Raw genomic sequence first — 53,354 nt, 5'->3', positions numbered from 1 at the left:
CGGGGGTGGAAAGTCTTCCTGAAGCCTCGCCGCCGGTCTTTCATGAAGTCTTGCTTCGGGCCTCTGCATGGGTATCAATCAACGTCACTGCAATCAGGTTCATTGCGCGTCATCGCCGGGTCACTCCCAACAGCAACGTCACGAGGAAAACGGGAATGAAAATGGAAAACAGTATCCTGGCGATTCCTGCAGCGCCCGCGGCAATACCACCACAACCGAATAGTCACGGCGAAACTCGTCCTCGTACGAACTGTACTCGTCTTCAGGCGTCGTGCCTGTCAGCGGGTCGCCGCGCGGACCAGTGGCCGTCTCGTGGCTTTGATGGGTGCCGACGTCAGGCGAAAACGATCGGCCAGCACCCGCAATACCGCCCCCCTCTGCGGGATGTGGAGTAGCCCGTTCGCGCGCTTCTGGCCCGGCAACCACCGGACCCGTGTTCACGTTGCGGTTCATGCTGTCCGGCATGCGATCTTCCGTGAGATTCGTGCCGACGTGTGAGCGCGAGTACGGAGCGTTCGCCGCAGTCATGCCGGCTGGGGATTGAGACCTGGCGTCGCTCTCCATGACACGGGACAGCGGGTCGTCGCGGCGCCACCCTGCCGCCAGTTCATCGATATCGACCGCCCCTCTGCGGGTCATCGCCTCCTGCGCAGCCTCGATATTCGCGGCGGAGGTGTCGACACTGACGATCGCACCGCCGCGGCGAATCACCTCCCTGTAGAACTCAGTCTCCAGCGGATATTCACCCTGGCGAAACGTCCGCGCAAAGAGTCGCTCGAGCTGCTCACGTCGCTCGAGTTGACTGGTCACCGGATCATTGTGCATGTTGGCCGCGCCGTGCGCGTAGGCACGGGGGCCATGCTTCACGGGGCGCACGGTTGCAGTCGAATAAACCGATATGTCGCCTGGCATGAAGTTGGCATCGACCAGCGCTCGCTGCGCGCCCGATGCGCCGACATAGCTGTCAAAAACACCTATTACGGTCTGCTCATGATTTCCTCCGCTGTCGTAGCCTTTGCTGGATGCCCAGGTATATCGCGATTGTTTTTGTATGTTCCGCGATGTCAATCACTGGTCAGCCTGGACTCCCGTCACGCCGCAAGGCCTGTACCCGGCATCGGAGGAAGCTGTGCCCAACTGGTACGGCACGTGTGCGCCACCGTTGGAAACATTGACCATCTCGCAGGAAGGAAACGGCAGCCCCTTAATCACCCGTCGACTGTTTCCGCGCAAACCGAGAGGATGCGGTTGCGCCCCTTGTCGAAGGCCGCCATCAGGTTAGATTCGAGCGCCGAATCGGCGCCGAAATGATCTTCCAGCGCCTCCGTGGTGATCGCGCACGCCACAACTGCTTCGCCGTCGACCGTCATCACTTGTAGAAAACACCGGAACTTCATGCTTTTTCTCCCTGATCGACATATCCATCGCAGCGGACCGAGCAACGAGGCGCAGTACTTCACAACCACTTACGCGCGTCTCTTCAATTACGCCTGGCTTACGCAGCCTTGCGCTTCGACAATTGCGCAATAAGTGTTCTATTGAAAGCCGGAATATCGTCAGGCTTGCGGCTGGTAATCAGATTGCCGTCTTGTCTGACGGCTGACTGGAAGCCCTGCGGAACGTCGTCGAGGCCGTCGGCATCGGCGGCCAGCGGATCGACGATGCGCTCAGGTTCGGTATCGCCGCTTCCGACGAGTGTTGAGTCGCCGTCGGCAGCGGCCCGCTCACTTGTCCCGGCGCGATCGGTATCGCTTTCGAGCCTGGTGTTGCCGGTTTTAAACAAGTGGTTACCGTTGCCACCGCCCGCCTTCTCAAACGCGACGCCCGACACGGCGGCGAGCCGCGCGCTGCTGTCCAGATATGCGGCAAGGCTCTACCCCTGGTGCATTTTTCCATGCAGACGAAATAGTTTCAAACGACCAGCATCCGTTACGCGCCGCTTCCGGTGAACTGCCTGAACAAAGCCCCCCTTCCCCGACAGCATTGCTGTAGCGGCTCCGGTAATCGGAGGAACGTCAGTTGCTCAGCTCTCCCTACATCGAGCGAGTAAAGGAGGTTGCTTTTAACTAAATGAGGGCCCCGGCGGACGAGTAAGCCGGATGATCGGGAGCACGACTCGACAAAGAGGTGAAATCATGGCAAGCCGAAAAACCGCCGGAAAATCGAAACGCCCGGTTACGCGCGGCAAGTCAGGACGTCCCCCGCGTCAGCGGCATGCACAGGCGCATGCCGCGCATCGCGCGAAATCTGCCAGCCAGAGCAGCGCGAAGCGTCCACAAAAGTGGTCGCATCACGTAATGGAAACCAGCGACGCGATGGATATCGAACATGACATTTTCAAAAGCGGCAGCGCGGAATCGATCGCGAAATCGCTGAAGCAATCTTCAACGCATAGCCGCCGTCGCAAGGGCACGCCGTTCCAGTCGGCAATGTCGATGTTGAACTTCTATATCAATCGCGCCGGCAGGAATCTGCCGGCGGCGCGCCGCGCGACCTTGCAGCAGGCCAAACGCAAGTTGCGTGAAGCGTTCGGACGTGCGCCTTGAGATGAGGTAACGCGTTCGGGTGCGTGCCCTCAACCAGCCCCGCATGCGTTGTTGGCATGCCAGCCTCAACTGGATGCTCATGCGCGAGACACTGGGGTTTCTCATCGTCGGCGCCGTGCTCGTTTTTATGGGCGTGGCAGCGACGACGCTGCGGCGGTTGCCCGTTAGCGCCGCTATGTTCTACCTTGCGATCGGCTACGCGCTTGGGCCACCCGGCATGGACCTGTTCCTTGCAGCACATTTCGGCGATCCGCTGTTTTTGGCCCGTTGAGTCGGAGTGAGCCAGACCGGTCAACGCGCTCGGCGCACCGTCAGCGCTTGCCACGCCCGCTAGCGCCTGCTTTGCCATCGGAGTTGACGTCCGCGTGAGCGTCGTTCTGGGTTTTCTGCTGATACTCTTCACCGCCGCGGCGGTCGGTGTCCTTCAGTCCGCGCTCGATGTCTTTGTGCGCCTGCTTGCCGACGCGACGGGGACCGTCCTCGTGTTGCGATTCCGGATTCTGATCGGTCTCATGCGGCAACGGTGCCGATGCCTCCTGGAAAGAACGCTTCTTTGCGTGAGGGTCGGCTTGGTTGTCGACATCGGATGATTCCGGTGAGGTCTTCATGGCTTGCTCCTTTTTCATGATGAATGAAACCGGCTGGATCCCGCTCAGTCCGCTTCATCCAGACGTTTTTTCATTGCGGCCGTAATCCGCTGACGCGTCTTTGCGTAGGCCGCCCACGGGTCACGACGCTTAAGATCCTGGAGACGCTCGTGCACGTTTTCGATGCTCCACTGATCGCCGCTCGTCGTGATGGCGACTTCGTCCCACGAGAGCGGCACTGAAACGCCCAGCCCTGGCCGGGCGCGTGCCGAAAATGCGGCTACCGTACTCGAGCCGCGGTTGTTGCGCAAGTAATCGACGAAGATCTTCTGCTTGCGATTCTGCGCGCCCATCTTCGCGCTGAAGTATTTGGGCAGCGTCGTCGCCATGTGCTGCGCGACCGCTTGCGAAAATGCTTTGACTTCGTCCCAGCCGGCGTGCTTCGCGAGCGGCACCACCACGTGCAACCCTTTGCCGCCGCTCGTCTTGCAGAACGAGTTCAGGCCGAGTTCTTCGAGCAGCGAGCGCGTCAGTTGCGCGGCCTCGATCATCCGTTCCCAACCGAGCGATGCCCCGGGGTCGAGATCGAACACCATGCGATCCGGTTTTTCGATGTTCGATACCACCGCATTCCATGTATGAAATTCAACGGTGCCCATTTGCGCGGCGCCGACCAGCGCCTTCTGCGCATCGACGGTGATTAGCGGCGGATGGCCGGGATCGAGGCCGGGATGCTGCGTGACGTTGGGAATCGACAGTTTCTGGCTGTGCTTTTGAAAAAAAAGCTCGCCGCCGATGTCCTCTGGCGCGCGCACCAACGACACCGGCCTGCCCTGCAGATGCGGCAGCATCCAGTCGGCGACCGATTCGTAGTATTGGACGAGATCGATTTTTCGGATGCCGGCGCCCTTATCGATGATGCGATCGGGATGCGATACGCGGACGCTTGCAACTTCGGCTGGCGTTGCGGATCCGGCTGGGGAAGCCTCGACAATCTTTCTGTTCGTGCGTTTCTTCGGCGCAGTCCCGGATGCGGTATCGGTTTGCTCTTGCACGTCGGCTCCTTGATGAGGATCTTCCTTGACGATCTGCCGCGCAGGCCCATTCGTCGCCGGGTGGCGCGGTGTCGACGAGCGTCGCCAGTTGCGGCTTTAACGTGGCGGGCAACGCGGCTTTGACCGCGCCTTCGATCGAGGCGGATGCGTCAATCGTCTGCGTTGTGCTGGCCCCCCTCTTTGCGCTTGTGCGCCCGTGTGCGGACTCGCTCGCTGTCTTTCCTGTCTTCGCGCGTCTTGTGAGTCCGGCGCTCCTGCCGGCCGGCCCACTGCCATTCAATACGCTGCCCGGACGCGCCGTCACGACGTCGTATGCGCTCTCGCTACGGGCTTCGTCGTCACGCTCCCGCGCCACCGTCCCGCGACCTTTCTTACGCGTAGCCACGCCCGAGGGCTCCGGCGTTTCGGTGAAGCGTCGCTTGCGCTTGTAGAGATCGAGCCTGTCCGTCATGGAAATGAACCCGCCGTGGATCCAGCTAGTGCGGTGTTATCGATCAGGTGACCGATCAGGCAGCCGCGTGTCGTTTGTGTGCCGCCGGCGCCGCTGTCGCACTAGCGCTGCCCCGCTTGCCGCCGCTGCGGCTCGTCCCTGCGGAGCGCGCCGCGCTCGGCTTCTTGCGGGCTGGCGCAGTTGGCCCGGTACCGGCATCGGCGGCCTCGTCGTTATCGTCCGCCGCATGATTGCGCGCGGCGGACGATTTGCCCTTGCCGCGGCCGAGGCTGCGCTTGAGCAGATCGGATAGATCAAGAATGTCGGCGGTTCGACGTGATTCGCGCGGCGCCTCGATTTCGGCAATTTCCTCGGTCTTCCCGGCGCGAATTTTTCGCTCGACCAGCGCCATGATGTCGTCGCGGAACGTGTCGTGATACTGCGACGGATCCCACTTGTCGCTCATGTCATTGATCAGCTTTTTCGCCATGTCGAGTTCGCGCGCGGTGACGCCGGCCGCCTTCATACTTTCGGGCGGCAATTTGAATTCGTCAAAGTCGCGGACCTCGTCGGCCCAGCGCAAGGTATTCAACGCCAGCATCGGCCCGACCGGAATCAGCGCCGCGAGATGCTGCTTGCTGTGCAGCACGACGCTCGCCACGCCGATCTTGCCCGATGCTTTCATTGCTTCGCGCAGCAGCGCGTACACCTTTTCGCCCTTGCGATCCGGCGTCAGGAAGTACGGCGTGTCGAGAAAAAGGAACGAGATATCCGGTGCATCGACGAACGCGAGGATATCGACCGTCTGTGTCGACTCGGGATTGGCCGCGCGAATTTCATCGTCAGAGAGGACGACGTATTTGTCCTTTTCATACTCGAAGCCGCGCACAATGTTCTCGCGCGCCACCTCCTTGCCGGTGCGCTTGTTAATCTGCTTGTAGCCGATCGGATCGATTGTGCGCCTGTCCAGCAGATTGAAGCCGACTTTCTCCGACAGCGTCGCCGGATACAACTGCACCGGTACGTGGACGAGGCCGAAGCTGATTGCGCCCTTCCAGATCATATGTGCCATCGTGCGCTCCCCAACGTCCATGACCTTCGGTGACGCAGCAAGCGTGCCACGGTTTCTTTCGCTGTCACGGGTGCCACGGCGTGCTGGCTGTCACGGTTTTTGGTGCTATCGCTGCCACTGCCACACCGGCTGCCACAAGCATCGGCTGTAAGTCTTGCGTGATGTCTGCAAAAGATACTTGACTGCTGCGGAAACTATTTAGTCAGATGCCTGGTAAGGATACCTATGCTATCTTGATCTTCCAGCGCCTCGGCTGCAATCGTGCATTCAACCGGCTCGCCGTCGACGCTCGCCGTAAAGCGCACTATCAGGTTCGCGCCGTCGAAGACCGGCTGGTCGTCGGGAAAAGCGATGTGCATAAGGGAATCCTCAAGGTTGGCCGCAGCAGAATCGCGCTAGTGACGAACCCTTCCCGCCTCGGATACATGCGGCACAGCGTTTCAGTTCGCGTGCATGCGCCTCATTCTTCAGATGACGAGCGCACGGTCGCGCCAGCATCGGCCAGCGCGCGGGCCTATTCAAGCGACTTCTTCGAACGCTGCCATCACTAGCCACAGGTCGTGCTCGCCGTCGCAAATCTCAGCGGCGAGCGCGTAGGAATCGCCGGGTCCGCACATGCGCTCGAGCGCCCGATGCGCGACTTCGCCGTTGTTGAAAACCCGTCCCGACAGAGGATGCACATCCTCTTTTCCCTCGAACATCCGCTGGTTCCAGCGGTACACGAGCGGCTGCGACTTCCAGTCGCGGAAGCATTCTCTGACGTGCGTGAAATCGCCGCCGCAGATATTCATCTGGTAATGGATTCTTGAGCCCATGATTGCATCTCTCATGATACAAGCGCATGCGTTCATTCCCACCCTTGCAAGAACCGGGCCGCATGCATCGATTGCATCGATAGGGTCGGAGCAATCATCAGCGTTGTTTGCCGGTGCCTTGAGTAGTTAGCTGTTTCATCCCCCCCCGAGACGGGTCGGGCGCAGGCCTGAACGCTCGGCTTGATCAGAGGGGAGCGCTGCGGGTCTGGTACCCAACTAAAACAACCGGCTCCGCGCTCGCCAATCGCTGGTTCGGGCACGCGCATTGCGCAATGCCATTGGCAGCAGGGACGCCGTCACCGCGGGTCAATGTCGCGACGATCAGCCGGCACCAGCGACGGTGCGGATGGTACACCAATCATGTGCATTGCCACCCGCCCCGGGTAACGGAGTTCGTATGGGAACCAACCTCACCTCCTCGTCAGCACAGGAGCGCCCGGCCAGCCCGTGGCATGAGAAACTCGGCCCCGGGGTGATTGCCGGCGCAGCCGACGATGACCCGAGCGGCATTGCCACCTACTCGCAGGCCGGCGCAGCATTCGGCTACAACATCCTGTGGACGGTGCTGCTCACGTATCCGCTGATGGTCGCCATCCAGATCATCAGCGCGCGGATCGGGCGGGTCAGCGGCCACGGACTGGCAACAAATATCCGGCGCCACTATCCGGTGCCGCTTCTCTACGGCGCAGTGGTACTTCTGCTTGTCGCCAATACGATCAACATTGCCGCCGACCTGACCGCCATGGGCGCGGCCGTCAATCTGGTCGTAGGCGGCCCCACACGCCTTTACATGATCGGGCTCGCCCTGTTTTCACTCGCCCTGCAGGTTTTCGTCCCCTACAAAAGCTACGTGAAGGTGCTCAAATGGCTCACGCTCCCGCTGTTTGCGTACGTGGGCGTCGTGTTTGCCGTGAAGATTCCGTGGATGACTGTGGCGGCCCGAACCGTGATTCCCCACCCGACATGGAGTGGCGCCTATCTGACAACCATCGTCGCGGTGTTCGGCACAACCATCAGCCCGTACCTGTTTTTCTGGCAGGCCTCCCAGGAGGTAGAGGACCTGGAAGCAGCCGCCGGGCAACACGCGCTGAAGAAGGCGCCCTGGCTGGCCCTGAGGAACCTGAGACGCATTGGATCCGATACCTGGATCGGCATGGGCTTCTCGAACCTGATTGCGTTCTTCATCATACTTACGACGGCCGCGACCCTCCACGCCCACAATGTGACCGATATCCAGACCTCCGCACAGGCCGCGACGGCACTCAAACCGATCGCAGGACAGTTTGCATTCCTGCTCTTCAGCCTCGGCATCATCGGCACGGGATTGCTTGCATTGCCAGTTCTCGCCGGCTCGGCCGCCTATGCGATGGCCGGCGCCTTCCGGTGGAAAAACAGTCTCGAACTGGAACCGCGTCTTGCGAAGCGGTTCTACGGGATCATCGTGCTGGCCACCGTCGTGGGCCTGGCGCTCGGCTTCACGTCAATCGACCCGATCAAGGCGCTGTTCTGGAGTGCCGTCATCAACGGTGTGACGTCGGTCCCGATCATGGTACTCGTTATGAAGGTGGCGGCGCATCCGGGCGTTATGGGGGAATTCACCATCGCGGGTAGCGTCCGGGTTGTGGGCTGGCTTGCGACCGGCGTGATGGGTATTGCGGTGGCTGCAATGTTTGTGCTTCTGGCGATTTAACGATCGACAGTGAAGTGGATCGCGACCATGTGCAACCGGGCCGTCATGCGCCGGTGCTGCCGTGCGGCTGGCATTCGGCGATCATGGGTGAATGCGCGCGCACGTGCGCGATGGCATTCCCCCAACCCGAAGGCACCTCCTCAACAGGTAGTCTGCGTAATCGCGACAGCAGGCGCGTGCTCCATTGCTGATCAATGAAAAATGAAGTACAGGATCACCAGCACGATCAACGGTACGCCAGGAAGCCAGCCAGGTAAGTAAGGCATGATGTGTCCTCCGTTGCGGGTATTTGGTAGTCCCACAGTGGAGAATCAGCACGACGCGTGCCCCGCACGCGTTCCGACGGCGGCAGGAAAGGCCCAGCCGTCCACACGTCGACTAACCGATGCTCGCGCCGGTTGCCCGCTGGTCAGTTTTGCATTGAGCCAAACCCGAAGCATGCCAGCCGCCGGCACTGCACTTCGCAGCGCGCACGGCCGCGCCCGAGGGCTGGCGCACGCCTTGCTGCATCCGGATGCCCCTCACCCATACAAGGAGTCGTCATGGCCAACGCCCCTGAAAAGACACAAGCCCGCGAGTCCGACCCATCGAGGTCGGGGACCCGGCCGGATAGCGACGCATTCGTACTGCTCGAAGCGGATCATCGGGCGGTTGAAAAGCTTTTTACCGCATTTGAAAAAACAGGGGACGACGATCTCGACGCAAAGAACACCCTGGTAAGGCGGGCCTGCGAGGAATTGACCATTCACGCAATGATCGAAGAAGAGCTTCTGTACCCGGCTGCCCACGAAGCACTGACAGGCGACGCGCAGAAGGATGTCGACGAAGCCTATGTGGAGCACTTTCTGGTCAAAACGCTGATAGGAAAGTTCACCACACTCCAGGCTGGCGCCAAGGGTTTCGACGCCACGTTCAAGGTGATGGCCGAGAACGTGAAGCACCACGTCGAGGAAGAGGAGGCAGAACTCTTTCCGGAATTGCGCAAAGCCGGGCTGGATCTTGTCGCGCTGGGCGAGCGGATCACGAAGCGGAAAGCGCAACTGCAGGCGAAACTGGCTGGCGACGCCGGCGATCGAACGTCGTCAAATACCACCGGCAAAGCCGGTGGCATGAAATTGTGAGCGCCTCGAAGGCGCCCATAAAACCGTGAGCCGCCCGTGGCGGCTTACCCCATCGTACCGCTCGTGCTCTTCCTCCTGATTGCGGATGTACGCTCGGACCATGTGCTCATCCAGCCCCACCGTGGATACGAAGTAGCCTCGGGCCCAAAAGTGCTCGCCGGTGAAATTTCATTGCCGCGCTCCGAACTTTCGCGCTATCTGAATCGCACTCTTGCCCTTGATGTAACCGACTACATTCGATACCGCATACTTCGGCGGAATGCTCAAGCACATGTGAACGTGGTCCCCCATCAGATGCCCTTCGACAATTTTCGACTCCTTGTGGGCCGCCAGCTCGTGAAATATTTCTCCAAGCTGGCGCCGCAACGCGCCGAAAATCCGTTTCTTCCTTCGCTTCACGATGAACACCACGTGATACTTGCAGTCCCATCTCGTGTGGCTCAGGCTTTGATACTCTTTCATCGTGAATCTCCTTCTCTTGGCGGAGACAGGAAATTCGCGCTGACCCTCGTAAAGATCAAACCTTGGCGAGTCCCCCGGCAGGGCCAGGGGCTTACCTCACTGAGTTATGTTGGGAAGCACCCCGCGGGACTATGGCCCCTGCGGCACCGTCCTCGATCGCAACAGCACGCTGTTATTCTCCAATCCGCACCTCTATTACCCTCAGTTCGCGGGCGTTCTTCCGTTGCTGGTTGAAGGATTGCTGGTGCCCTTCCACGTCGACGGCCAGGCTGTCGGCACCGTTTGGGTTGTCGCGCACGATGAAACCCGCAAATTCGATAGTGAAAACCAGCGCATGCTGGAAAGCCTGGCAACGTTCGAAACTCGAGCTGATCGTCACGTTGCCACCGACACCACTGTTCGTCGACGCCGACCCGGCACGACTGGCTGAAGTCGTGGGCAACCTCTTGAACAATGCGTGCAAGTTCACGGAAAACGGCGGGCGCATCTGGCTCACGGTCGAGCAGGAGGGCACAGAGGCCGTAGTCCGGGTACGCGACGCCGGCGTCGGAATCGCGGGCGACAAGCTGCCCCACATCTCCGACATGTTCATGCAGGTCGATACGTCTCTGGAGCGCTCGCAGAGCGGCCTGGGTCTCGGCCTGACGCTGGTGAAAAGCCTGGTGGAGCTGCACGGCGGCACGGTACAGGCCTGCAGTGCCGGTATCGGTCAGGGCAGCGAATTCATCGTGCGTCTGCCCGTCACAGTTGCACCTTCGCAGCGGGCAAAGACGGAGACTGCGATTGGCGAGCGGACCATGACCACGCCGCGCGGCGTTCTCGTTGTCGATGACAACCGGGATTCGGTCGAGTCGCTCGCCATGTTGCTCAAGCTGACCGGCAACGAGGTTCACACCGGCGTTTGACGGCGGTAAGCGCTCGAACAAGCCGCGACGCTCAAGCCGGACGTGGTGCTGCTCGATATCGGCTTACCGAAGATCAGTGGCTATGAAGCGGCCCGCCGGATACGCGAAGAGCCGTGGGGCAAGAGCATTGTGCTGGTGGCCCTAACCGGCTGGGGTCACGAGGAAGATCGGCAAAAGTCCCGTCAAGCCGGCTTCAACGCCCACCTGGTCAAACCCGTGGACTACGCCGCCCGTGCGGCGCTACTGGCATCCCCGTAATCTTCAATGCAGATTACGCCGGTAGCGTGATCCAGGCGCGAGAAGGGTTGGCAGCCTGTCCCGGATAAAATATTCGAGTACATCAGATATTTCCTGCCTGGCTCTTTCGCGATACGTGAGAAACGGCATAGCGGAACTTATCCGCCGTATCGTGCTGACAATGCTCGCCGAAGCAACGCGTGCAAGTCAGGCACGACGCGCTGTCAGCTCGCTGGCATCACGTATCGGTCGTCGTCGCCAACTCGGGTACGCCGTTTGCGTATGACTGGCACCATCTTTCTGAAGGAGGTGAATCATGGGCTCAATCAACCCGCAACGTAACACCCGAGGCGGAGCCAGCATCGTCGGTGGTGGTATCGGCGAAGGACCGGGGCCGGACATCATGGCTGCAGCAACGCTCGATGGGAATAAGGTCATGTCAGCTGATGGCGAACACGTGGGGAAGATTTCGGACATCATGCTGGACGTCCGGAGCGGACGCATCGCCTATGCCGTGCTGTCTGAGGGAGGTTTCCTCGGAATGGGTTCTAACCTGCACGCCATCCCGTGGAGTGCGCTGACTCTCGATACGGACAAGAAGTGCTTCTATGTCGACATATCAGCGCAGCGCCTCAAGGACGACCCGGGGTTCGACAAGGACCACTGGCCGTCGATGGCTGACGCGAAGTGGGCGGCAACGACGCACAGCTATTACAACCGGCAGCCATATTGGTCAGTGACCAATGAAGTCGTGGCAAGCGACCCTGCGAACAGACCGCTCGAACATTAAAAAAAAGCGGCACTCCGGGCTAATGCTGTTCAGTTAAGGTCCTTTTTAACGTATCGAACGGTGTAACGTTGAGGGCGGGATTTAACGACCCGGTCGCCTGCGCGGCCGGGTCGTTTTTCATTGGGCAAGGCCTTGAGCCGTTCACCCAGACGCTGAAGGCATGCCGGCAACTTTGCCAATGCCGGGGTCACGGCGGCCCACATCATTTCGTCTCGCCAGCCCTAAGCGGCGCTATGAAGTCGCGTCGTGCGGCAGACGATTTTGGTCTTTCAGCCGGGCTTCCGAAATTGCATCGGGTTGCAGGATGCCTGCCCTTGCCATCGTTCGATCGCTGCCACCGGACATCACGAGCAGGCTTGCCGGACGACCTCCATGAGCAGGTCGAAATCGCCGAGACGTCGCACTTGAACTCGACAGCTGATCGCGAAACGGGTGACGCGTTCAACGCTCATGTCAGAAGGCAGTGGATCGTGCTTGCCTCGCTGTCTTAACGAAAAATCGGCGAATCCGAAGTGCCACATGCTGCGAGGCAAGTGGCAGACGGAGCCCGCTCACATGCTGGTCCGCCACCGGCACATACACAAGGCCGAAGCTGATCCCTCCTTGCCAGATTGCGCGTGCCATCATACCTCCCGCGAACGGTAGAGAGCGTGGGGGTCGTTCATCTTGCCTCCATCACGTGCCTATGGTCCGGCACGAAGCGCGCCACGACGAAACATGTCCCCTGCACGAGAATAAAAACGGCTGCCCGTTGCAAGCATGAGCAGCCGTTTGACTTGGCAATCCTTGCAATTCTTGTGGTAATAGCTGCAATCTGAAGATCAATATTGCGATCGGTTCCCGGCCTTAGATCACCTTCATCGTCTGGCGACGCCGAGCAGCAGCGTGACCAGGAAAATCACGACAAAGATGTAGAACAGGATCTTCGCAATGGCCGCCGCGCCGACAGCGATGCCGCCGAAACCAAGGACCGCCGCGATGATTGCGATGATGAAGAAAATGAGCGCATATTGAAGCATGGCACTTCCCTCCTTATAGTTCGCCCAATGGGCGATAACGCTGTTGCAAGTCGGTTTTGCCTCGCCGCTTTTTGAGCTTCTTTCCGCTTCGTCCAATGCTTGTTCATTCGTACGTTTAAGCATGGTGCCCGCGCGGCTATTTCCTGACCTTTTCTGGTAAGCCTGCGAGCAAATCCGCCATCTCGTCCGCGTGTTCCTCTTCGACAGCAAGAATGTTCTCCATCACCCGACGCGACGTCGGGTCCTTGTCGGAGAGGTACTGCACAATCTCGCGGTAGCTGTCGATCGCAACGCGCTCGGCGACCAGGTCCTCGCGAATCATGTCGACCAGCGTCTCGCCTTCGACGTATTCCGCGTGGCTGCGCGAGAGCAGTCCGTCGGGCGAGAAATTCGGCTCACCGCCGATCTGCACAATGCGCCCGGCGATCTGGTCGGCGTGCTGCTGCTCCTCGTTCGAGTGCTGCAGGAATTCGTCAGCAATGCTTTTCGACTGAATGCCCTTCGCCATGAAATGGTGGCGGCGATAGCGCAGCGTGCAAACGATTTCAGTGGCGAGCGCATCGTTGAGGAGCTTCAGGACGGTCTCGCGGTCGGCACGATAGCCTGCGGTTACGGCCCCCTCTGCAATATGCTCGCGGGCGCGCTTGCGGATGGTATCGATGTCGCTCAAGAAAGGCTTCTGTGACATGAGGTTCTCCATAGTTCAAATACGCCGAAAAGGCGACTGGATTCAGCGGCTATTCAGCATTCTCCGTGCCCGTATCCGAAAGTCCCGGGATATCGCGGCATGTCCCTGGCATGTCCTGGCATAGGGATTGCGCGCTTTCCAGCTGAAACCGCCCTTGCTCTTGCTCAGAGGCCCGCATGCCACGTACGAAATCCCCTCCCCCCTCGACGCGGCGCTGTAGCGGCCGGCCGCCCCGCCAGCGTCACGCGCAGGCGGGCGCCGCGCATCGAAGCCGCCAGAGCGCGAGCAAGTCGCCTAAGCGCTGGTCGCATCACGTGATGGAAACAAGCGACGCGATGGATCTCGACGCCGGTTTCTTCAGCACAGGCAGTGCGGACCCGATCGCGCAATCACAGAAACGTTCGTCCACGCACAGCCGCCGTCGCAAAGGCACGCCGTTTCAATCGGCCATATCGATGCTGAACTTCTATATCAACCGGGCCGGCAAAAACCTTCCCAGGTCGCGCCGCGACGTGCTCGAAAAAGCCAGGCGCAAGTTGCGCGAAGCATTCGGTCGCGAGCCCTGAGCGCCAGGCGCATGCGGCATGCACGAGACACAGTGGTTTCTTATCGTCGGCGGCATCTTCGTGGCAATGGGCATTGCGAGTTCGATGGTCGAGCGCCTGCCTTGCAGCACCGCGATGTTCTATCTGGCTGCCGGCTTCGCGCTCGGCCCGGCGGGCGTCGGACTGCTTGCGCTCTCCCTCCCCCACGATGCGGGGATGCTGCGCCTCCTCACGCAGGTCGCGCTGCTGGTGTCGCTGTTCGCGACCGGCTTGAGGCTGAGGGTGCCGGTACTCGACCCGTTGTGGGGCCTGCCGCTGCGGCTCGGCTTCCTCGCGATGATCGTCACGGTGCCGCTCCTGACGCTGGCTGGCGTCGGCATATTGCAACTTGGCTGGGGACCGTCGTTGCTGCTTGCCGCCCTGCTCGCGCCGACCGACCCGGTGCTCGCGCACGACGTGCAAGTGCGCCACTCCAGCGATCTGGACCGCGTGCGCTTCGCGCTCTCCGGCGAAGGCGGCCTGAACGACGGCGTCGCGCTGCCGTTCGTGCTCGCTGGGCTCGCGCTGTGTCCAAGCGCACGAGCAGACGCACAGCACGTGTTCTCGGCCGATTTTCTGGGCATGACGGCATGGGGCATCGCTGGCGCAATCGCCGTGGGCGCGCTGCTGAGCTGGACGACGACGCATGCGGTGGCCTGGCTGCGCACACGTCGTGTGCAGACCATTGGCCTCGAAGGCTTCTTCGCGCTTGGGTTGATCGAACTCTCGTACGGCGCTGCGCAACTGCTCCACACATTCGGATTCCTTGCCGTGTTCGCGGCGGGTGTCGCGATGCGCCGGGCCGAGCACCGGGCGAGCGGCGCGCGTTCGCCGCTTGCCGCAATCGGCACCGTCGATCCCGGAGATATCGAAGCGACCGCCGCCCATCCGAAGAAAGCGCACGCCTATATGGCCGAATCGGTGTTGGGCTTCACAATCGAACTCGAACGGATCGCCGGGATGGCTACGATGATGATCATCGGCAACGTCCTTTCGACGCTACCTCTCCCCCTGTTCACGTGGTCGAGCGCGGCCTTCATCGTCGCATTGTTTGTGCTTGTTCGACCGCTTGCCGTCGAAGCATCGCTCATCGGATCACAAGCCTCGCAGGCGCAGCGGCGCCTGATGAGCTGGTTCGGCATCCGCGGGATCGGCTCGTTTTACTACCTCGCGTACGCGCTCGAATCCGGCCCGCGCGCCGACGTGCTGCCCCTCGTGCCGTTCGCGCTGGCTGTGGTGACCGCTTCGGTGGTGATGCACGGCATCTCCGCAACGCCACTGATGAATTGGTATCAGCGTCTGCGCGGTGTGGCCCGTTGAGCCGGCAGCGCGCGGTCCGGCCCGCGAGAATGCATGGGCCGCGTCATCGCGCTTCGCGGTGCAGATTCCGTGGACGACACTGGCCGCGCGCACCGTATGGCCGCATCTGACGTGGAGCAACGAATACATCACGACCGTTGTCGCGGTGTTCGGCACCACCATCAGCCCCTACCTGTTTTTCTGGCAGGCTTCGCAGGAAGTCGAGGAACTGCGCGCGGACGACGCGAAAATTGCGCTCGAGCACCGCGCGCGCAAAGTACAGCGCGGCCGCCAACGTGACGCCCACGGCCAGCGTGATCAGGCCTTCGATGCCGGGCAGGCCCGACGGCGCCACCGGCGTCGTGGACCGCGCGGGCGGCGGTTCGCGGGAGACCGTCACAGTGTTCCGGGCGGCTCCGTAGGCACGCCTGAAGCGTCGGCCTGCGCGTCTTCATCGTCGATCTCGGCACGAGCCTGTTCCCAGTATTCCTCAGGTGTCCCCTTGGGCTCGGCCGCCTTTTCCCACAAATGGTAAGCCCTAATCCTGACGCGTTCTTCCACCGACATGTCTTCCATGTTCATGCTCCTCGTGAGACCAGAAAAAAGACCCGCCCCGGGCCTGTGGAACCTTTGCAAAGGATCGCGCGGCGGCAATCTGGAGCGGAGCAAGCGCTGTTCCTTGCCGGGCCTGCACCGCGGCACGACTTTTGCCTCTGTCGCTGCATGTTCCCTTGCCGACAGAAGGTGAAAACCATGATTCAACGAACGACCACGCTTGTTTCCGCGGGACTCCTCGCCGCGATTTTTAACGCAGGTGCGCTGGCTCAAGGGGCACCTCAATCCGTTACGGAAACGCGGACTGATGTCGTCCAGCTCTCCGCTGGATACCGGGCCTCCAGGCTCGAAGGCGCAGTCGTCTATAACCGCGAAAAGGACAAGGTCGGCACGGTGGACGACCTCGTCGTCGCGCCGAACGACAGCAGCGCCTATGCAATCCTGTCAGTGGGCGGATTTCTGGGGATGGGCAAGCATCTGGTGGCGGTGCCGTTCCGCGATCTGCAAATCGACCGCCGGCAGCTCATCCTGCCGGACGCGACGAAGAAGTCCGTGGAGGCGTTGCCCGAATTCAAGTACGCGCCCGAGTAGGCGCGATCCTCGCGCCGCAGCCATGAGCTTCGACACACTACACCGCGCGCAGCATTGCGCGCCATCCGGGCGCTTTCCTGTTGCAGTCGCTGAAGGCCTTTCGCGCCAATCAGGGCATGCTGCTGGCCGGTGCGGTAGCTTATTACGCTTTCCTTTCAATTGTTCCACTTCTGATCCTGATTGTCATTGCGCTGTCGCACCTGGTGGAACCGCGCCTTCTGCTCGACACGCTTGCGCGTTTGCTGCGCTGGCTGGTGCCGGGCCAGGTCAACGCGCTCGTCCATGAACTTGCCAATTTCCTCGCGCACCGCGCGGTGATTGGCTGGGTACTGCTCGTGACGATGTTCTTCTTCAGCTCGCTTGCCTTCACCGTGCTGGAGAACGCGATGTCAGTGATCTTCGTGCACCGGGTGGCGATCCGCCGGCGTCATTTCATGCTGTCGGCGCTGCTGCCGTATTGCTATATCCTCTTTCTCGGCGTCGGCCTGCTGATCGTCACATTCGTCTCCACCGGCTTGCAGGCGGTCGGCGCGCAAGGTGTCGACCTGTTCGGCCGCCATCTTTCGCTGCAGGGATTATCGCGCGCGCTGCTGTATATGCTCGGCGTGGCGGGCGAAATCTTCGTGCTGACCTCGATTTACCTCGTGATGCCGGCTGGCCGTCCCGTGCTGCGGCACGCGTTGTTCGACGGCGTGACGGCGGCCCTGCTGTGGGAAATCACGCGGCATGTGCTGGTCTGGTATTTCGCCACGTTGTCACAGGTCAGCGTGGTCTACGGCTCGTTGACGACTGCCATCGTGATCCTCTTCAGTCTCGAATGGCTCGCCACGCTGCTGCTGTTTGGCGCCCAGGTGATCTCCCAGTATGAATCTTCCGGTACCGATGCCGGGCCGCCGCCCGGACAGGGACTCGTCACCCGTTGAATTGCGCCCGAACGGTGCTGCACGAAATACATTCGTAGCATCCGCTCCAGGCTAACAGGCGGCCTTCCGCCCACACCCTTCGGATAGTACGGCTCGACAACCTCGCAAAGTTGCGTCCACGGCACGATCTGCACCATCGTCTCAAGGAACAGACCACGTTTGGTTGGCCGACGGTACTGTTCAAATCCGGCGCCTTGATCGGCCGCCATCGCAAGGGTTTGTTGTTTCATCCGCATTTAACGATTCACTGCCCAACGGCCTTGACCTTTTTCAGCGTAGCCTTAACCAGGCTTTCTAGTAGCCCTAATCGAACTTTGTCGGAATCAGTGCTACGCCTCAGCGATATTCGAGCCGGATGAGAGCATCCACTTACCGCACGATCAGGTCCGCAGCCGAAGGCTCGGGAACGCCGCTTGCGCGTCACTGGAGCACCATTTTCGATGGAGGTAAATCATGGGCTCAATTAATCCGCAAGGTGGCGCTCGCGGCGGAGCGAATATCGCCGGTGGTGGGATGGGCGAAGGGCCAGGGCCGGACATCATGGCCGCAGCAACGCTTGATGGAAACAAGGTGATGTCCTCGGACGGAGAACACGTGGGAAAGATTTCAGACATCATGCTGGACGTCAGAAGCGGACGTATTGCCTATGCCGTGTTGTCTGAGGGAGGTTTCCTCGGGATGGGATCAAATCTGCACGCCATCCCGTGGAGTGCGCTGACTCTCGATACAGACGAGAAGTGCTTCCTGGTCGACATTACGGCGCAACGCCTCAAGGATGACCCGGGCTTCGACAAGGACCACTGGCCGACGATGGCAGATGCGAAGTGGGGAGAGTCAACCTACAGCTACTACAACCGGCAGCCGTACTGGTCAGCGACCCAGGAGGCAGTGGAAAACGACCCCGCTTTCCGGCCGAGCGAGCACTGAAAAGGCACCAAGGAGCAGGCCGTCCCACGCGGACGGCCGCTCTGATGTGCGCAGCTGTTGGCGGGCATGCTGATCCGCTCGCACGCGGACCCGACGCTAGCCCTATGCAGTCGACGATCTACGCGAGCACGCCCGCAACGCGTTGGCGACGGCGGAACTCGCGGTAGTGGCAGCACGGAAGGCACAGCCTCGGAGCGCACGGCCGAGGATACGGATGCTGTGCTGACGCACTCATGAGTCATCGGCCGTCAGCGCGCAATCGCGGTATGTTCGAGCATTATTCCGCAAACGAGTGGCACAGAGAGGAGCAAGATCATGGAAACGACGAAGGCAGAAGGCGTAATCCGCGAAGTGGCGGGCGACGCGCAGGGCGTGGCCGGCGAAATGCTCGGCGACGCCGGCATGCAGTTGTCCGGCAAGGCAAAGGCGCTGTGCGGCAAATCACAACAGCTCGTGGCCGACGCAGCGGTCGTCGCGCGCGAGGCGATCGCTGATAACCCGCTGGCGGTGCTGGGCGCCGCGGTCGGCATCGGCTTCGCACTGGGCGCGTTGTGGGCCTGGAACCGCGAGTGAGTGAATGACGCTTCACCCTGCTTTCTGACAGCGTCCTTCGCAGGAGGGTGGCCATGTCGATTCACTCGAAGCTCGACCGCTGGCGCAATGTGTCGCAGTTCCTCGTTGCCCGTCTGTCCGACTACGGCCAGCTGTTCTCGATCGAACTGGCCGAGACGCGCGCACGCGTAATCCGCGAGATCATCGCGCTCGTCGTGCTCGCGGTCAGCGGGCTCTTCACACTGTCATTCTTCTGCTTCGCGCTGATTGCGTCGGCGTGGAATACGCCCTACTTCCTCGCGGTGGTGTGGGGTATCGCGGTGGTCTGGTTGATCGCATCGGTCGCGGCGCTGCTGATATGTCGCACGCAACGGCCGGGGCAGTCGTTCGGCGTGTTGAAAGACGAACTGCGAGCCGATCTCGAAACGGTCAAGGAGGCACTCAAATGAACCATCGCGCCCGATTGCGGCAAGAACTCGAAGCGGCCGTGCTCACCCGCATGGAGTTGACGCGCACACAACTGCTTGCGGCCAACGTCGGCTTGCGGATGGGCGAGCACACGTTCAGGCCGCGCGAGAACGTGTTGACGCTATCGAATATCAGCCGCGCGCTGATCGCGGCGCCGAACGTCACGTTGCTCGGCTCCATCTTGCTCGGCTCGTTGCTGCTCGGGCCGAAGCGTATCGTGCCCATCGTGCTGCGTACGGGTCTGACCGGTTGGGTTGCGCGCAATGTCAGAGCTTTCGTCGCGCATTAGTGAGCCACCACGGGCAGCAAAGTCTGCATCGCACCGCGTACCTTTTCCAAAGCGGCGTTACGCTTCGGGCGCGGCCCGGTCTGCCGCAATGATTTTGCGGCCATACTCCACTGCCGCTTCGCGCGCTTCGGCCGGCGTCGCGTAAGGTCCGATCTGCGGCGCGCCGCCGAACGGGAACAGGATCCTCCACGCGACGCCAACAAATACGAGCGCATGGCCGCATTCGGCCGCGCGTTGCCGAAGATCACTGGTCGCTTTTCTTTGGAATCCTGGCGCCTGACTTGCGTGCCTGATTCAATGCGATCGCCACCGCCTGCTTTTTCGGTTTGCCATGTTTCGTTTCTGTCTTGATGTTTCTGGATATGGTTTCCCTGGACGTTCCTCTCTTCAGTGGCATGACGTTCTCCTTTGACACTGCGGTCCTGATTGAGACGACGGGCATAGCGCAGCCCTCGCCCTCATAACTGTCAGCATGACGCGTTCCCGCAATCGTATCGAGACGGGTATTGCACTTGCTGCGTCACTGGGATAACCCGGACTTGCAGGAATGCGCGTCTGCGACGCGTGGTATCCAGTTGGAGTACCTGCGTCAGGAATCCGGATGGCCGCGGGTAACCGAACGTTGTCAATCCCGCTGCTTGCCTGGAGTAAAGCAAAATTACACGCGAGCGAGCGCGGGAAAAACCGTTGAATGAGATTCGACGTCAACCGCAGTCCGCGGCATCAAGAATGCGCGCGCTATCCAGATCACGTGTAGAAGCGTACATACGCGGCGAGTTGACTCTGCGGATGATGGAAGATCTACATGCCTCACGGCAAGCTTTGCAAAAAGAGCGCGTCGCGGGGTAAGCACCCTCAGAGGCAAGGAACAACCTCAAAGGAAAACCGCATGCGCCTGTCGATTCTGATCAATTGTTCCGATCCTACCGTCAGCCACGAGTACGCCGTGTTGTGGCTCGATATCGTCAAGCAAGCGTGGTCGCGGCAGCAACGCCCGATCCCGTCAATGAGCGCTTGCAGCGAGCAACGCCCGCATCTATCGCCCCGTGCGTGGTTGTCGAAGCGGCCGGCCCTGCGACGCGGACGTAAAAAGACGCTGTTGCGATGGGCGAGCTGGAGCGCGGACAATCGCGCACAAATCTCCGGTTTCGCGGACGAGAAAAAAGCGCAACCGCGGGCCAGGGTCGCAAGTTCCGCTTCTATAATCGATGACGTCGATCTGGTCCGCCGTGCAAGGCGAACTCCATCTCGTTGCCCGGTTACGCTGCGCGAGAAGTTGATGCTGTCGGGGAAAACGACGGCGCTCGATGCGCTCGTCCTGGACCGGCGGCTGTGTTTCGTTGCAGCGCAGCACCCCAGTTGAGCTTATTCTGCGAGGTTTAAATGGAAGTCCCTGTTACTGAAGAGCAAATCAGAACGCTTGCGTTTTTCCTCTGGGAAAAGGACGGCAGTCCGGAAGGGCGATCGGAGGAATACTGGGAGAAAGCACGGCAGCAGCTAACTGCCGATAGAGGCGCTGACGCGACGACGGACGAAACGTCGGGACAATCTGGCCAGTCGCAGGAGCAGTCGCAGTCCTGATGACGCGCGCTGAAGACGGCCTCTCTCAATTCGTGTGGTGCTCCCGCCAACGACACCGTCGCGAAAACACGCCTACATGCGCGGTCGTAGGGCGGTCGCCATCGTGCTGCTTTTTTCGTCGGCCGCCGGGAAATGTCCAAACGCGCTTCGCGCCTCGCAAGGAAAAGGACATTATTCCCGCCTTGGTCAATACCCATCGCCGCAGTGCCTCATCGGTTTGCTCCATATCGCCAGACAATTCGCAGTTTCTTAAACGACGCTACCAGCCGTTGGCCGCCTGGGTGATATCGCCGAAGACTCAGTGGTGCGGGAGTCCTCCCTCGGTCGCCGGGCTCACGGCGAAAACGGAATGAATCACGGAAGTGAGGACGAACCCGGTTTCACAGAGTCCCTTCTTCTTGCCAAGCCCGCGAAGCCCGGCGAGCGCGGCAGTCCGAACGATGCCGCATCTGCGGCTAGCCGTGTACCGCCGGCTCCTGCTTTTCCGCTCCAGGTCGTAGGCGACAGTGCGAGGCCATGGCCGGGCTCCATTTTCGCCTCGCGGTTGTGCCTGCGGCTGCTTGATAACGAGGCGCGGGACGCGGCGCCGTATACGGTAGTGGCACGCGGATTGCGCGTTTCACATATGTAACACCATATCAACTTGCGCCATGTCCACTGTGCTGCTGGTCGATGACGAGTTGGAGAATCTTTGGGCTCTTCAACTTGCGCTGGAAAGCGAAGGGCATCATGTCCTTCTTGCGGAAAGCGCCCGTGATGCGCTGGGCAAACTCGTCCGCGAACCTGCAAACCTCATCGTCACTGACCTGGAGATGCCTGAGATGGATGGCGCGGAACTGTGTAAAAGGGTGCGGTGCCAGCCCGCCTTCGCCCAGTTACCGATTGTCCTGTTGTCGGCGGCGCCTGAACCAGCGGATACGCCACCGTGGTGGTCAATGTACTTCCGCAAGCCGGTTGACCTGTCTTCGCTGATGCGGGCGCTCGACTCCTTCCTTGCTGAGCGGCTGACCATGACATTCATCACACTAGCCTGCTCGGCCCCGCCCGCCTCGCGCTGGCAGCCAGTTGACCCTCGATGCTGGCCATAGGGTAAGGGAGTGTGGCGGAATAACCTCATCGATATTCGTAACAGCGGCCTGCCGGGTTGGACAAGCTTGCCGCGTGCGAACCTGACTTTGCGGTAGCGGACAGTTTGCTCAGGAGCTTGCCGGTGAACTGGCGCGCCCCACAGCGCGAGCGCGATCTGGTTACTCGCCCGCGCCTTGTCGCTGACGTTATGCGCTTACGCCACCGCATTGGGTCGCGGTGGCATAGCGCTAGAGCGCCAGGCTAGCCGTCCGCTTGGGTCGGCTTACCCGGTAGTGTGTTTCAATGCTCGCTCGGCCGGAAAGCGGGGTCACTTTCCACCACCTCCTGGGTCGCCGACCAGTACGGCTGCCGGTTGTAGTAGCTGTACGTCGACTCTCCCCACTTCGCATCTGCCATCGTCGGCCAGTGGTCCTTGTCGAAGCCCGGGTCGTCCTTGAGGCGTTGCGCCGTAATGTCGACCAGGAAGCACTTCTCGTCTGTATCGAGAGTCAGCGCACTCCACGGGATGGCGTGCAGATTTGATCCCATCCCGAGGAAACCTCCCTCAGACAACACGGCATAGGCAATACGTCCGCTTCTGACGTCCAGCATGATGTCTGAAATCTTTCCCACGTGTTCGCCGTCCGAGGACATCACCTTGTTTCCATCAAGCGTTGCTGCGGCCATGATGTCCGGCCCCGGCCCTTCGCCCATCCCACCACCGGCGATATTCGCTCCGCCGCGAGCGCCACCTTGCGGATTAATTGAGCCCATGATTTACCTCCATCGAAAATGGTGCTCCAGTGACGCGCAAGCGGCGTACCCGAACCGTCGGCGGCAGACGTGCGGCCATGCCAGAACTTCGAGGGGGCGGTCTTGCTATCTTGAAAGCGAGCAACCCAGACGTTTCCCGGACCTCGCGCTGAGGGCGATTGCGCCATGGACGGGATGGGTCTTACGTCGGGTCGGCGATGAGCCGGTCGTTGTGCGGCTTGTCTGGCAATGCCACTCCATGTGCGCGAATCGCCGCAATCAGCTCCGATGGCGTTATCTCGTAACGGACTTCGCGATGTATGCCCGGCCTGCGTTCGTCGATTTCTGTCAGCATCACGGCTTTTCCATCCGCAGACGATTCCAGGCGCAGAACGCGCACGGGGCTACCCGCTGCGCCGCATTCGGTTATCAGCGTCATCGCGCCCGAGGCGCCTCTTGCTTGCATGGTGATTCTCCCCGTCATTTTCGATGCGCCGATTTTGCTGGCTGTCGCGGCCTAGCCTGGAAATTTGCGCGTGAGCCTGCTGGTTCGAGGAGGCGCGCTTCAATTGTTACCGCGCCAGGGTGACCACGTTGGAGGCCCGTTTGGGTGGCGTTTCCCCGAATGTATAGGTCGACCGGCCCCGCTGTTTTGATGTGTACATGGCAGCGTCCGCGACGTCCAGTAGTTCCTCGATGGATTCGACCCGGTCCGGATACGTCGCGATGCCGACGCTGACACTGATTGGGAACCGGCTTCCGAATTCCCTCTCTCCTGCCTCACGGAGGTACGTTATCAGCCGCATGGCCAACTCGCAAAGCTGCCCGTCGTCACCGCAGTCTGCTGCGAGCAGCACGAATTCGTCCCCGCCTACGCGGGCCAGCACATCCTCTTGCCTCGTCGTTGAGCGAAGTGATTCGGCAATCCTGCCCAGGAGCTTATAAGGACTGCGATGCGTGCGATGGCCTGCAGATTGGTGCGCGGCGTCCGGCGACAGCGCCATGCACAGTGCGCGCCATATCATGCCGTCTGTCACCTAATCCTGCAGGTGCTGCAGAACGTCCGCGAGGTCCTCAAGCGACAGTGGCTTGGTGAGATGGCGATCAAATATCCGTTCGTCGCTCTGGCATCTGCTTGCGACATCGGTGTGTCCCGTCAATGCCACCAGCTTCGTCAGCGAGCACTGCGCCTGCAGACGGAGCAGTTGCGCAAGCTCGAGGCCGTCCATGCCGGGCATCGTGACATCAATCAGGGCAACGTCCGGGATAAATGACTCGACTAGCCGAAGCGCGTCGGGCCCGCTCTGTGCCCGCTGCACTTCGTGCCCTTCCAGTTCCAGCAACGTGCCCAGTGCCTCCGTGGCGTCCGCGCTGTCGTCTACAAGGAGGATGCGCATCGGCGCCATCGTGTGCCTCGCGGTTATGGCCGCCGCGGCCGTGCTTTCGCAGACAATGGGGAGTTGCAGGGTGACTTCCGTCCCCTTGCCTTCTCCAGCGCTCGTAATTGTGACGGTGCCGTTATGGGCCGTCACCAGATGCTTCACGACGGCCAGTCCAATTCCGAGCCCGCCTTCCGCGTGCCGGCGTGCAGAAGGCGATTGGGCAAACATGTCGAACACGTGCGGCAGCAGTGAAGCTGAAATGCCCGCGCCGTTGTCCTTCACCTTGATGAGCGCGGTGTGGGGCGAGGCATCGTGTACCGACCCGTTGCCGAGGTCCGGCGCCTCTACCAGCAAAGTAATCTCGCCGTCGGGCGGCGTGTATTTCACCGCATTCAACAGCAGATTCGACACGACCTGCGTGAGGCGGGCGGGGTCCGCGTGAACGGTCACCGGATACGGCGGAACGGTGACATGCAGCCGGTGCAGGCCGTTGTTGACGTCGGCCTTCAGTGCCGTTACCGCGTCCGCCACGATGTCCTGCAGTAACCCGTATGACGGACGCACGGAAAGTTTGCCGTGCTTGATCCGGGACGCGTCGAGGAGATCGCTGACGAGCCGTTTCAGTATCCTCATCTGCCGGTCGGCGATGCCCAGCGCGGACAGTACGGCGGGATTGTCGGTAGCCAGCTTGCGCGCCGCCGTCAGGGCACTGTCGATCGGGGCGATGGGATTGCGTAGTTCATGGCTCAGGGTCGCAATGAAGTCGTCCTTGCGCGCTTCAGCCAGGGCCAGCGCATTCCTTGCGGCTTCCGCTTCGGCCGCACGGGCTTCCGCGTCAGCTTTCGCCCGGGTCATGGTGAGCGCTGCGCAGGTGAAGTTCGCGAGGCTGGACAGGATTCTACGGTCCTCGGCGTCAAAAAGGTGCTGCCTGTCGTGAGACATCACCCACAGGGTGCCCCACGGTTCAGGTTCGCCAGGAATCGGCACAACCAGTTCTTCGACAATCGTGGGGACAACGTGTTCCAGGCAGGTGAAGTGGTTTTGGGGAAACGAGAATAGTTGTCCCGCAGCCAGTTCGAGCGTAACGCCGCTCGGGCTATCGTCAACCGGAGTTACGGTTTCAACGGCGACGACGCATTCACCGGAAACGGCGACCCAGCGGAAGACGGGGGTTCCACCAGCGTCGCGTTCCAGCAGGCCGATGCCCGCGCTGCCCGCCTCGCACAGACCGAGTGCCATGTCCGAAAGTGTCTGCAGCACGGCGCCATCCGGGGACGTCAGCGCCTGCGCCAGGCGATGCATCGACTCGCTTTCAGCAGCAAAATCGGGTGGTCGATGAGGGCGCATGCCAAGCGCCGGCGTGACCAAGGTGCCTGCTCGCCGTGCGCGCTCCGCTGCGGATGGCGTACGTAATCCAGTCATCTGGCCTCCAGGCGGTAATTTGTATCGTGGGCGCAGGAAAAAATTGCCTTGGATAAACTGTAGTCTCTGCAACACGAAGACCATGCGGCGGCACGAGCGCCCGCCACGCTGCCCGGAGCAGCCTGGGTACGCCTACTGCTGCAGCATACCCTTTCGGGGCAAAGCGTGAAACGGCGGTATCCTGGCGACGAGACTTCTCGTCGATGACGCCCGAAGGCGCACGCGTAACGGGCGTATGCACACGAGCGCCCTCTCCACGCTTCCGATGACACTTCATGCATGGACGTCTCCGCCTAAGCCGGTGCGCGGTTAGCCCGTCCTGACTTCAATGCGTCGCGGCCGCGCTTCGTCCCGACGGGGAATCGTCAGCTTCAGCACCCCATCCTGCAGGATCGCATCGATCTTCGACGTGTCGAAATCGGGGCTCAGTGAGAACTCCCGTGCAAAGTGGGGCTGACGGATCTCCGCATGCTGCGGTCGCAGACCGGCGGGCGTCGGCACGACCGCTTCGGCCTCAATAAACAGATTGCCGTCGTGCACCTTCACGTCGAGCTTGTCCTTGGTGACGCCTGGCAGGTCCGCCCACAGCGTGATGCCCTGGCTGTCCTCGAACACGTCGACGGCCGGTGTGAGTGTGATCCGTCGGACCGGCTGCTCGCCCTCGCGGCGGGCCACCGCGCCCTGTTCGCGCTCGGCAATCTGGGTCTTGTCGTTCATGGCTTGCTCCTTCAAGGACGGAAATTACTGGACTGTGATCGCGCGGGGCTTTGACGACTCGCGCTTCCCCACGCTGATCGACAGGCAGCCGTTGGTGTAGCGCGCCTGCACCTTGTCGGGGTCAGCATTCTGCGGCAGCTCGATCACGCGCCGGAAACTGCCGGTGAAGCGCTCCTGTGCATAGGTCCGGGTGTCGTCGCGGGTTTTGTCATCGTTCCCCGCCTGGGCAAGCTTGCGCTCGCCGCTGATCGTCAGCAGACCCTTGTCAATGGAGACGTCGAGTGCCGCCGGATCGACGCCGGGGGCGAACACCACGATCTCGACCGAGTCGTCAGTCGTGCCGATGTTGACATGCGGGAAGGCGCCGAGGCGCCCGGCGCGGATGCTGGACGGGAAGCCGCCGAAGAGCTGCCCCATCTGCCGCTGCAGACGGTCGAACTCGCTGAAGAGGTCGGTTCCGAAGTAGAGATCACTCATGGTCGTATCCTCCGTGAATGCAACAGGGAGGCGAACGGGCCTACGCGCTCCAGTCCGCCTGCCGTGCTGCCGGCAAACAAATCGAAACACGCAGCGCGCCAGTGTAACCGGCACGTCTGACTGAGCGAATTCAAAGATAGAACCTACGGTGAAAATTTCAAGGGGCGGTGGTGAAATTCCAGTCTTGAAAATCGCCTGCCGAATCCTATTATCGCGCTGCATTGCAACGGCAAGCGGAGGACACCATGGAATTCGATTCGGACTGGCTCACACGGGGCAGGCACCGCGTCCGGCTGCGCTCGACCCGAGGCTTTCCGACAGAGTTGATGCGCAGCGTGGCGGAGGTCGTGAGGCTCGCGATCGACAACAACATGAGCGCCCGCGCGCGGCTGGTCGAGATCGTCTTCCAGCACGAACAAACCTACGATCGCCGTGGGTACGACACTTACCGAAGACCGCGTTTGTGCGCCGCAACTGGAAGCGGCGATCGCGGTGGTGCTCGGCCTGCTGCCGGAGCAGGTGAACATCACGGTCACAATCGTGAGCCAGGAGGAAGTTGACCTGCACTTCGGTGTGTATGAGCGGATGCTGGCCGAGAAGCTCGGCGTGGTGCCACCGATCCAGTGATCCTTCGGGCGAACGCTTCGGTCCGGAGTGAGGGCACGGTGACCGGCAACCCGAAGGCCTGCCTCGCGCCAGATCGGAACGCCCCCCGATCATCGGTCGGGACGGGGACGGGATAACGAACAGGTAGCCTCACCATGAAAAACATATCAGGTGCACGGCTTGCGGCATCCGTGCTGATTGCCGGTTCATGCCCTGCCATTGCGGTACCCGCCGGACCGCCCCTGAAAACGTCGCCGCTGCAGCAGGACATCTGGATCGGCGGCACGATACAGCAAGGCAACGGGCAATACGCGCCGGGTGACTACACGACCCTTCTGCTGGACCACCCGGCGGCGTCGCCCTGCAACGACAAGGTCGTGACCGACATCCTGCTCGGCAGGGCGGCGCAACGGACCCGAAGCTCCTGCTACCTTATTTGGGACAGCATGTCGCCGTCAGGGGGCGCGTCATCTGTCCGGAGTCCGGAATCCGGTTTACACCGACGCCGCACTACGTGTTTCCGGTCTACTGACTGGCGGCAGGCGCGGGACGGCCAGACCGGTCAGCCGATTCGCCATACATGGTGATGGGAGGCACGGCAATCCAGACGGTTGCCCTGCAGGGGGCGAATAGTGACATGCCAGGCACCTTTCGCGCGATGGTCGACCGCGACATATACGACAGCATCAACGGCACCTGCAGGTTGATCCCCAGGGGCAGCCGGATCATCGGGGTCACGAGCAACGACGTCGCCGTGGGTCAGGAACGCATGCTGATCGCAGCGACCCGCATGATTTTCCCGAACGGCGTGAGCCTGCGACTGGATGGATTGAGCGGCGCCGACCCCAACGGCGAAGCCGGCGTCAGCGCAGACGTCAACAACCACTTCTTCAGGATCTTTGGTTCGACCTTCCTGATCGCTGGCGTTGCCGCGTGGATCGGACACAACCAGGCTCAATCCACCGGGACGACGATCAACATCAACGGCGGAACATCCGATACGTTGACGTCGGCGGCAGCGCAGTCGCTGTCGCAAACCACGCAGACCATTCTCCAGCGCAACATGAACATCCAGCCGATGCTAAGACTGGAACCCGGCCAGCGCATCACCATGGTCACGCGGCGCGATATGAAATTGCCTCCTACCCTCGTCGACGGAAGTTGCCTGCAGTGAACCCTCATCGCAATCCGCTGCTGCATTCGCCCTTTTCGCGTCGCGAGAGACGTTGCACTCGCTCGCGTCTGTCACGGCCACAATCGATCTACCGTGGAACGCAGATCGAACGTCCTTCATGCGATCCAGCAGCCGAATGGAGCAGCGCTGCGTGCCTGATTCCTACCGGTCTATCAAGCGAGCGTCAGGTGATCGGTCATGTCGAAAACTTTGCATCAGGCCGAATTGCCGTCTTCGTTGGCGAAACTGTGCTTGCCCGGTCTTCGGCCAGTCCGGCCGTTCGAGCACCCATCTATTTCACACTCTTTGAACGACCGGTTTCAGAGAAATCGAACAGACGCTATCGACCCATTAGAGACACTCGGCTTACTCGATAGCTGCCATTCGGGCATCAAGCCGAGCGGGGCGCACTGGTATCAAGAGACCGAGAGTGGCCGCCGACAAGTACCGCGCTTCCCGTCGACCCACTGAATCTCAGTACCTCATCCCTTCCAGCTCGCGCACCTCAAAAAATTACCGGCACCCAGACTTGTTACACAAGTTACACGTACCTTCCTGATCGTATAATCGGCCGACGATTTGCTCAGAGCCGGGGACAGAAGGGACAGAATGCACACGCACTACGATAATCTAAAGGTAGCGCAATGCGCCACTGGCCGTCATCAAGGCGGCATATCGGGCACTCAGCCAACAATATCATCCCGACAAAAACGATCATCCCGACGCCGCGCGGATTATGATAATCCTGAACGATGCGTGGGCAGTCCTCGGCGACGATAAAGCGCGTGCGGCATACGACAGCAAGCTAGCTGCCGAGGAAGCGCTGATGAGAGACAACAGCGCATCAATGGGACAACGTCGTTCGGAAGCTCCTGGTCAGCTTGACCGCACAGCACAAGAGCGCCCCGCGCGAGAGGAACCTGCATCCCGTCAACAAACAGAGAACGCAGCGCGCCATCGTGCGGAGGAACCGAGTGCGACGCCCGAAAGGCCTGCTCCACGACCGTCCGAGCATAAACGGGAGGCCGATGCCTTTGTAAATGGAGTGGCACGGGCTTGCGTGGTAATAGCGGTCGGCGGCTTGATAGCAGCGGTGGCGCTTATGAAGTTCTATATCGGACTGCGGATCAGCAGACAAGCGAAACATCCGCCGCGACGCGGCCAGCTTCAGAAGTAGCCTTCGCCATCAACCGGATCAGCAAGCGACGATCGCGCCCTGCATCTATGAAGAGTGGCGAGGATGTCATCCATCGCGCGTCTGCTTCACACGGCTTCATCTAGCAGCGGGTAGTCGTTGTAGCCGGTTTCGTCGTCCGCATAGATGGTTTCCGGATTGACCGTATTGAGCGGCGCACCGCGTCGAAAGCGCTCCACCAGATCAGGGTTGGCGATAAAAGGACGCCCAAACGCCGCCGCGTCTGCATCGCCGCGTTTGATGGCCAGTTCCGCACTCTCCCGTGTCAGTCCCTCGTTGAGGATGTAGGTCCCCTTGAAGATACGTCGCACGTCACGGCCGATGCGATCGTCGCCACGATCCAGTGCCTCGCGCGCAAAAATGAAAGCGATGTTGCGCGTGTTGAGTTGCTCGGCGACATAGGTGAACAGCGCGCGCGGATGCGAATCGCGCATCGAATATGAACTCGACATCAGGTTCAGATGCACGCCAATGCGGTCCGCGGGCCAAACCGTGAGCAACGCATCGACTGCCTCGAGCAGGAAGCGCGCACGGTTCTCGATCGGGCCACCGTAACGGTCGGTTCGCAGGTTCGATCCGTCGTGCAGAAACTGATCGAACAGGTAACCATTTGCCGCGTGAAGCTCGACACCGTCAAAACCCGCGCGTTGTGCGTTTGCGGCGCCGACCCGGAAATCTTCGACGATGCCGGAAATTTCTTCGGTCTCCAGCGCACGCGGTACGGTGTATGGGCGCTGAGGCCGCACGCGGGTGACATGGCCTTCCGGCGGAATCGCACTTGGAGCGACCGGAGGTTGGCCGTCATGGTAGATCGGATCGGAAACTCGCCCGACGTGCCACAACTGGGAGACGATCAGACCACCCACATCATGTACCGCTGAGGTCACCTCTTTCCAGCCGGCAATCTGCTTCTCCGTCCAGATGCCCGGCGTGTTGGGATAGCCAACGCCCTGAGGCGTGACGGAAGTGGCTTCGGTAATAAGGAGTCCTGCGCTTGCACGAAGCGCGTAGTGGTGCGCGTTGAGGACGCCTGGACTGCGCTCGGCGAACGCGCGCATGCGGGTGAGCGGTGCCATGACAATGCGGTTCGATAACTTCAGCGCGCCAATCTGGATGGGATCGAAGAGTGTGGACATCTGCGGGCTTCTCATTTCGGTGTTGAGGGTAGCAAGAACGGCTGCTCCGTTTCGCTGACTATGGAACGTGGCACGCCATACGTTTATCGTCACAACATCATTTGATGTAACAATAATCGTTACAACATAAACCATCGAGACCATTGACACAAGTCTCCTGTCATGAACAGGCGTCGTCGACGAGACGCGTATGGCACGGGCGGGGCGGCTGCGGCGCCCATGTGTGTAGCGTGAAAACGTCCGTCTCCTAAGGCGGGGAATGCGCTTTGTCACCGGATTCATCGAATGTGTCAGAATTGACTACCCATGATGTAACGAATATAGTTACAACTAAATTGACTAACGCAGGCTTTCCATGAGCGCCAACAGCCGCTTGACCGTGGCGACCCACATCCTGGCGTGGATGGCGCTCGTCGCACGGCGCAGTCCTGACCCGGTCACGTCCGATCGGATCGCTGCGAGTGTCAACACCAATCCGGTGGTGATTCGTCGTACGCTTGGGTTGCTTGCAAAAGGCGGGCTTGTCGAGAGCTATCGCGGTGTCAACGCGGGATGGCGTCTGGCGAAGAGTGCGGACGCAATCAGTTTGCTCGACGTCTTTAACGCACTTGAAGAGGGTGCGCGTTTCGCGCTGCACCCTTCGAAACCCAGCCAGGCGTGCCCCGTCGGTCGAGGCATCGGGGCGACGCTGAGCCACGTCTATGATTCGATCGACGATGGCGTTCGAAAGACGCTTGCCGCCACGACGATCGAAGCGGTACTCACAGACACTCTTTCATCGCAACCATCGAAAAAGCGCGGCTGAATTCGAGTTGGTTATCGGGGCACATTGGCCCCAAAGGAGTGAGAGAACGTATCGCCGCCAAATGGGCGACGATACGGGCTGCCGGTCAATTGTGACTGCCGAAACTTTCAAGTCGTGCCACTTACGGCCCTTTGCTCGCTGTGACCGATTGGTTCAATTTGTAGTGACTTAGACATCGTCTTGAACTCGCGGCTCGTTCCATGGCGATGATGGCTACGCTTTGGCGCGCCTGCGCGCCGTTCGCGTAACCGCTGACTTTTGAAAAGCTGCGCATTGTTCGGTGACGCTCTGCAGATGATCCGGACCCGCCGTGATCGCGCCAAGCAACGTCATCACGACAAAATCGGTCAGCTTTGGTACTGCCACTTTGGTGTCCGCGCGCGGCGCGCGGTTCGCCAGGATCAGTGTGGCGAGACCATGCTCCATACTCCACGCGGCATGGGTCACGAGCTTGAGATCGGAGTGGGCCCAACCACTCTCGATAGCCAGCGCCTCGATCGTCTCGGAAAACAACCCAAAAGACCTGTTACTTTCCTCGGCGAGTTCTGGGTACGCTTGATGCGCCACGATGCGGGGCCCGATCATCAGACTGAACAGCCCATTGTGGCGCTGCGCGAACTCAACATACACCCGCATCATCCGGTACGCTTTGGCAAGCGCCGTATCCTCGCTGTCACGGATCGCAACGCGCAGCGCAGCGAGGTCGCGATAACCGCTGGCCGCGATCGTGGCCAGCAGTTCGTCGATACCCGAAAAATGTCGCGAGGGTGCGGCTTCTGACACGCCCACCATGCGTGCGAGGTAACGCAGGCTCAAGTCTTGTGCCGATACCTCCAGGAGCGCGGTGCGCCCTGCTTCGATGAGCGCGTTGCGCAGATTGCCATGGTGGTAATCCGCATTCTTCGGGATAGCTGACTTGGGACTCACGTGACCTTCGTTCGAGGAGCAAAACACGGGAATGATTATAAATTCTGCGTAGATAGACACGCAATATCGCCAACGCGCGATCGCCTCCTGACAATGTGCCGCACGCCGAACAGAAGAGCAACGACGCCAAGTGCCTGGACACAGGCCACCATGATGAATCCACTCGCATAGGTTCCAGTTGCGTCGCGAACATACCCGATCAGAAAGGGTGTAATGAAGCCAGCGACGTTGGCGAAGGAACTGATTAACGGCACGCCAACCACCAGCGACTTACCGCTGAGCAGGCCGACTGACATCTGCCAGAAGAGCGTTATACCAGCCCCCGTTCCCGCGAAGCCAAGAACAAGCAGGAAGAAAGTCGCGGCGGTACTACTGTGCCAAACAAAAACGAGCGCCGAGAGGCTTGCCGCAGTGAAGACCGACGCCAGCGCACAGAAGAGCTGGCGGCGATGCGGGGCGCCCCCGATGCTGCAGATGAGCACATTGCCCAGTGCCCCCAGAATGCAGGCGCCGGCAACTGCACGGCCAATCTCTTTATACCCGCCGAATCCCGCCTCACGAAGTATCGTCGGGGAGAAGAAAAACAGTGCAGCCGTGGCGGCAAGGAGGCAGAAGTAGGCGGCGCTCAGGATCCAGATGGCGGGGTTGAGTAACAGGGGACGCTCGTCTACGCCGATGTCGTCCATCGTTTCGGCATTCTGCCTGAGATCGTCCTCGATGAGCTTACGCTGTCGCGCCGAAAGCCACTTCGCGCTGCTGGGCAGATCCGGAAGTATCGCGAACGCAACGCACGCCAACACGATCGTAGGGATCGCCTGAGTGAAGAACATCCATCGCCAGCCATGAAAGCCGGCCAGTCCGTTCATGTGCTCGAGCACGAATCCCCCTGTCAAGCCAATCGTGACTGGCGAGAAGAGCGACCCCGAGTGGAAAATGCTGAAATTGCGGGTACGCCTTTTCCCCGGGAACCACGCATTGATGTACAACACGACGCCTGGGTAGAAACCGGCCTCGAACACACCGAGCAGGAACCTCAACGCGTAGAATGTCGGTGCGCTATTGACGAACGTCATCGCAACACTCGTCAGGCCCCAGCCGCCGGCGACTCCGGCAAGCACGGCGCGTGCACCGAACTTCTTCTGCAACATGGTCGTAGGCACGCCGAACAGCACATAGCCGACGAAGAACAGTCCGGCGCCCAACCCATATACCGTTTCGCTGAATCGCAGATCCACGACCATCTGCAACTTCGCAAAAGCAACGTTCGAACGACCGACCCACGCCAGCATCCATAAGCCAAACAGTATCGGCAGTATCCTCCATTGCGCCGAAGCGTAGGCCTTCCGCAGGAGGGCGTTGTCATCTGACGATAACCCGTCTGCACAGGCCTGTTTTACCACTTCCATTCTGTCCTCCGACGTCGCCTGTCATGAGCAATAGCCGCGACAGCGCTTGCGCACGGGCTACAGCCCGTTAGCGCGCCGCGACACTGGTTGCGTTTAGTTGGACCCTGCCTCCACAAGAACAGCGGCGTCGATCTCCTTCGCGGACGGTGGCGGCCCGCCGACCAGGATGCCTGTTTCGACCGCATTGCGGATTTCGACATCCGCCAGGCCCGCTTCGCGGAACACCTGCTCGTTGTGTTCGCCGCGAAACGCCGGTGCGCTGCGCATTCCGAGCTCGTCATCGGAAAAGCGCCATGGATAGCCGTGGATGAGATACGAGCCGCCGCGGCGATCCGGGATCTCGTGCACCGCACCCCACTGCTTCGCCCAATCGGTCTCGGCCAATTCCTTCAGCGCACGGATCTGGCCTATCGCGATCTTGGCCTCGTCGAGTTGCGCATCAAGCGTCCTGAGATCGCGGAACGAGAGCATCCACGTCTGGATTACCGCGTGCAGCGCCTTGTAGTTCTGCAGGCGGCGTTCAGCGGTGCTGAAGCGTGGATCCTGCACAAGGTCCATACGGCGCATGGCGCGCAAGTAATTCGGAAACGTGTTGCTGCCGATGATGCTTTGCGCCGCCACGAACTCTTCGCCACCGGGGCCAACGAAATGCGGGCCGTCGGCAGCACCGAGAATGCCCGGCTCGGCACCCGTATCGACACCCGCGAGGTCAAGGTGAGCGCGTTCGTTGATCGACAGCATCACGGCCGCCATCGCGACGTCGATGTATTGGCCGCGTCCCGTTACTTCACGTTTGCGCACCGCCGCCAGCACGGCGATGGTCGCCTGCAGGCCCGCATAGACGTCCGCGTGCGACAGGGGATCGGTCCACTTGGGGCCGTCGCCCGCGCTGTCGAAATGGCGCAATGTGTTGTGCGTGAATCCCGTTTCAGCCTGCACAGTCGGCGCGTAGGCCATGCGCGAGGCCCAGGGACCGCGCTGGCCGTATCCGGTGATCGATACGTAGACCAGCTTTGGATTGCGCCTCGCGAGCGTCTCGTAGTCGAGTCCAAACCCCTTGAGCGTGCCGGCCCGAAAATTCTCTACGACGATGTCCGCCTCGTCGCACAGGCGTAGCACAAGCTCGCGTGCGTGCGGCACGTTCAGATCGATGCTGACGTTGCGCTTGCCGCTATTCTGCTGCGCGTAGTAGCCGGACATGCCGTCGCGATTCGGAAACGCAGCTCGCGACACATCGGGCCGCGGCGGCTCGATCTTGATAACGTCGGCGCCGAGATCGGCCAGCGTGCGGGCACACAGCGGACCCGCCAGCACCCGCGAAAAATCGACTACCTTGAGTCCTTCGAGCGGTCCGGCCATGTCAATTCCCTTCGAAAGTGGCGGTACCTGGGCCGGCCTTATCGAAGGCCTCCAGTCCGCGCTTGAGATCCTGCGACGCCCAGATCGGCTTTTGCAGTTCGAACATCGCTTCGTCGGCGGCAGCGACCCCCTCGTTGACCGCGACCCGCACGAGCTGCTTGGTCGCGGCATGCGCGACGGTCGGCCCGGCCGCCAGTTCCTGCGCAACCGACAACGCGACTTCGTCGAGTTTGTCGTCGGGTACGACGAGATTGATCAGGCCCCAGCGTTCGAGCGTCGCCGCGTCGTAACGGCGGCCGAGCATCGCGAGCTCTTTCGCACGCGCCGGGCCGGCACGCATCACCTGACGCTGGATGCCACCGAGCAGCGGATGCAGGCCGAGTGCGACCTCGACCGATCCGATCTTGGCTGATGCGGCGACCACGCTGAAGTCGCAGGCGAGCGCCACTTCGAAGCCACCGCCGAGGCATGTACCGTTCACCGCGACGACGATCGGGATCGGTAGTGTCTCGAAGCCGCGAAGCACCTCGAGTGGATCCATCAGCGCCTTGCCTTGCGTGGCAATGCGATCCGGGAAAAGTGACACCTCAGCACCCGCCGAGAAGTGCCGCAGACCGCTGCGCAGCAGGATCGCGCGCGAGCCGCGTTTTACCGCATCGTCGAATTCATCGAGTAGCGCGCGATACAGCGTCGGACCCATCAGGTTATGCGGGCGACGGTTCATCGTAAGAACCGTCACATGTCCTTTGAGTTCCTTCAGAACAATTGCTTCGTCCATTCTTGCTCCATTTGGTCTGATTCAGACGTTTTTCAATCTGCATGTTAACATGCATAACATCTGAGTGAGGTATCGATACCAGCGTTTCCCCTGGCTGAAACAAGTAACAGCAAGAGAGGTTCGTTTCTCTGTCGTAGAAAATGCAATCAGACTACGACTGGAATCGAGGCGGGCTTCGAGTATTCGTACGTTGTAATGCAGTCTTTGATGCGATATAGGTAGTATGACGAGCTAAAACAGAACGTCACGATCGATGCGATATATGTTTGCCCATCAAGGCCTGAGGTTGATCCTGTCAGTGAGTGGAGGCACGAAAGTCACACTGATGGAATGCCGGCCGCTCCATCGTGAACAGCGCCCGCACTGTCATGCAGTGCGAGCGGCGGCCTCGGTAGTCTCCTGGGAGTGTCTCAGTCGTCGACACCCGCGACGACGCGCGCGTCCCTTTCCGCACCATCTCCCAGCACGGCCAACGCCTCCTGATAGGCCTCGCTCTGATAGGTGGCAAGAGCCTGCTCGAAACTCGGGAATTCGACCACGACGGTCCGCTCTTTCAGACCCGCTTCGAACGCAAAGACCTCGCCGCCTCGCACCAGGAACTTTCCGCCCGCCGCTTTTACCACCGTCGTCGCGAGGGGGCCGTACGCCGCGAGCTTGCTCGCGTCATGAATCGCCCGATACGCTGCCACCCAATATCCTTTGCTCATTTCGCGTCCTCAGTTGAAAAATCACGCCATCATAGTAACACCGTTAACATGAAGATCTACCAGGGTTATTCCTGGCCTCAAAAACGGATGCAAGAGATTAGATAACGGTGTTAACATCAAGCCGTTCGATGACTCGATGCCAACCGTTTCGCGGAGAACCTCATGCCGTACACGACTATCAATCCAGCTACGGGCGAACTGCTCGCCACCTACGACGACATATCCGACCCGTTGCTCGAAGCAAAGCTCGCTGCTGCGCATCGCGCATTTGAAACCGACTGGCGCCGCCGTCCGGTTAGTGATCGGGCACGCATTGTGTCGCGCGCCGCGGCGCTGCTGCGGGAAAAGGCTGTCGAATATGCCGGCTATCTGACGCTGGAAATGGGCAAACGCAGCGGTGAAGCACTCAAGGAAGTCGAATCGGCGGCCAGCATCCTCGACTACTACGCGAAGCACGCACAAACCTATCTCCAGCCCCGCCCGCTCGCAGAAGCGCCCGGCGCGGCCGTGCACGTCGAGCCGATCGGCGTGCTGCTCGGCATCGAGCCGTGGAATTTGCCGTACTACCAGATTGCGCGAGTGGCAGGGCCGCAGCTGATGGTGGGCAATGTGCTGCTGCTCAAACACGCCGAAAACGTGCCGCAATCGGCGTTGGCCTTCGCGCGACTGTTCGAGGAAGCGGGTGCGCCCGAAGGTGTATATACGAATCTGTTCATTTCGATCGAACAGGCCGGGCACGTCATCGACGACCCGCGCGTCCGGGGTGTGACGTTAACGGGTAGCGAACGCGCGGGCGCCGCCGTCGCTGAACGTGCCGGCCGGAATCTGAAGAAAGTCGTGCTCGAACTGGGCGGCAGCGATCCGTTCATCGTGCTCGAGGATGCGCCGCTCGACTGGGCGATCCAGAGCGCGGTCGCGGGCCGCATGACCAATGCAGGTCAGCTATGCGTCGCTTCCAAGCGCATCATCGTAGTTGGCAAGGCACGCGGCGACGCGTTTCTCGAAGGCTTCGCGCAGCGGGTGGCAGCGCTAAAGACTGGCGATCCGACCGATCCGGCGACCGCCGTCGCCCCGGTCGCGTCCGAGCGCGCGCTAAATCTGCTGCTTGAGCAGATCGATCGCGCGACTTCACACGGCGCGCGCATCGCGTGTGGCGGCAAGCGCGTCGAGCGCCCGGGCTTCTATTTGCGACCGACGGTTCTGACCGACATCACGCCACAAAATCCCGTCTTCGCCGAAGAACTGTTCGGCCCGGTCGCCGCGTTCCACGTTGTCGAGGACGAAGCCGCCGCGATTGCGCTCGCCAATGGCACGCCATACGGTCTCGGCGCGTCGGTGTTTACCGCGGATATCGAACGTGGCGAGCGGGTCGCCGCGCAGATCGACAGCGGCATGGTGTTCGTCAATCAGCCGTTCGCCACGGCGGCGGAACTGCCGTTCGGCGGCGTCAAGCGTTCAGGTTTTGGCCGGGAGCTTTCTCAACTGGGGTTCGACGAGTTCGTCAACAAGAAGCTGATCAAGGTTGCCCCCGTCGGGGCGGCACCGTTCGGCCCCGCGCGGGCCGCTTGAACGGGGTACCTGATGCTGCTCACATGGCGAACCGCGCGATCCTGGCGCCTCGCTCCTCTTTCCCTTTGACCGAACACCATGATGAACAAGACGATTATCAGTTGCGCGCTCACTGGAGGAGCCGACGATACCCCGCGGCTGAGCCCTGCAGTGCCCGTGACGCCCGAGCAAATCGCCAATGAGGCCATTGCTGCGTGTGAAGCCGGTGCGAGCATCGCCCACATTCATGTTCGTGACCCCAAAACTGGCATGCAAAGCACCGAGCTGTCGCATTACAGAGAAGTCGTTTCGCGTATCCGCGAAAGTGGGTGCCCGATATTGATCAATCTGACGACAGGCCCGGGCGCACGCTTCGTGCCCAGCGACGAAGACCCGAGCAGGGGAACCAAGTTGAGTACGATGATGATGCCTGAGGCCCGCGTCCGACATGTGCTCGAGTTGCGTCCAGAAATCTGCAGCCTGGACGTGGCGACCATGAACTTCGGCAATCACGCATTCGTCAACGTGCCCGACCATCTGATCAAAATGGCAACCTTGATCGAGGAAGCAGGCGTGAAGCCGGAAATCGAGGTATTCGATCTCGGGCACGTGCGCCTCGCGCGCCACCTGATCGAAACGCACGGGATTCTGCAGGCTCCGCTGTTTCAGTTGTGTCTTGGTGTGCCATGGGGAGCGGCCGCCGACACCGAAAGCCTTCTACAGATGAAACGTTATCTGCCCGAGAACGCCCGTTGGTCGGCGTTTGGTATCTCGCGCGCGCAATTTCCGATCGTGGCTCAAAGCGTGATTCTCGGCGGACATGTCCGCGTCGGCCTCGAGGACAATCTTTACCTCGCCAAAGGCGAACTGGCGCCAGGCAACGCAGCACTGGTTAAACGTGCAGTCAGTATCATCAAAAGCATCGGCGCGGACGTAGCAACGCCTGACGAAGCTCGCAGCATACTGGGCCTTCCCCGTCGCCAATAGAACGGGTTGAATAATGGGAGCCGATAGGTAGCGGGTCCGCCTTCCCTATGAACGCTGCGCTGCGAAGCAGCAATGGCTTTAACCGGTAGCCTGTCCCTGGGCTACCGATACCGCCGCCTCACTCATGTCAAGTTCATCCTTTCTCGCAAGAGACTTAGATGTTCTGACCAAAGAAACGCGGCATCTATCGATGCATGGAGACAAAAATGCCTTTGTGGAATATCTATCATCCGGTCGGCGCCTACACGGCAGAGGAGAAGCACGAGATGGCCAACCGGATCGCCGACATTTACATCATTCCTCGCTTCTACGTAGGCGTTCTGTTTCATGAACAGCCGAAAGATTCCTTCTTCATGGGGGGTGAGCCGCGAGACGACTTTGTCAGAATCAGATTGGACCAGTTCGCCAGACACATCGCCAAGGATCCAGAGTGGACGGCATCCTGGCTCCGCAAGGCGAACGCTGCGATTGCGCCATTTGTCCAGGATCGAGGCTATCACTACGAGTTGCATGTCGGCGAGACACCGCGAGAACTGTGGTTGATCGACAGCATTCGACCACCTCGGCCTGATACGGAAGCTGAGAAGAAGTGGAAGCGTGAAAACCGGGCGTCGCCATATGATCCGAGCGAAGGTTGAATCGCTCAGTTTCGTCTGAAGCAGCGTCGCCCACTGCAAGGACCGCGACACCCGCGCCGTCGGCGGACGTGCTGGACGTCGTCAGATCGAAGCACGGGTAGCGGCCCGCATCGAGGCGGGCGGGCGGCGACAGCGTGGCCGCCAATGCCACGCGCGCGGAATGCCCCTCGACGTTGATCGCCGCGGGCAGTGCTGCCCGGAAAGCTACGCAGCGAGTTGCCGTCCGTTGCGAAAAGTGCTTGGCATCGGGTCGCGCCCCCAGGGGCACGAGTAACACCGTAACTCGAAGGAGAAACCACATGAAGGCCCTGATCATTGAACACAACGGCGAGCCATCAGAGGTCGTCCATTGGCGTGATTTGTCCGAGCCCACGCCGGGGCCAGCTGAAGTCCGCGTGAGGATGCTGCTGGCGCCCGTGCACCCGTCCGACTTGCACGTCATCCGTGGACGTTTCGCCCGTCAGCGTCAGCCCGAACTGCCCGCCTCGCCCGGGTCCGAGGGCGTCGGAATCATCGACGCCGTCGGCAGCGACGTGCCGCGCACGCGGATCGGAGAGCGCGTCGTTTTGCTGGACGTGCCCGGAACCTGGAGAGAGCAAGTCATCAGTCCGGGCGTCCGCGCGATTCCTGTACCGGTGGCGATCTCCGACGAGGACGCCGCGCAGGCCCTGATCAACCCGATGACGGCATGGGCGATGACGATGTCGGAGCACCAGCTTGGACGCGGCGACTGGCTTGTCCAGAGCGCGGCCGGCTCGACTGTCGGTCGCCTCGTGCTGCAGATCGCGAAAGCGGAGGGGTTCCGCACCATCAACCTCGTACGCCGTGAAGAGCAAGTCGCCGAGATCCAGGATCTTGGCGGTGACGTCGTGCTATGTACCGCGGACGAACGCTGGCCCGAGCAGCTGAAGGAGGCCACCGGCAGCAATGGCATCGTGAGCGCGATCGACTGTGTCGCCGGCCGCACCGGCGCCACCCTTGCGCGTCAGCTGGCCCCGAACGGACGCCTGCTCGTCTACGGAGCCTTGTCGTCGCACCGTCAGACCGACCCGGCGGCCTTCGAGATGCCGATTTTCGCCCCGGCGCTTGTCTACTCGAGTGCCGAGGTGCGCGGCTGGCTCATCTTCTCGTGGCTCGCACGCAAGGGGGTGAATGAGGGCAGCCAGACGCTGCGTAGTCTGCTCGATCGCATGGCCGAGGGCACCTTGAAGCCGCCGGCAGCGCGTCGCTACCACGTCGACCACGCACACGAAGCCTTCACGGCCGCGGAGAGCGCCGCACACGACGCCAAACCGCTGTTGGCGTTCGCGGAGGGCTGAGCTTCGCCCGTGTCATCGTCGCAGGCGGCTTTGCGCCGCTCGGCGGCCGCGATTGGGGGGAGCGAATGAAGCTCGATCGAAGGTTGAAGTAAGACGGCATCAATCAGGCGCGACATTTGTTAGTTCTTCGCAGTACGTGTTTCAGGACAAGTCCGTGGTGTATGTAAAACGTGGGTAATCCGACGAAAACCGCGAACCGTTCCGGGGCAAGGCTGCGCGTCGCAAGCGCAGCGTGTTCAACCCTTAGCCTTAGGCAGCGATCAGGCGGCCCTCTTCGTCTGGACTGAGCACGACTGGTAGTTGAAGCTCAGGTCTACTGTGTCCACGCTCCACGCACTCAGGTCGATGCGCTGACCTCGAGGGAGCGCCTCCTTGACGAATGTGCCACGGCCGGTTTCGCCGCTCACCAAACCCATCTCCTGCAGCTCCGCATAAACACGCGTGGCCGTGACCAGAGCCAGGCCTTCGCGAACAGCAAGGTCGCGGTGCGTTGGCAGACGCGTCCCGGGACGCAGACGGCCCCCACGGATATCGGCGGCGAGACGGTCGACCAGTTGCTTGTAGCGCGGCTGAGCCATAGCCGAATGTATCCATGACAATTATTTGATTGTATTTATTATCGGCTCTAGCATGGCTCATCACAACCTCTCCACCCGCGCGAGGACGTCATGCACATCGCCATCCTGACCTTTGAGGGCTTTAACGAACTCGACTCGCTGATCGCGCTAAACATCGTCAACCGGGTCAAAAAGCCCGGCTGGCGGGTTTCGATCGCCAGCCCGTCAACGAGGGTGCGGTCGATGAACGGCGTGGCGCTGGAGGCGCAAGCGTCGCTGCAGGACGCATGCGAGGCCGACGCGGTGCTGGTCGGCAGCGGGATAAAGACCCGGGACGTCGTCGCCGATGCCGCGTTGATGTCGCAGCTAAGGCTCGACCCGACGCGCCACCTGCTCGGCGCGCAGTGCTCGGGCACGCTGATACTTGCGAAGCTGGGCCTGCTGGACGGCGTTCCGGCGTGTACTGACGTGACCACCAAACCGTGGGTCGAAGAAGCCGGCGTGGCGGTGCTCAACCAGCCGTTCGTGGCGAAGCAGAACGTCGCGACGGCAGGCGGGTGCCTGTCGTCGCAGTATCTGGCGGCCTGGTTCATCGCGCGTCTTGAGGGCGTCGAGGCTGCACGCAACGCGATTCAGCATGTCGCCCCAGTGGGAGAGAAGGAGACCTACGTGACGCGTGCAATAGCGAATATTTCGCCATTCATCTAAGGAAATACGGCACCTGAAAACTGCGCACCGAGTACCTGGACGACACGGTCCCCCCAACGGGAAAAACCCACAGTTCGAGGGGCCCGCCTGGCTAGGCAGCTTGCTGCCTTGCAACCCGGCGGATGGTCTGGGGAGGTTGGCCCAACGTCCTGACGAATGCTCTGCGCATCCTTTCGGTGTCGCCGAAACCGGTCTCCCTGGCGATCACTGTAAGTGAGAGCTCCCCAGCGTCGACGAGGCTGCGCGCGACATCGACGCGCAGCTTCTCCACTGCCTGCGCAGGAGACTGTCCGGTCTCAGTCTTGAAGATTCGGCTCAGTTGTCTTGGGCTCACGTGCGCGGCGTCAGCGATGACCTCCACGGAAAGAGCCAGGTGAAGGTTAGCTCTGGCGAAGGAAAGCACCTTCTGTATGCGGTCTGATCTGGGCTGAAGCTCCAGCAGCGCCGAGAACTGGGACTGGCCGCTGGTACGCCGGTGGTAGACCACCAGTTTCTTCGCCACGGCCTTCGCCACCTCCTCTCCATGGTCTTCTTCGACCATGGCCAGAGCCAGGTCGATGCAGGCGGTCATGCCAGCCGATGTCCACACGCCGCCGTCGTTCGTGAAGATTCGGTCCGGCAGAACCTTCACGTCCGGGTGTCGCCGCTGAAGCTCCTGAGCCGCGGACCAGTGGGTCGTTGCACGGCGGCCGTCGAGGACCCCTGCTTCCGCGAGGATGAACGCGCCGGTGCAGATGCTGCCCACTCGCCTGCAAGCCTGTTCGGCGCGCTTCAGGAATGACCTCATCCTCGGTGTGGAAGTCGGGACGGGGATGGAGCCGAGGACCAGCAGCGTATCGAACGCCGCGTTCCGGAACTTGCTCGAGTCCACCGTGGCGCCTGAGTAGCTTGGTACAGGCCCCCCGGCTTCGGACAGCCGGACTTGCCGATAGGACTCGTACCCGAGCTCCTTGTTCGCCAACTCGAATACGGCAATGACGGCGAGGTCGAGGATCTCGAACCCCGGGAAGAGCAACAAGGCAACGGTCTTCATAGGATGTCCCAAAATGCAGATATCGGTGATTTGAGCCAATCATAGTCCCACTCCCGCGCTGATGCAATTCCGGTGCATGTCCGGAAGCATTGGTTGTCCTAAAACATTGGATTTCCGTCTTTCAAGCCATCGTCCAAGGCCTCACGATAGGCATGTCGAAAGAGCGTCTATTTTCCAAGGAGATTTCACATGATCCAGAAGCAGTCCAAGGGCACCGCCGTGGTTACCGGGTGCCAGGCAAGGGGTATCGAATGAATAGTACGGCACTGGCCTGTACCGCTGCCCTTGGCCTCCTCCTGTTCGCTCTCGGACTCTCCATTTCTATCCTGCGCTCTCGCGTTGGCGTGCTGACTGGCTCCGCACCTGAGCCTGATCAGTTGCTAACCAAACTGGTTCGCGCTCACGGTAACACCGCCGAGTACGCTCCATTCTTCGCGGTGCTCTTTTTGTACCTCGGCTCTCAGCATCCCCATCACTGGCAACTCTGGTGCATGGTAGGCGCAACTGCCTGCCGCTTGCTCCTGGTGGTCGCGCTAGTTGCCTGGCAGACCATGTCGAAGCCCAATCCAGCCCGAGCTATCGGGGCCCTGGGAACGTACGCTTTCGGGGTGGCCCTCTGTGTTGCATTGCTCAACGGCCACTAGTCCTCTGGCCGCGTCGCGTGATTGGGTCCGCCGCTCAACGATCGGTAGCCGCGCTCAGCGCAAAGGGCGACGCGCCGACTCAAGCCATGCGCATTCAGCGCGAAATGAATCAACCTGAAGAGAAGAGGTACTGATGTCGAATCAGATCAACACTCGTCGTCGGCGCTTTTTGGGGACGGCAGTTGTCAGCGTTGGCGCGATGGAATCGGTCTTGAGCGGGATAGTGGACGCGCAAGTCGAGAAGTCGAGCCAATCTGCTGCAAGCGCGAATACCGCAGCGTCGAATAGTTCGTTCGGCACGATCAAGCAGATCGATGCCGGCGTTCTGAACGTCGGTTATGCCGAAGTCGGGCCGGTCAGCGGCCCGGCCGTGATCTTGCTCCATGGCTGGCCTTATGACATCCATAGCTTCGCCAACGTCGCGCCTCGGCTTGCGTCGGCGGGCTACCGGGTGATCGTCCCGTACCTGCGCGGCTATGGCACGACGCGGTTTCTTTCCCGCGATACGGTCCGCAATGGCCAGCAGTCGGTGCTCGCCGTCGACGTCATCGCGCTGATGGATGCGCTGAAGATTGAGACGGCCATCATCGGCGGTTTCGACTGGGGCGCGCGTTCGGCCAATGTCGTCGCGGCGTTGTGGCCGGAGCGCTGCAAGGCATTGGTCTCGGTGAGTGGTTATCTGATCGGTAACCAGGCGGGCAACAAGGCGCCCTTGCCACCGAAGGCGGAGCTCGCATGGTGGTATCAGTTCTACTTCGCGACGGAGCGGGGCAGGCAAGGCTATGAAGCGAATCGGCACGACTTCGCGAAGCTCATCTGGCAACTTGCGTCACCGAAATGGAACTTCGACGATGCGACGTTTGAACGATCCGCAAGTGCCTTGCAGAATCCGGACCACGTTGCGATCGTGATCGACAACTACCGCTGGCGATTGAGTCTCTCAAACGGGGAGCCGCAATACGATGCGCTGGAAGCGCGTCTTGCGGTCGGGCCGGTCATCGCTGTGCCGACGATTACCCTTGAAGGCGACGTGAACGGCGCTTCCCATCCGGAGCCAGAGGCGTATGCGAAGAAGTTCGTCGGCAAATACATGCACCGCAACATCGCGGGTGGGATCGGTCACAACCTGCCGCAGGAAGCTGCCAAGGCCTTTGCGGACGCAGTGATCGAAGTCGCAAGCTACTAAGCGTTCACGCGCCGCGCCTTAAGGACAGAAATCCAGCCGGCTTCTCGACCGACCGCGGTGGTGCCGGTCATTTGACCGACCCGGTTCCGCGCGAGCTGCCTGCGATGCTAACTGCTCACTCCACACATTTGATAAGGATTCCATGATGTATCTTCTGTTGAAGAGATATCTCACGTCCGTGCTTCTGCTTGGCAGCGTGTCCGCGCTGCACGCGGCCCATGCTGCCCCGCCGCAGGACCTGAAAGGAACGAACATCGTCCTTGTGCACGGGGCTTTCGCAGACGGATCGAGCTGGGAAAGGGTGATCCCGCTGCTCGAGGCGCGTGGTCTTCATGTGGTTTCAGTTCAGAATCCGCTCAGCTCGCTCGCGGATGATACGGCGGCAACGAGGCGCGCAATAGAACAGCAAACTGGTCCCGTTGTGCTCGTAGGGCATTCGTGGGGCGGCTTCGTGATCACGCAGGCTGGCGACGACGACAAAGTCAAGGCGCTCGTGTATGTAGCCGCTCTCGTTCCGGACAGCGGCGTATCGGTCAACGACATGATGAAAAACCAGCCGGCTCAGGCCTGGGCAGGCGAACTGAGGAAAGACTCTGCAAACTTCCTGACGTTGTCCACCAACGCGGTGATCAATGACTTCGCCCAGGATCTGCCGACGTCGCAAGCACGTGTCCTCGCGACGACGCAAGGACCGTGGTTCGCGGGCTGTCTGGACGACAGGGTGAGTATCGCTGCGTGGCACGCGAAGCCATCCTGGTTCGTGGTCGCCAACCAGGATCGCATGATCGATCCGCGTGCAGAGGAAGCAATGGCAAGGGAGATCGGCGCAACGACTATTCATGTCGATTCGAGTCACGTCGCAATGCTGAGTCATCCGAAGGCGGTTGCCGACGCGATCATCGCGGCGGCAAGCAAAGCGGTTGTGACGAAATAAGGAACGTGAGGCGGACGAGATAGTCAATAAATTGTGTCTTTTTAATTTATCGTTAAGATTACTAGGTTAGTGCAGGAGTTTGCATGTTAGATATTATCGATCCTCGTGCGCCGTCGCGTCGTCGTTTTATTGGTATGGCAACGGCGTCCCTTGCTGCGGCCTCACTGAGCCGGTACGCCTTTGCGGAACCGAGTCAATCCATTACTGAAGTTGCCCCAGCGGGGGGCGGCGACAAAACCACGATCCGTCCACTTCATGTGCATGTGCCGGAATCACAACTCGTCGATTTGCGCAGACGTATCAAGTCGACACGTTGGCCGGAACGCGAAACGGTCACGGATGCATCGCAAGGCGTTCAGCTTGCGACGATGCAAAAGCTCGCGCAGTATTGGTCGACAGATTACAACTGGCGTAAGGTCGAAGCGAGGTTGAATGCGCTGCCGCAATTCGTCACCGAGATCGATGGGCTCGACATTCATTTCATCCACGTTCGCTCGAAACATCGGAATGCGTTACCGGTCATCGTCACGCACGGATGGCCTGGCTCGATCATCGAGCAGTTGAAGATCATCGATCCGCTGACCAATCCAACGGTCCATGGTGGAAATGCCTCGGACGCTTTCGACGTAGTGATCCCTTCGTTGCCGGGCTACGGCTTCTCAGGCAAGCCGACTGCGACGGGCTGGGATCCTGCACGTATCGCTCGCGCGTGGATCGTCTTGATGAAGCGCCTTGGATACACGCGCTACGTGGCGCAAGGAGGTGACTGGGGCAATGCGGTCACGGAACAGATGGCGCTCATCGCACCGCCGGAACTGCTGGGCATTCATACCAACATGCCGGCCACCGTACCGGACGACATTGCCAATACACTGAAGTACGGAAACCCGCCGCCGGCCAGCCTCTCGCTGGATGAGAAGCACGCGTTCGATCAGCTCGACTACTTCTACAAGCACGGTCTCGGCTATGCGCAAGAGATGGCGAACCGTCCGCAGACGCTGTATGGGATCGAAGATTCGCCTATCGACCTCGCTGCATGGATGCTCGATCACGACGCCGCGAGTCAGGCGATGATTGCCCGCGTCTTTGACGGTCAGAGCGAGGGCCTGACGCGAGATGACGTGCTCGACAACGTCACGCTCTACTGGGTGACGAATACGGCCGTTTCGTCGGCACGGCTGTATTGGGAGAACAAGTTAAACTTTTTCGCACCGAAGCACGTTGCGATTCCCGTTGCCGTCAGCGTGTTTCCGGATGAAATCTACGCGGCGCCGCAGAGCTGGACGGAGCACGCTTATCAGAAGCTGATTCACTATAACCGGCTTCCGAAAGGCGGACACTTTGCGGCGTGGGAACAGCCGCAGGCGTTCGCGGAAGAAGTTCGCGTGAGTTTCCGGACGCTGCGCTGACCTCGAAGATGCGGATAACGCCGCTATGCGTCGTCCGCATCGTTCGATGATTCACAGTAGACGACCCTGCCCCCAGGGTACCCGCGATCTATTTGGTATTCTCTTCGAGCACATCAATGTGGCGTTCCTGGTAGGTCTCGTGGCGGCAGTCTCGGGCTGATCTCCGCAGTGGTGCTGACACTGCTTTCGAAATCAGTGTGGGTCGACGTGCTGCATCGGGCACACGCGCTAGTGTTCCTCGACAACCCCACGTTGGTTTCAGTGCCGCTCGCGTTCGGGGGCATCTGGATCTTCTCGATGCTAGATCTTCAGCAGCACGGCCGGATGATAGGACGGGCGACCTGTAGTCGATGGCATCACTCCGTTGAAGCCCAGTGGTCCAAGGTCAAGCTCTTCAACGAACGCCTCGATGATCCTGACCGGATTATCCTCGGCAACGAAGTCATCGAGGCATTCTGGAAGCAGAGTCACCTGCTTGCGATCTTCACCTTCTATGAATCGCTTCATCCGGTCACCCAGGCTGAACGAGTTAATCCAGTTCAGGCGATCAACGCGTTTTCACACAGGCTCGACCCGTTCCGGTACTTGCGCATCGCAGCGCTTGAATGGCTGGTTTCGAGGTCAAACGGTCGTCCGATCGGACGGGGCTCGTTGCCAGGTTGCCGGCCTTTGCGGTCGGTTTCGCGCGCGCAGCCGTCGCGGTGCCCGGCATCCTGGCCAGACAGGCCTCGCCTGAGAGGTCTTCACGCGGCACACAAATACCGGACAGTAACTATCTGATTTGATTTGACATTATTTGGGAGGGTGGACCGCCAGACCCTGTCGCGCCTGGATGCCTCTAACCCGGTAAGCGGCACGAAAATCACGGACACCCCGTGCTGTGCTGCTTTTTCCTTGGAAACCCTTGTATCAGACAGTCCTTGACTTTAATGATTGCGACCAGCATCATACGTATAAATGGCGGTCGCAATTATTAAGCCCCGTCATGCGCACGAAAAGTGCGAGGTCCGAGAGCAGATGTTGCGGTCGGCCACCCAAGCGGAATCTGGGCGCGGTCACCCTGTTGCATCGGCTGGTAGTTTTACAACTTAGGAGTAGAAACTATGAGTATTAACAAACGAACCCTCACAGCCGCATTGGAGGCTGCTGATCTTCAGGCTGCGGTTGCGGCTCTTCGTCAAGACATTGTTGTCCATTCACCTATCCTCGCAACCGCTGCCGACGAGGTCCGGGGGCTCCCCACGGTGGTTAAGATCCTTCAGGCGGCGTTCACCTGTTACGGGATGCCCCAGAATGTAGCGGAATTCCAAAATCCGGACGGTCGGTACATCGTCACATTCGACGGTGCCATCGACGGCAATCTGATCCAAATCGCTATTCTTGTCACCGAGGACACCACGGGGAAAGTGGAAAGCCTTCGCCTTTTCGCCCGCCCATGGCCGGTGGTCAAACTCTTCCGCGAGTACATGGAGCGTAACTTGCGCCCCGATCCGGTGCCCGACAGCATTTGGGCCCTACCCCCATCAAAGGAGTAAGCGGTAAAGGAGGGAAAGGAGACAAACTGCGATCAGCCGCCACGACTCGATGTTGCGCTACACGAAGCGGAGCTGGCTCCATGTCCCACCACTACGACGGCTTCATGATTTCGGTTCCAATTTACGATATTATGATTTCAATCGCAATTATTGAAGCCAAGCATTTTTGGGGGAGGCATCGCAACAATGAAGGTCACGAAGGAAAAATCAGCGGAGAACCGCGCTAGGCTTATCGAAACCGCTGGTCGGCTGTTCCGTGAGCGCGGTATCGACGGCGTAGGCGTTGCGGAAATCTGCAAACAGGCGGGATTGACGCACGGTGCCCTGTACGCGCAGTTCTCGACCAAGCAGGATATTGCTGCCGAGGCGTTAGCTCACGGCCAGGAACTCGGCTACAGATGTCTGATGGACACCAACGGCGGTCGGCCCCCGACGTTAGACCATTTCCTTGAGTACTACCTGTCAATGGAAACGCGGGACAATCTGGCTGGCAGTTGTGCAATGTCGGCTTCCGCGAGCGAAATCGGACGCCAGGACGAGAACGTAAGTGCGAGTTTCACTGATGGGTTTAATAAGGTGGCGAAGGCCATTGAAGCCGCAGAGGGGCCTAATGCCTTGGGGCCATCCACGCGCGAACGTGCACTCACTATCACGGCAGCCCTGATCGGCGGAGTGGCTGTAGCGCGCGGCGTTGCCAAGGCAAATCCGGCTCTATCGGAGGAGGTTCTTCAGGCACTTAAGAACGTGCTGGGCACCATAGGCGAAGGGGCTACCCCCGAAGTAGTTCGAGAGGGCAAGCGTTCTTCCAAACCAGCACGGACCCTCAGCCGCAGGCCTTAAGTAGCAACCAGAGCGGTCAATCAGCGGCAACTACCTGCCGTTGACTTGCTGATGAACGAATGACCGCAAGGCCGATGAAACAACGCTCACTTTCGCGGATCGAATGGCCGTTTGCTGAGCGGAGCCGCCGTTTGAATGTCCGACTAACCCAACGGGCGAATGACGCTTCATGGCCCAGTTGCGGCCGCTCGGAGTTGTGCCCAAAGTCGTCGACAAGCCGTCGAATCTGTGAATAGCGGTGGTGAGCGAGCCGCCGCGATGTATAGCCTGGTCGGCTCGTGCAAATTGAACAACATCAACCCACGCGCCTACCTTGAATACGTTCTTACACACATTGCGGATCACCAGGCCAACCGCATCGACGAACTGTTGCCATGGAACGTCGCGAAGCATCTCCTCCCATCTACACCTGCCTCGCTCTGATCCTTTCTGGCAGCAGCACGGTGTGCCTGCCGCGATCTTCCACCCTTGTCCATAGAATTCTCAACGGGCCTCACGCGACGCTTACAGTTTTTCCTGGAGTCATCGTGTTACCCCGTTGGAAGCTTTAACGGGTCCGAAGAGGCAAATAAAAAAGCCGACCTTATAAGGGGTCGGCTTCTTGGTTACCGGGAAATCCCGGGTGAATCACACTTTCATGCTGCTCGTCACAACGCCATTTCTGCCGTCACGGTGTCCCACGGTGCGCTCAGCCGGTCGCCCTCACGAACAATCAGGCCGCCCGTTTGACTAATAAAAAAAAACCGACCCTTTCGAGGCCGGTTTCGTGTTCCCGGGAAGTCCCGGTTACTCTTGAACGTAACTCAGCTCGCGCTGGTGACGTATAGATAGCAGTAAAACATGCGTATCCGAGTGCGCATACAAAATCAGGTGCGAACGCAGCACGTACTCCCTCACTTCGGGCAACCCCGCTTCGGCAGCCAATTGCAATACGCGTTCAAGCCGCATCTTGCCTTCGAACGAAGTGGCAGAAAGGGCACCGGCCGGACGTCCAATTTTGGGATGAAGCGCTACGAGATCGCCGAAACGCTCGATCTCGATCCACAATTGTTCGGCTCTGTCCGGCGCCGAAGCTACGTCCTGTTGCAACATGAATTCTCGGATGGTCTCCAGTCGCTCCTCGAGTGTCTCCGCAAAATCAACCTGCATCATTTCTTGGACTCAGCGCGACGCCGCATCGTGTCGCGCAGTTCCGACAGAGGCTTGACCCGGCCGGCGAGTGCATCCTGGAGACCCTTCTCCGCATCGTCCAGCATGACCAGTCGACCATGCTCGGCCTCGAGCGCGTGGTAGTAGTCCAGCTTCCGCGCGTCAACGAGGGCCACGTAAGCAGAGCCGTTCTTCGTCAGAACCTTCTCGGAGCCTGCTACGACGGCCTCTGCCAGCTCCGTCAACCGGGCGCGGGCCTCGGTAATTGGTACCACATCACTGGTTTGGAATGGCATTATGAATCCTTGATGGAATTCGTTAACGTTAAACTACAAATGTTCTTGCGGCAAGTCAAGGGGAAACGCTGCACAAACCGTCTCAAGTGCTGTTCGTATGGCACTGATCGACCCGAAGCAGTCGGTTGATTGCCTCCGTTGCGGACAGTCAGACCATCGCATTTCCCGAGCAACCGACGCGTAGACCATCTGTAGGGGCTTTGACGTTGCCCGCCGATTCGGCTCTTGCAATTGCGTCAATAAGGAGAGTAGCGACGCGATAGATAACGCCACCTCCGACCATCCTACGATAGCGCCGATCCAAGGCCGACGCAAAGTGCGAGCGAAGAGCACCACCGTAATGCCGACCGAACTCGATCCTCACTCGCGATCGGCCCAATCCCGGCCTGTTGGACTCACGTATCAAATTGGCGCCTCCGGCGGCTGTTGAGACGCGTGCTTAGCTTTGTGAACTCTCCGTAGCACCTGGAGCAGTTCAATTCGGCCGGCATCCGACGGGCGGACAAACGGATACGCGGTTTCCGCCGCGCTCGTTGCGTCATCCCAACGCTCAAGCGCCGCTAAAGATTGCGCGCGCGCCAGATTAGCGTCCGGATCGGTGGGATCTTGCTTAAGCGCATCGTCCGCGTCGGTCAACGCGCCGGTACAGTCATTGAGGTAGTACCGTGCGCGCGCCCGAACTGCAAGCGCTACGGTATGGACCGGACTGCCTTGCTGAAAGCGCTCTACGAATATTGCTGCTTCCGTGAATCGGCCCAGTATGTACAGAGCCTCTGCAATAAGCCGTACCGCCCGGGGGTCGGGGCTAAGGCGTAATACCTGCTCGGCAACTAAACCGATTTCTGGCCAGAGGTAGTAGCTTGCGAGGAGTTCCAGGCGCGTTAGCTGCGCACTAGGGATTTTCGGATTGGCCTGGAGCGCTCGGTCTACTTCTTCTATGGCCTTAGAAACCTCTCCCCCGCGCCGATAAACTTCCGCAAGGCCTGCACGCGTTAAGCTATTCAATGGGTCGTTTTCTGGCGCCACCACCAGCGCTGCACGAAAATCTTCACCGGCACCTTCTAGAAATCCGCATCCGAGATTTGATATGCCACGAAAATACAATGCCTTGGGATCTTCGGGGCGTTTGGCAATGTAATCGTCCATCAGCCGGATAGTATCCAGGAGTTCCGTTCTCGTATGCCAAGGGAACCGGGCACGACATTCGACGAGTAGCAGCGCGACATCTGGACTATCAGGGTTTTCCTGCCGCAGTTGCTCGGCATCTGCAAGAGCCTTCTCCGCTTGGCCTTCGTCAAGAAGCGCCCTTGTCGCCGCGAGTCTGGTTTCGAGAGGCGACGCAGCGCCGGTATCCTGTTCACTGGTCGGCGACGCTGCGCTAGGGAAACGCTGATTTATTCAGCTCGGTGGTCATCGCTGGCGTAGCTGAGGACGTTATAGAAGGCAGCTCACGGAACAGACTCACGATGATGA

Annotated in this window: 58 protein-coding genes and 16 pseudogenes (1 of these 74 running past the window's edge); 40 read left to right on the top strand and 34 right to left on the bottom strand. The window is 60.4% G+C overall.

Annotated elements, in window-relative coordinates; all coding sequences use genetic code 11:
* Positions 1-22, top strand: the final stretch of a protein-coding gene (locus P3T23_RS34890; RefSeq protein WP_429320613.1) for a hypothetical protein. It extends 185 nt beyond the left edge of the window; 22 of the gene's 207 nt are visible here — the last part of the coding sequence; its start codon lies off the left edge, out of view; the stop codon is at positions 20-22.
* A gap of 87 nt (positions 23-109) precedes the next feature.
* Here the strand turns inward: P3T23_RS34890 and P3T23_RS34885 are convergent.
* The 3 genes and pseudogenes from P3T23_RS34885 to P3T23_RS34875 form a co-directional block, all read right to left on the bottom strand.
* A pseudogene (locus P3T23_RS34885) lies at positions 110-223 on the bottom strand (DUF1328 family protein); the annotation flags it as partial.
* Between the two features lie 985 nt (positions 224-1,208).
* The gene (locus P3T23_RS34880) at positions 1,209-1,370 is read right to left on the bottom strand and encodes a DUF1488 family protein (RefSeq protein WP_429320654.1); all 162 of its coding nucleotides are present in this window, start codon (positions 1,368-1,370) and stop codon (positions 1,209-1,211) included.
* A gap of 125 nt (positions 1,371-1,495) precedes the next feature.
* Positions 1,496-1,597, bottom strand: a pseudogene (locus P3T23_RS34875) (type 1 glutamine amidotransferase); the annotation flags it as partial.
* A gap of 538 nt (positions 1,598-2,135) precedes the next feature.
* Between P3T23_RS34875 and P3T23_RS34870 the strand changes: the two are divergent.
* Both P3T23_RS34870 and P3T23_RS34865 read left to right on the top strand, forming a co-directional pair.
* Complete coding sequence (locus P3T23_RS34870) at positions 2,136-2,546, top strand: DUF3175 domain-containing protein (protein ID WP_429320612.1); 411 nt, start codon at positions 2,136-2,138, stop codon at positions 2,544-2,546.
* A 79-nt stretch (positions 2,547-2,625) separates the two neighbouring features.
* A pseudogene (locus P3T23_RS34865) lies at positions 2,626-2,772 on the top strand (cation:proton antiporter); the annotation flags it as partial.
* Positions 2,773-2,857: 85 nt separating this feature from the next.
* Here the strand turns inward: P3T23_RS34865 and P3T23_RS34860 are convergent.
* From P3T23_RS34860 to P3T23_RS34840, 5 genes and pseudogenes are all read right to left on the bottom strand, one after another.
* Positions 2,858-3,154, bottom strand: coding sequence for a hypothetical protein (locus P3T23_RS34860; RefSeq protein WP_429320611.1), 297 nt, complete (start codon positions 3,152-3,154; stop codon positions 2,858-2,860).
* A gap of 44 nt (positions 3,155-3,198) precedes the next feature.
* Positions 3,199-4,170, bottom strand: a pseudogene (gene ligD / locus P3T23_RS34855) (non-homologous end-joining DNA ligase); the annotation flags it as partial.
* 524 nt (positions 4,171-4,694) lie between these two features.
* The gene (locus tag P3T23_RS34850) at positions 4,695-5,690 is read right to left on the bottom strand and encodes a Ku protein (RefSeq protein WP_429320610.1); all 996 of its coding nucleotides are present in this window, start codon (positions 5,688-5,690) and stop codon (positions 4,695-4,697) included.
* Positions 5,691-5,884: 194 nt separating this feature from the next.
* A complete protein-coding gene (locus P3T23_RS34845) occupies positions 5,885-6,049 on the bottom strand; it encodes a DUF1488 family protein (RefSeq protein WP_429320609.1) in 165 nt (54 codons plus the stop codon).
* 159 nt (positions 6,050-6,208) lie between these two features.
* Positions 6,209-6,505 carry a hypothetical protein gene (locus tag P3T23_RS34840; RefSeq protein WP_429320608.1) on the bottom strand — a complete coding sequence of 99 codons (297 nt, stop codon included), beginning with the start codon at positions 6,503-6,505 and terminating at the stop codon, positions 6,209-6,211.
* Positions 6,506-6,902: 397 nt separating this feature from the next.
* Here P3T23_RS34840 and P3T23_RS34835 point away from each other — a divergent pair, with 397 nt between their 5' ends.
* Positions 6,903-8,195 carry an NRAMP family divalent metal transporter gene (locus P3T23_RS34835; RefSeq protein WP_429320607.1) on the top strand — a complete coding sequence of 431 codons (1,293 nt, stop codon included), beginning with the start codon at positions 6,903-6,905 and terminating at the stop codon, positions 8,193-8,195.
* A 542-nt stretch (positions 8,196-8,737) separates the two neighbouring features.
* Positions 8,738-9,316: a hemerythrin domain-containing protein gene (locus tag P3T23_RS34830; protein ID WP_429320606.1), complete on the top strand. Its 579-nt coding sequence runs from the start codon at positions 8,738-8,740 to the stop codon at positions 9,314-9,316.
* Here the strand turns inward: P3T23_RS34830 and tnpA are convergent.
* Positions 9,278-9,778, bottom strand: a pseudogene (tnpA, locus tag P3T23_RS34825) (IS200/IS605 family transposase). The gene P3T23_RS34830 and the pseudogene tnpA overlap by 39 nt on opposite strands.
* A gap of 106 nt (positions 9,779-9,884) precedes the next feature.
* Between tnpA and P3T23_RS34820 the strand changes: the two are divergent.
* The 4 genes and pseudogenes from P3T23_RS34820 (at position 9,885) to P3T23_RS34805 (ending at position 11,710) form a co-directional block, all read left to right on the top strand.
* Positions 9,885-10,208, top strand: coding sequence for a GAF domain-containing protein (locus P3T23_RS34820; RefSeq protein ID WP_429320605.1), 324 nt, complete (start codon positions 9,885-9,887; stop codon positions 10,206-10,208).
* Positions 10,159-10,683 carry an ATP-binding response regulator gene (locus P3T23_RS34815; protein ID WP_429320604.1) on the top strand — a complete coding sequence of 175 codons (525 nt, stop codon included), beginning with the start codon at positions 10,159-10,161 and terminating at the stop codon, positions 10,681-10,683. Before P3T23_RS34820 ends, P3T23_RS34815 begins: the two co-directional genes overlap by 50 nt.
* Positions 10,684-10,704: 21 nt before the next feature.
* Positions 10,705-10,941: pseudogene (locus P3T23_RS34810) on the top strand (response regulator); the annotation flags it as partial.
* A gap of 295 nt (positions 10,942-11,236) precedes the next feature.
* Positions 11,237-11,710, top strand: coding sequence for a PRC-barrel domain-containing protein (locus tag P3T23_RS34805; protein ID WP_429320603.1), 474 nt, complete (start codon positions 11,237-11,239; stop codon positions 11,708-11,710).
* Between the two features lie 29 nt (positions 11,711-11,739).
* Here the strand turns inward: P3T23_RS34805 and P3T23_RS34800 are convergent.
* The 3 genes and pseudogenes from P3T23_RS34800 to P3T23_RS34790 form a co-directional block, all read right to left on the bottom strand.
* A pseudogene (locus P3T23_RS34800) lies at positions 11,740-11,919 on the bottom strand (IS4 family transposase); the annotation flags it as partial.
* A gap of 648 nt (positions 11,920-12,567) precedes the next feature.
* Positions 12,568-12,729, bottom strand: coding sequence for a DUF1328 family protein (locus P3T23_RS34795; RefSeq protein WP_429320653.1), 162 nt, complete (start codon positions 12,727-12,729; stop codon positions 12,568-12,570).
* A gap of 136 nt (positions 12,730-12,865) precedes the next feature.
* A complete protein-coding gene (locus P3T23_RS34790) occupies positions 12,866-13,417 on the bottom strand; it encodes a ferritin-like domain-containing protein (protein ID WP_429320602.1) in 552 nt (183 codons plus the stop codon).
* 176 nt (positions 13,418-13,593) lie between these two features.
* On the opposite strand from P3T23_RS34790, the gene P3T23_RS34785 reads away from it, so the two are divergent.
* The 3 genes and pseudogenes from P3T23_RS34785 to P3T23_RS34775 all read left to right on the top strand — a co-directional run.
* Positions 13,594-13,983, top strand: a complete 390-nt coding sequence (locus tag P3T23_RS34785) for a DUF3175 domain-containing protein (RefSeq protein WP_429320601.1) — start codon at positions 13,594-13,596, stop codon at positions 13,981-13,983.
* A gap of 18 nt (positions 13,984-14,001) precedes the next feature.
* Complete coding sequence (locus P3T23_RS34780; RefSeq protein WP_429320600.1) at positions 14,002-15,321, top strand: cation:proton antiporter; 1,320 nt, start codon at positions 14,002-14,004, stop codon at positions 15,319-15,321.
* Positions 15,308-15,481: pseudogene (locus tag P3T23_RS34775) on the top strand (hypothetical protein); the annotation flags it as partial. The gene P3T23_RS34780 and the pseudogene P3T23_RS34775, both read left to right, overlap by 14 nt.
* Before the next feature lie 215 nt (positions 15,482-15,696).
* On the opposite strand, the gene P3T23_RS34770 reads toward P3T23_RS34775, so the two are convergent.
* On the bottom strand, positions 15,697-15,876 hold the full coding sequence (locus tag P3T23_RS34770; RefSeq protein WP_429320599.1) for a DUF2934 domain-containing protein: 180 nt from the start codon (positions 15,874-15,876) through the stop codon (positions 15,697-15,699).
* 177 nt (positions 15,877-16,053) lie between these two features.
* Here P3T23_RS34770 and P3T23_RS34765 point away from each other — a divergent pair, with 177 nt between their 5' ends.
* Both P3T23_RS34765 and P3T23_RS34760 read left to right on the top strand, forming a co-directional pair.
* On the top strand, positions 16,054-16,446 hold the full coding sequence (locus P3T23_RS34765; protein ID WP_429320598.1) for a PRC-barrel domain-containing protein: 393 nt from the start codon (positions 16,054-16,056) through the stop codon (positions 16,444-16,446).
* Between the two features lie 80 nt (positions 16,447-16,526).
* Positions 16,527-17,369, top strand: a complete 843-nt coding sequence (locus tag P3T23_RS34760; RefSeq protein WP_429320597.1) for a YihY/virulence factor BrkB family protein — start codon at positions 16,527-16,529, stop codon at positions 17,367-17,369.
* Positions 17,370-17,383: 14 nt separating this feature from the next.
* Here P3T23_RS34760 and P3T23_RS34755 read toward each other — a convergent pair.
* A pseudogene (locus P3T23_RS34755) lies at positions 17,384-17,599 on the bottom strand (IS5/IS1182 family transposase); the annotation flags it as partial.
* Positions 17,600-17,822: 223 nt separating this feature from the next.
* Between P3T23_RS34755 and P3T23_RS34750 the strand changes: the two are divergent.
* From P3T23_RS34750 to P3T23_RS34735, 4 genes are all read left to right on the top strand, one after another.
* Complete coding sequence (locus P3T23_RS34750; RefSeq protein ID WP_429320596.1) at positions 17,823-18,296, top strand: PRC-barrel domain-containing protein; 474 nt, start codon at positions 17,823-17,825, stop codon at positions 18,294-18,296.
* A 315-nt stretch (positions 18,297-18,611) separates the two neighbouring features.
* Positions 18,612-18,869 (top strand): CsbD family protein, encoded by a 258-nt coding sequence (locus P3T23_RS34745; RefSeq protein ID WP_429320595.1) that lies wholly within the window; start codon positions 18,612-18,614, stop codon positions 18,867-18,869.
* Between the two features lie 53 nt (positions 18,870-18,922).
* Positions 18,923-19,297: a phage holin family protein gene (locus P3T23_RS34740; RefSeq protein WP_429320594.1), complete on the top strand. Its 375-nt coding sequence runs from the start codon at positions 18,923-18,925 to the stop codon at positions 19,295-19,297.
* Entirely contained in the window at positions 19,294-19,605 is a 312-nt protein-coding gene (locus P3T23_RS34735) for a hypothetical protein (protein ID WP_429320593.1), read from the top strand. The genes P3T23_RS34740 and P3T23_RS34735 overlap by 4 nt, the downstream gene beginning before the upstream one ends.
* A 57-nt stretch (positions 19,606-19,662) precedes the next feature.
* Here the strand turns inward: P3T23_RS34735 and P3T23_RS34730 are convergent.
* A pseudogene (locus P3T23_RS34730) lies at positions 19,663-19,791 on the bottom strand (DUF6723 family protein); the annotation flags it as partial.
* 58 nt (positions 19,792-19,849) lie between these two features.
* Positions 19,850-20,002, bottom strand: a complete 153-nt coding sequence (locus P3T23_RS34725) for a DUF6496 domain-containing protein (protein ID WP_429320592.1) — start codon at positions 20,000-20,002, stop codon at positions 19,850-19,852.
* 492 nt (positions 20,003-20,494) lie between these two features.
* Here P3T23_RS34725 and P3T23_RS34720 point away from each other — a divergent pair.
* From P3T23_RS34720 to P3T23_RS34710, 3 genes and pseudogenes are all read left to right on the top strand, one after another.
* Positions 20,495-20,593: pseudogene (locus tag P3T23_RS34720) on the top strand (DUF3564 family protein); the annotation flags it as partial.
* A 395-nt stretch (positions 20,594-20,988) separates the two neighbouring features.
* Positions 20,989-21,186, top strand: a complete 198-nt coding sequence (locus tag P3T23_RS34715; RefSeq protein WP_429320591.1) for a DUF2934 domain-containing protein — start codon at positions 20,989-20,991, stop codon at positions 21,184-21,186.
* Between the two features lie 650 nt (positions 21,187-21,836).
* On the top strand, positions 21,837-22,274 hold the full coding sequence (locus P3T23_RS34710) for a response regulator (protein WP_429320590.1): 438 nt from the start codon (positions 21,837-21,839) through the stop codon (positions 22,272-22,274).
* A 280-nt stretch (positions 22,275-22,554) separates the two neighbouring features.
* On the opposite strand, the gene P3T23_RS34705 is transcribed toward P3T23_RS34710, so the two are convergent.
* From P3T23_RS34705 to P3T23_RS34680, 6 genes are all read right to left on the bottom strand, one after another.
* Positions 22,555-23,028: a PRC-barrel domain-containing protein gene (locus P3T23_RS34705; protein WP_429320589.1), complete on the bottom strand. Its 474-nt coding sequence runs from the start codon at positions 23,026-23,028 to the stop codon at positions 22,555-22,557.
* Between the two features lie 181 nt (positions 23,029-23,209).
* Positions 23,210-23,473: a hypothetical protein gene (locus tag P3T23_RS34700; protein WP_429320588.1), complete on the bottom strand. Its 264-nt coding sequence runs from the start codon at positions 23,471-23,473 to the stop codon at positions 23,210-23,212.
* A gap of 106 nt (positions 23,474-23,579) precedes the next feature.
* Positions 23,580-24,011 carry a GGDEF domain-containing protein gene (locus tag P3T23_RS34695; protein ID WP_429320587.1) on the bottom strand — a complete coding sequence of 144 codons (432 nt, stop codon included), beginning with the start codon at positions 24,009-24,011 and terminating at the stop codon, positions 23,580-23,582.
* A gap of 33 nt (positions 24,012-24,044) precedes the next feature.
* Positions 24,045-25,811 carry a hybrid sensor histidine kinase/response regulator gene (locus P3T23_RS34690; protein ID WP_429320586.1) on the bottom strand — a complete coding sequence of 589 codons (1,767 nt, stop codon included), beginning with the start codon at positions 25,809-25,811 and terminating at the stop codon, positions 24,045-24,047.
* 309 nt (positions 25,812-26,120) lie between these two features.
* On the bottom strand, positions 26,121-26,528 hold the full coding sequence (locus tag P3T23_RS34685; protein ID WP_429320585.1) for an Hsp20/alpha crystallin family protein: 408 nt from the start codon (positions 26,526-26,528) through the stop codon (positions 26,121-26,123).
* 24 nt (positions 26,529-26,552) lie between these two features.
* Positions 26,553-27,005 carry an Hsp20/alpha crystallin family protein gene (locus P3T23_RS34680; RefSeq protein WP_429320584.1) on the bottom strand — a complete coding sequence of 151 codons (453 nt, stop codon included), beginning with the start codon at positions 27,003-27,005 and terminating at the stop codon, positions 26,553-26,555.
* A 245-nt stretch (positions 27,006-27,250) separates the two neighbouring features.
* Between P3T23_RS34680 and P3T23_RS34675 the strand changes: the two are divergent.
* The 4 genes and pseudogenes from P3T23_RS34675 to P3T23_RS34660 all read left to right on the top strand — a co-directional run bounded on the left by P3T23_RS34675 (position 27,251) and on the right by P3T23_RS34660 (position 29,962).
* Positions 27,251-27,632 (top strand): annotated as a pseudogene (locus P3T23_RS34675) (hypothetical protein).
* Positions 27,633-27,766: 134 nt separating this feature from the next.
* Positions 27,767-28,198: a hypothetical protein gene (locus P3T23_RS34670; RefSeq protein WP_429320583.1), complete on the top strand. Its 432-nt coding sequence runs from the start codon at positions 27,767-27,769 to the stop codon at positions 28,196-28,198.
* A 50-nt stretch (positions 28,199-28,248) separates the two neighbouring features.
* Positions 28,249-28,785 (top strand): TrbI/VirB10 family protein, encoded by a 537-nt coding sequence (locus P3T23_RS34665; RefSeq protein ID WP_429320582.1) that lies wholly within the window; start codon positions 28,249-28,251, stop codon positions 28,783-28,785.
* 652 nt (positions 28,786-29,437) lie between these two features.
* A complete protein-coding gene (locus P3T23_RS34660; protein WP_429320652.1) occupies positions 29,438-29,962 on the top strand; it encodes a J domain-containing protein in 525 nt (174 codons plus the stop codon).
* Positions 29,963-30,048: 86 nt separating this feature from the next.
* Here the strand turns inward: P3T23_RS34660 and P3T23_RS34655 are convergent, their stop codons facing one another.
* Positions 30,049-31,116, bottom strand: coding sequence for an alkene reductase (locus P3T23_RS34655; RefSeq protein ID WP_429320581.1), 1,068 nt, complete (start codon positions 31,114-31,116; stop codon positions 30,049-30,051).
* 355 nt (positions 31,117-31,471) lie between these two features.
* On the opposite strand from P3T23_RS34655, the gene P3T23_RS34650 reads away from it, so the two are divergent.
* Positions 31,472-31,921 carry an Rrf2 family transcriptional regulator gene (locus P3T23_RS34650; RefSeq protein WP_429320580.1) on the top strand — a complete coding sequence of 150 codons (450 nt, stop codon included), beginning with the start codon at positions 31,472-31,474 and terminating at the stop codon, positions 31,919-31,921.
* Positions 31,922-32,134: 213 nt separating this feature from the next.
* Here P3T23_RS34650 and P3T23_RS34645 read toward each other — a convergent pair whose 3' ends face one another.
* The 5 genes from P3T23_RS34645 to P3T23_RS34625 all read right to left on the bottom strand — a co-directional run bounded on the left by P3T23_RS34645 (position 32,135) and on the right by P3T23_RS34625 (position 37,098).
* Positions 32,135-32,848 carry a TetR/AcrR family transcriptional regulator gene (locus P3T23_RS34645; RefSeq protein ID WP_429320579.1) on the bottom strand — a complete coding sequence of 238 codons (714 nt, stop codon included), beginning with the start codon at positions 32,846-32,848 and terminating at the stop codon, positions 32,135-32,137.
* A gap of 35 nt (positions 32,849-32,883) precedes the next feature.
* The gene (locus tag P3T23_RS34640; protein WP_429320578.1) at positions 32,884-34,254 is read right to left on the bottom strand and encodes an MFS transporter; all 1,371 of its coding nucleotides are present in this window, start codon (positions 34,252-34,254) and stop codon (positions 32,884-32,886) included.
* A gap of 93 nt (positions 34,255-34,347) precedes the next feature.
* The gene (locus P3T23_RS34635; RefSeq protein ID WP_429320577.1) at positions 34,348-35,613 is read right to left on the bottom strand and encodes a CaiB/BaiF CoA transferase family protein; all 1,266 of its coding nucleotides are present in this window, start codon (positions 35,611-35,613) and stop codon (positions 34,348-34,350) included.
* A gap of 1 nt (position 35,614) precedes the next feature.
* Positions 35,615-36,391, bottom strand: a complete 777-nt coding sequence (locus tag P3T23_RS34630; protein WP_429320576.1) for an enoyl-CoA hydratase/isomerase family protein — start codon at positions 36,389-36,391, stop codon at positions 35,615-35,617.
* A gap of 410 nt (positions 36,392-36,801) precedes the next feature.
* Entirely contained in the window at positions 36,802-37,098 is a 297-nt protein-coding gene (locus P3T23_RS34625) for a DUF1330 domain-containing protein (RefSeq protein ID WP_429320575.1), read from the bottom strand.
* Positions 37,099-37,260: 162 nt separating this feature from the next.
* Between P3T23_RS34625 and P3T23_RS34620 the strand changes: the two genes are divergently transcribed.
* From P3T23_RS34620 to P3T23_RS34605, 4 genes are all read left to right on the top strand, one after another.
* Positions 37,261-38,667: an NAD-dependent succinate-semialdehyde dehydrogenase gene (locus P3T23_RS34620; RefSeq protein ID WP_429320574.1), complete on the top strand. Its 1,407-nt coding sequence runs from the start codon at positions 37,261-37,263 to the stop codon at positions 38,665-38,667.
* Positions 38,668-38,745: 78 nt separating this feature from the next.
* Positions 38,746-39,633, top strand: a complete 888-nt coding sequence (locus P3T23_RS34615; RefSeq protein ID WP_429320573.1) for a 3-keto-5-aminohexanoate cleavage protein — start codon at positions 38,746-38,748, stop codon at positions 39,631-39,633.
* 206 nt (positions 39,634-39,839) lie between these two features.
* On the top strand, positions 39,840-40,271 hold the full coding sequence (locus tag P3T23_RS34610; RefSeq protein WP_429320572.1) for a tautomerase family protein: 432 nt from the start codon (positions 39,840-39,842) through the stop codon (positions 40,269-40,271).
* Between the two features lie 299 nt (positions 40,272-40,570).
* On the top strand, positions 40,571-41,590 hold the full coding sequence (locus P3T23_RS34605; RefSeq protein ID WP_429320571.1) for a zinc-dependent alcohol dehydrogenase family protein: 1,020 nt from the start codon (positions 40,571-40,573) through the stop codon (positions 41,588-41,590).
* Positions 41,591-41,862: 272 nt separating this feature from the next.
* On the opposite strand, the pseudogene P3T23_RS34600 reads toward P3T23_RS34605, so the two are convergent.
* Positions 41,863-42,168, bottom strand: a pseudogene (locus P3T23_RS34600) (GntR family transcriptional regulator); the annotation flags it as partial.
* A 90-nt stretch (positions 42,169-42,258) separates the two neighbouring features.
* Here P3T23_RS34600 and P3T23_RS34595 point away from each other — a divergent pair.
* On the top strand, positions 42,259-42,855 hold the full coding sequence (locus tag P3T23_RS34595; RefSeq protein ID WP_429320570.1) for a DJ-1/PfpI family protein: 597 nt from the start codon (positions 42,259-42,261) through the stop codon (positions 42,853-42,855).
* A 91-nt stretch (positions 42,856-42,946) separates the two neighbouring features.
* On the opposite strand, the gene P3T23_RS34590 is transcribed toward P3T23_RS34595, so the two are convergent.
* Positions 42,947-43,888 carry a GlxA family transcriptional regulator gene (locus P3T23_RS34590; protein WP_429320569.1) on the bottom strand — a complete coding sequence of 314 codons (942 nt, stop codon included), beginning with the start codon at positions 43,886-43,888 and terminating at the stop codon, positions 42,947-42,949.
* 251 nt (positions 43,889-44,139) lie between these two features.
* On the opposite strand from P3T23_RS34590, the gene P3T23_RS34585 reads away from it, so the two are divergent.
* From P3T23_RS34585 to actP, 5 genes and pseudogenes are all read left to right on the top strand, one after another.
* The gene (locus P3T23_RS34585) at positions 44,140-44,532 is read left to right on the top strand and encodes an MAPEG family protein (RefSeq protein ID WP_429320568.1); all 393 of its coding nucleotides are present in this window, start codon (positions 44,140-44,142) and stop codon (positions 44,530-44,532) included.
* A gap of 133 nt (positions 44,533-44,665) precedes the next feature.
* A complete protein-coding gene (locus P3T23_RS34580) occupies positions 44,666-45,718 on the top strand; it encodes an alpha/beta fold hydrolase (RefSeq protein WP_429320567.1) in 1,053 nt (350 codons plus the stop codon).
* Positions 45,719-45,863: 145 nt separating this feature from the next.
* Positions 45,864-46,652 (top strand): alpha/beta fold hydrolase, encoded by a 789-nt coding sequence (locus P3T23_RS34575; protein ID WP_429320566.1) that lies wholly within the window; start codon positions 45,864-45,866, stop codon positions 46,650-46,652.
* Positions 46,653-46,735: 83 nt separating this feature from the next.
* Positions 46,736-48,061: an epoxide hydrolase family protein gene (locus P3T23_RS34570; RefSeq protein WP_429320565.1), complete on the top strand. Its 1,326-nt coding sequence runs from the start codon at positions 46,736-46,738 to the stop codon at positions 48,059-48,061.
* A gap of 97 nt (positions 48,062-48,158) precedes the next feature.
* Positions 48,159-48,385: pseudogene (gene actP / locus P3T23_RS34565) on the top strand (cation acetate symporter); the annotation flags it as partial.
* Here the strand turns inward: actP and P3T23_RS34560 are convergent.
* Positions 48,365-48,568 (bottom strand): annotated as a pseudogene (locus P3T23_RS34560) (IS5/IS1182 family transposase); the annotation flags it as partial. The pseudogenes actP and P3T23_RS34560 overlap by 21 nt on opposite strands.
* A 596-nt stretch (positions 48,569-49,164) precedes the next feature.
* Here P3T23_RS34560 and P3T23_RS34555 point away from each other — a divergent pair.
* The 4 genes and pseudogenes from P3T23_RS34555 to P3T23_RS34540 all read left to right on the top strand — a co-directional run.
* Positions 49,165-49,596 (top strand): hypothetical protein, encoded by a 432-nt coding sequence (locus P3T23_RS34555; protein ID WP_429320564.1) that lies wholly within the window; start codon positions 49,165-49,167, stop codon positions 49,594-49,596.
* 80 nt (positions 49,597-49,676) lie between these two features.
* Positions 49,677-49,823 (top strand): hypothetical protein, encoded by a 147-nt coding sequence (locus P3T23_RS34550; RefSeq protein ID WP_429320563.1) that lies wholly within the window; start codon positions 49,677-49,679, stop codon positions 49,821-49,823.
* Entirely contained in the window at positions 49,783-50,436 is a 654-nt protein-coding gene (locus tag P3T23_RS34545) for a TetR/AcrR family transcriptional regulator (RefSeq protein ID WP_429320562.1), read from the top strand. The genes P3T23_RS34550 and P3T23_RS34545 overlap by 41 nt, the downstream gene beginning before the upstream one ends.
* 237 nt (positions 50,437-50,673) lie before the next feature.
* Positions 50,674-50,859, top strand: a pseudogene (locus P3T23_RS34540) (transposase domain-containing protein); the annotation flags it as partial.
* Positions 50,860-51,222: 363 nt separating this feature from the next.
* Here P3T23_RS34540 and P3T23_RS34535 read toward each other — a convergent pair.
* The 3 genes from P3T23_RS34535 to P3T23_RS34525 all read right to left on the bottom strand — a co-directional run bounded on the left by P3T23_RS34535 (position 51,223) and on the right by P3T23_RS34525 (position 53,027).
* Positions 51,223-51,588, bottom strand: a complete 366-nt coding sequence (locus P3T23_RS34535) for a type II toxin-antitoxin system RelE/ParE family toxin (protein ID WP_429320561.1) — start codon at positions 51,586-51,588, stop codon at positions 51,223-51,225.
* On the bottom strand, positions 51,585-51,881 hold the full coding sequence (locus tag P3T23_RS34530) for a type II toxin-antitoxin system prevent-host-death family antitoxin (protein WP_429320560.1): 297 nt from the start codon (positions 51,879-51,881) through the stop codon (positions 51,585-51,587). Before P3T23_RS34530 ends, P3T23_RS34535 begins: the two co-directional genes overlap by 4 nt.
* 402 nt (positions 51,882-52,283) lie before the next feature.
* Positions 52,284-53,027 carry a tetratricopeptide repeat protein gene (locus P3T23_RS34525; RefSeq protein ID WP_429320559.1) on the bottom strand — a complete coding sequence of 248 codons (744 nt, stop codon included), beginning with the start codon at positions 53,025-53,027 and terminating at the stop codon, positions 52,284-52,286.
* Positions 53,028-53,354: the final 327 nt, after the last annotated feature.

Origin of the sequence: Paraburkholderia sp. GAS448 (genome assembly GCF_050435685.1) — a bacterium.
GTDB lineage: Bacteria > Pseudomonadota > Gammaproteobacteria > Burkholderiales > Burkholderiaceae > Paraburkholderia.
This window is presented reverse-complemented; position numbering and strand designations above follow the sequence as displayed.

Bases quoted from the DNA above. Each gene is read 5' to 3' on its own strand.
- P3T23_RS34880 (WP_429320654.1), bottom strand. From the start codon at position 1,370: ATGACGGTCGACGGCGAAGCAGTTGTGGCGTGCGCGATCACCACGGAG.
- P3T23_RS34870 (WP_429320612.1), top strand. From the start codon at position 2,136: ATGGCAAGCCGAAAAACCGCCGGAAAATCGAAACGCCCGGTTACGCGC.
- P3T23_RS34860 (WP_429320611.1), bottom strand. From the start codon at position 3,154: ATGAAGACCTCACCGGAATCATCCGATGTCGACAACCAAGCCGACCCT.
- P3T23_RS34850 (WP_429320610.1), bottom strand. From the start codon at position 5,690: ATGGCACATATGATCTGGAAGGGCGCAATCAGCTTCGGCCTCGTCCAC.
- P3T23_RS34845 (WP_429320609.1), bottom strand. From the start codon at position 6,049: ATGCACATCGCTTTTCCCGACGACCAGCCGGTCTTCGACGGCGCGAAC.
- P3T23_RS34840 (WP_429320608.1), bottom strand. From the start codon at position 6,505: ATGGGCTCAAGAATCCATTACCAGATGAATATCTGCGGCGGCGATTTC.
- P3T23_RS34835 (WP_429320607.1), top strand. From the start codon at position 6,903: ATGGGAACCAACCTCACCTCCTCGTCAGCACAGGAGCGCCCGGCCAGC.
- P3T23_RS34830 (WP_429320606.1), top strand. From the start codon at position 8,738: ATGGCCAACGCCCCTGAAAAGACACAAGCCCGCGAGTCCGACCCATCG.
- P3T23_RS34820 (WP_429320605.1), top strand. From the start codon at position 9,885: ATGTTGGGAAGCACCCCGCGGGACTATGGCCCCTGCGGCACCGTCCTC.
- P3T23_RS34805 (WP_429320603.1), top strand. From the start codon at position 11,237: ATGGGCTCAATCAACCCGCAACGTAACACCCGAGGCGGAGCCAGCATC.
- P3T23_RS34795 (WP_429320653.1), bottom strand. From the start codon at position 12,729: ATGCTTCAATATGCGCTCATTTTCTTCATCATCGCAATCATCGCGGCG.
- P3T23_RS34790 (WP_429320602.1), bottom strand. From the start codon at position 13,417: ATGTCACAGAAGCCTTTCTTGAGCGACATCGATACCATCCGCAAGCGC.
- P3T23_RS34785 (WP_429320601.1), top strand. From the start codon at position 13,594: ATGCCACGTACGAAATCCCCTCCCCCCTCGACGCGGCGCTGTAGCGGC.
- P3T23_RS34780 (WP_429320600.1), top strand. From the start codon at position 14,002: ATGCACGAGACACAGTGGTTTCTTATCGTCGGCGGCATCTTCGTGGCA.
- P3T23_RS34770 (WP_429320599.1), bottom strand. From the start codon at position 15,876: ATGGAAGACATGTCGGTGGAAGAACGCGTCAGGATTAGGGCTTACCAT.
- P3T23_RS34765 (WP_429320598.1), top strand. From the start codon at position 16,054: ATGATTCAACGAACGACCACGCTTGTTTCCGCGGGACTCCTCGCCGCG.
- P3T23_RS34750 (WP_429320596.1), top strand. From the start codon at position 17,823: ATGGGCTCAATTAATCCGCAAGGTGGCGCTCGCGGCGGAGCGAATATC.
- P3T23_RS34745 (WP_429320595.1), top strand. From the start codon at position 18,612: ATGGAAACGACGAAGGCAGAAGGCGTAATCCGCGAAGTGGCGGGCGAC.
- P3T23_RS34740 (WP_429320594.1), top strand. From the start codon at position 18,923: ATGTCGATTCACTCGAAGCTCGACCGCTGGCGCAATGTGTCGCAGTTC.
- P3T23_RS34735 (WP_429320593.1), top strand. From the start codon at position 19,294: ATGAACCATCGCGCCCGATTGCGGCAAGAACTCGAAGCGGCCGTGCTC.
- P3T23_RS34725 (WP_429320592.1), bottom strand. From the start codon at position 20,002: ATGCCACTGAAGAGAGGAACGTCCAGGGAAACCATATCCAGAAACATC.
- P3T23_RS34715 (WP_429320591.1), top strand. From the start codon at position 20,989: ATGGAAGTCCCTGTTACTGAAGAGCAAATCAGAACGCTTGCGTTTTTC.
- P3T23_RS34710 (WP_429320590.1), top strand. From the start codon at position 21,837: ATGTCCACTGTGCTGCTGGTCGATGACGAGTTGGAGAATCTTTGGGCT.
- P3T23_RS34705 (WP_429320589.1), bottom strand. From the start codon at position 23,028: ATGGGCTCAATTAATCCGCAAGGTGGCGCTCGCGGCGGAGCGAATATC.
- P3T23_RS34700 (WP_429320588.1), bottom strand. From the start codon at position 23,473: ATGCAAGCAAGAGGCGCCTCGGGCGCGATGACGCTGATAACCGAATGC.
- P3T23_RS34695 (WP_429320587.1), bottom strand. From the start codon at position 24,011: ATGGCGCTGTCGCCGGACGCCGCGCACCAATCTGCAGGCCATCGCACG.
- P3T23_RS34690 (WP_429320586.1), bottom strand. From the start codon at position 25,811: ATGACTGGATTACGTACGCCATCCGCAGCGGAGCGCGCACGGCGAGCA.
- P3T23_RS34685 (WP_429320585.1), bottom strand. From the start codon at position 26,528: ATGAACGACAAGACCCAGATTGCCGAGCGCGAACAGGGCGCGGTGGCC.
- P3T23_RS34680 (WP_429320584.1), bottom strand. From the start codon at position 27,005: ATGAGTGATCTCTACTTCGGAACCGACCTCTTCAGCGAGTTCGACCGT.
- P3T23_RS34670 (WP_429320583.1), top strand. From the start codon at position 27,767: ATGAAAAACATATCAGGTGCACGGCTTGCGGCATCCGTGCTGATTGCC.
- P3T23_RS34665 (WP_429320582.1), top strand. From the start codon at position 28,249: ATGCCAGGCACCTTTCGCGCGATGGTCGACCGCGACATATACGACAGC.
- P3T23_RS34655 (WP_429320581.1), bottom strand. From the start codon at position 31,116: ATGTCCACACTCTTCGATCCCATCCAGATTGGCGCGCTGAAGTTATCG.
- P3T23_RS34650 (WP_429320580.1), top strand. From the start codon at position 31,472: ATGAGCGCCAACAGCCGCTTGACCGTGGCGACCCACATCCTGGCGTGG.
- P3T23_RS34640 (WP_429320578.1), bottom strand. From the start codon at position 34,254: ATGGAAGTGGTAAAACAGGCCTGTGCAGACGGGTTATCGTCAGATGAC.
- P3T23_RS34635 (WP_429320577.1), bottom strand. From the start codon at position 35,613: ATGGCCGGACCGCTCGAAGGACTCAAGGTAGTCGATTTTTCGCGGGTG.
- P3T23_RS34630 (WP_429320576.1), bottom strand. From the start codon at position 36,391: ATGGACGAAGCAATTGTTCTGAAGGAACTCAAAGGACATGTGACGGTT.
- P3T23_RS34625 (WP_429320575.1), bottom strand. From the start codon at position 37,098: ATGAGCAAAGGATATTGGGTGGCAGCGTATCGGGCGATTCATGACGCG.
- P3T23_RS34620 (WP_429320574.1), top strand. From the start codon at position 37,261: ATGCCGTACACGACTATCAATCCAGCTACGGGCGAACTGCTCGCCACC.
- P3T23_RS34615 (WP_429320573.1), top strand. From the start codon at position 38,746: ATGATGAACAAGACGATTATCAGTTGCGCGCTCACTGGAGGAGCCGAC.
- P3T23_RS34610 (WP_429320572.1), top strand. From the start codon at position 39,840: ATGCCTTTGTGGAATATCTATCATCCGGTCGGCGCCTACACGGCAGAG.
- P3T23_RS34605 (WP_429320571.1), top strand. From the start codon at position 40,571: ATGAAGGCCCTGATCATTGAACACAACGGCGAGCCATCAGAGGTCGTC.
- P3T23_RS34595 (WP_429320570.1), top strand. From the start codon at position 42,259: ATGCACATCGCCATCCTGACCTTTGAGGGCTTTAACGAACTCGACTCG.
- P3T23_RS34590 (WP_429320569.1), bottom strand. From the start codon at position 43,888: ATGAAGACCGTTGCCTTGTTGCTCTTCCCGGGGTTCGAGATCCTCGAC.
- P3T23_RS34585 (WP_429320568.1), top strand. From the start codon at position 44,140: ATGAATAGTACGGCACTGGCCTGTACCGCTGCCCTTGGCCTCCTCCTG.
- P3T23_RS34580 (WP_429320567.1), top strand. From the start codon at position 44,666: ATGTCGAATCAGATCAACACTCGTCGTCGGCGCTTTTTGGGGACGGCA.
- P3T23_RS34575 (WP_429320566.1), top strand. From the start codon at position 45,864: ATGTATCTTCTGTTGAAGAGATATCTCACGTCCGTGCTTCTGCTTGGC.
- P3T23_RS34570 (WP_429320565.1), top strand. From the start codon at position 46,736: ATGTTAGATATTATCGATCCTCGTGCGCCGTCGCGTCGTCGTTTTATT.
- P3T23_RS34555 (WP_429320564.1), top strand. From the start codon at position 49,165: ATGAGTATTAACAAACGAACCCTCACAGCCGCATTGGAGGCTGCTGAT.
- P3T23_RS34550 (WP_429320563.1), top strand. From the start codon at position 49,677: ATGTCCCACCACTACGACGGCTTCATGATTTCGGTTCCAATTTACGAT.
- P3T23_RS34545 (WP_429320562.1), top strand. From the start codon at position 49,783: ATGAAGGTCACGAAGGAAAAATCAGCGGAGAACCGCGCTAGGCTTATC.
- P3T23_RS34535 (WP_429320561.1), bottom strand. From the start codon at position 51,588: ATGATGCAGGTTGATTTTGCGGAGACACTCGAGGAGCGACTGGAGACC.
- P3T23_RS34530 (WP_429320560.1), bottom strand. From the start codon at position 51,881: ATGCCATTCCAAACCAGTGATGTGGTACCAATTACCGAGGCCCGCGCC.
- P3T23_RS34525 (WP_429320559.1), bottom strand. From the start codon at position 53,027: ATGGACGATTACATTGCCAAACGCCCCGAAGATCCCAAGGCATTGTAT.